This window comes from Pandoraea cepalis, from assembly GCF_902459665.1.
Lineage (GTDB): Bacteria > Pseudomonadota > Gammaproteobacteria > Burkholderiales > Burkholderiaceae > Pandoraea > Pandoraea cepalis.
Window position 1 is genome coordinate 1 of record NZ_CABPSL010000025.1, and the last position, 56,905, is coordinate 56,905.

General features: G+C 62.7%; 52 protein-coding genes, 1 tRNA gene, 1 pseudogene and 1 riboswitch (1 of these 55 cut by a window edge). Of the genes and pseudogenes, 30 read left to right on the forward strand and 24 right to left on the reverse strand.

The features are described from left to right. The first annotated feature begins 170 nt into the window (after positions 1-170). Positions 171-1,273, forward strand: a pseudogene (locus tag PCE31106_RS21810) (IS3 family transposase). 171 nt (positions 1,274-1,444) lie between these two features. On the opposite strand, the gene PCE31106_RS21815 reads toward PCE31106_RS21810, so the two are convergent. The 9 genes from PCE31106_RS21815 to ybgC all read right to left on the reverse strand — a co-directional run bounded on the left by PCE31106_RS21815 (position 1,445) and on the right by ybgC (position 8,495). Next, a tRNA-Lys gene (locus PCE31106_RS21815) sits at positions 1,445-1,520 on the reverse strand. 106 nt (positions 1,521-1,626) lie between these two features. Beyond that, positions 1,627-2,742: a YeeE/YedE family protein gene (locus PCE31106_RS21820; protein ID WP_150564634.1), complete on the reverse strand. Its 1,116-nt coding sequence runs from the start codon at positions 2,740-2,742 to the stop codon at positions 1,627-1,629. Between the two features lie 405 nt (positions 2,743-3,147). After that, positions 3,148-3,891, reverse strand: coding sequence for a tol-pal system protein YbgF (gene ybgF / locus PCE31106_RS21825; protein ID WP_039830593.1), 744 nt, complete (start codon positions 3,889-3,891; stop codon positions 3,148-3,150). Between the two features lie 10 nt (positions 3,892-3,901). Beyond that, entirely contained in the window at positions 3,902-4,399 is a 498-nt protein-coding gene (locus tag PCE31106_RS21830) for an OmpA family protein (RefSeq protein ID WP_017235174.1), read from the reverse strand. Positions 4,400-4,429: 30 nt separating this feature from the next. After that, positions 4,430-5,722, reverse strand: a complete 1,293-nt coding sequence (gene tolB / locus PCE31106_RS21835; RefSeq protein WP_017235173.1) for a Tol-Pal system beta propeller repeat protein TolB — start codon at positions 5,720-5,722, stop codon at positions 4,430-4,432. 101 nt (positions 5,723-5,823) lie between these two features. Beyond that, positions 5,824-6,870 (reverse strand): cell envelope integrity protein TolA, encoded by a 1,047-nt coding sequence (gene tolA / locus PCE31106_RS21840; RefSeq protein ID WP_150564635.1) that lies wholly within the window; start codon positions 6,868-6,870, stop codon positions 5,824-5,826. Continuing rightward, the gene (gene tolR, locus PCE31106_RS21845) at positions 6,867-7,301 is read right to left on the reverse strand and encodes a protein TolR (RefSeq protein WP_026132193.1); all 435 of its coding nucleotides are present in this window, start codon (positions 7,299-7,301) and stop codon (positions 6,867-6,869) included. Before tolR ends, tolA begins: the two co-directional genes overlap by 4 nt. Before the next feature lie 21 nt (positions 7,302-7,322). Beyond that, positions 7,323-7,997 carry a protein TolQ gene (gene tolQ / locus PCE31106_RS21850; protein ID WP_150551314.1) on the reverse strand — a complete coding sequence of 225 codons (675 nt, stop codon included), beginning with the start codon at positions 7,995-7,997 and terminating at the stop codon, positions 7,323-7,325. Positions 7,998-8,036: 39 nt separating this feature from the next. Next, the gene (gene ybgC, locus PCE31106_RS21855; protein WP_026132192.1) at positions 8,037-8,495 is read right to left on the reverse strand and encodes a tol-pal system-associated acyl-CoA thioesterase; all 459 of its coding nucleotides are present in this window, start codon (positions 8,493-8,495) and stop codon (positions 8,037-8,039) included. Between the two features lie 296 nt (positions 8,496-8,791). Here ybgC and PCE31106_RS21860 point away from each other — a divergent pair, with 296 nt between their 5' ends. Beyond that, positions 8,792-9,700, forward strand: a complete 909-nt coding sequence (locus PCE31106_RS21860) for an NAD(P)-dependent oxidoreductase (protein WP_150564636.1) — start codon at positions 8,792-8,794, stop codon at positions 9,698-9,700. Between the two features lie 343 nt (positions 9,701-10,043). Further along, positions 10,044-10,802 carry an IclR family transcriptional regulator gene (locus PCE31106_RS21865; RefSeq protein WP_017235167.1) on the forward strand — a complete coding sequence of 253 codons (759 nt, stop codon included), beginning with the start codon at positions 10,044-10,046 and terminating at the stop codon, positions 10,800-10,802. A 105-nt stretch (positions 10,803-10,907) separates the two neighbouring features. On the opposite strand, the gene PCE31106_RS21870 is transcribed toward PCE31106_RS21865, so the two are convergent. The 3 genes from PCE31106_RS21870 to PCE31106_RS21880 form a co-directional block, all read right to left on the reverse strand. Next, positions 10,908-11,537, reverse strand: coding sequence for an SRPBCC family protein (locus PCE31106_RS21870; RefSeq protein WP_017235166.1), 630 nt, complete (start codon positions 11,535-11,537; stop codon positions 10,908-10,910). Next, entirely contained in the window at positions 11,506-12,036 is a 531-nt protein-coding gene (locus tag PCE31106_RS21875) for a glycine cleavage system transcriptional repressor (protein ID WP_017235165.1), read from the reverse strand. Before PCE31106_RS21875 ends, PCE31106_RS21870 begins: the two co-directional genes overlap by 32 nt. 137 nt (positions 12,037-12,173) lie before the next feature. Further along, positions 12,174-12,863 (reverse strand): phosphatase PAP2 family protein, encoded by a 690-nt coding sequence (locus PCE31106_RS21880; RefSeq protein WP_150564637.1) that lies wholly within the window; start codon positions 12,861-12,863, stop codon positions 12,174-12,176. 330 nt (positions 12,864-13,193) lie between these two features. Between PCE31106_RS21880 and PCE31106_RS24655 the strand changes: the two genes are divergently transcribed. From PCE31106_RS24655 to PCE31106_RS24100, 11 genes are all read left to right on the forward strand, one after another. Beyond that, entirely contained in the window at positions 13,194-13,382 is a 189-nt protein-coding gene (locus tag PCE31106_RS24655) for a GFA family protein (RefSeq protein ID WP_437343840.1), read from the forward strand. Positions 13,383-13,437: 55 nt separating this feature from the next. Further along, positions 13,438-15,060 carry a restriction endonuclease gene (locus PCE31106_RS21885; protein WP_150564638.1) on the forward strand — a complete coding sequence of 541 codons (1,623 nt, stop codon included), beginning with the start codon at positions 13,438-13,440 and terminating at the stop codon, positions 15,058-15,060. A gap of 109 nt (positions 15,061-15,169) precedes the next feature. Then, a complete protein-coding gene (locus PCE31106_RS21890; protein ID WP_150564639.1) occupies positions 15,170-15,814 on the forward strand; it encodes an FMN-binding negative transcriptional regulator in 645 nt (214 codons plus the stop codon). A 118-nt stretch (positions 15,815-15,932) separates the two neighbouring features. Further along, positions 15,933-16,091, forward strand: a complete 159-nt coding sequence (locus tag PCE31106_RS24085; RefSeq protein WP_174975362.1) for a hypothetical protein — start codon at positions 15,933-15,935, stop codon at positions 16,089-16,091. Positions 16,092-16,142: 51 nt separating this feature from the next. Then, on the forward strand, positions 16,143-17,075 hold the full coding sequence (locus PCE31106_RS21895; protein ID WP_254441248.1) for a DNA/RNA non-specific endonuclease: 933 nt from the start codon (positions 16,143-16,145) through the stop codon (positions 17,073-17,075). 105 nt (positions 17,076-17,180) lie between these two features. Further along, entirely contained in the window at positions 17,181-17,462 is a 282-nt protein-coding gene (locus tag PCE31106_RS21900; RefSeq protein ID WP_150564640.1) for a hypothetical protein, read from the forward strand. A gap of 1,221 nt (positions 17,463-18,683) precedes the next feature. Next, positions 18,684-18,851, forward strand: a complete 168-nt coding sequence (locus PCE31106_RS24090) for a hypothetical protein (protein ID WP_017235157.1) — start codon at positions 18,684-18,686, stop codon at positions 18,849-18,851. A 29-nt stretch (positions 18,852-18,880) separates the two neighbouring features. Next, entirely contained in the window at positions 18,881-19,216 is a 336-nt protein-coding gene (locus tag PCE31106_RS24095) for a hypothetical protein (RefSeq protein WP_157211533.1), read from the forward strand. A gap of 241 nt (positions 19,217-19,457) precedes the next feature. Continuing rightward, on the forward strand, positions 19,458-20,918 hold the full coding sequence (locus PCE31106_RS21910) for a M20 family metallopeptidase (protein WP_150564642.1): 1,461 nt from the start codon (positions 19,458-19,460) through the stop codon (positions 20,916-20,918). 262 nt (positions 20,919-21,180) lie between these two features. Next, the gene (locus tag PCE31106_RS21915; protein WP_254441249.1) at positions 21,181-22,023 is read left to right on the forward strand and encodes a helix-turn-helix domain-containing protein; all 843 of its coding nucleotides are present in this window, start codon (positions 21,181-21,183) and stop codon (positions 22,021-22,023) included. Between the two features lie 196 nt (positions 22,024-22,219). Continuing rightward, complete coding sequence (locus tag PCE31106_RS24100; protein WP_174975364.1) at positions 22,220-23,881, forward strand: hypothetical protein; 1,662 nt, start codon at positions 22,220-22,222, stop codon at positions 23,879-23,881. 126 nt (positions 23,882-24,007) lie between these two features. On the opposite strand, the gene PCE31106_RS24105 is transcribed toward PCE31106_RS24100, so the two are convergent. Next, a complete protein-coding gene (locus tag PCE31106_RS24105) occupies positions 24,008-24,172 on the reverse strand; it encodes a hypothetical protein (RefSeq protein WP_174975366.1) in 165 nt (54 codons plus the stop codon). A 33-nt stretch (positions 24,173-24,205) separates the two neighbouring features. On the opposite strand from PCE31106_RS24105, the gene PCE31106_RS21925 reads away from it, so the two are divergent. The 4 genes from PCE31106_RS21925 (at position 24,206) to PCE31106_RS21940 (ending at position 29,403) form a co-directional block, all read left to right on the forward strand. Continuing rightward, positions 24,206-24,928 (forward strand): gluconate 2-dehydrogenase subunit 3 family protein, encoded by a 723-nt coding sequence (locus tag PCE31106_RS21925; RefSeq protein ID WP_150564645.1) that lies wholly within the window; start codon positions 24,206-24,208, stop codon positions 24,926-24,928. A gap of 3 nt (positions 24,929-24,931) precedes the next feature. Next, positions 24,932-26,707 carry a GMC family oxidoreductase gene (locus PCE31106_RS21930; RefSeq protein ID WP_150564646.1) on the forward strand — a complete coding sequence of 592 codons (1,776 nt, stop codon included), beginning with the start codon at positions 24,932-24,934 and terminating at the stop codon, positions 26,705-26,707. A gap of 14 nt (positions 26,708-26,721) precedes the next feature. Next, entirely contained in the window at positions 26,722-28,122 is a 1,401-nt protein-coding gene (locus PCE31106_RS21935) for a c-type cytochrome (protein WP_437343842.1), read from the forward strand. 168 nt (positions 28,123-28,290) lie between these two features. After that, positions 28,291-29,403, forward strand: a complete 1,113-nt coding sequence (locus tag PCE31106_RS21940) for a linear amide C-N hydrolase (RefSeq protein WP_217425921.1) — start codon at positions 28,291-28,293, stop codon at positions 29,401-29,403. Positions 29,404-29,530: 127 nt separating this feature from the next. On the opposite strand, the gene PCE31106_RS21945 is transcribed toward PCE31106_RS21940, so the two are convergent. From PCE31106_RS21945 to PCE31106_RS21975, 7 genes are all read right to left on the reverse strand, one after another. After that, complete coding sequence (locus PCE31106_RS21945; RefSeq protein ID WP_217425922.1) at positions 29,531-30,505, reverse strand: transketolase family protein; 975 nt, start codon at positions 30,503-30,505, stop codon at positions 29,531-29,533. A gap of 50 nt (positions 30,506-30,555) precedes the next feature. Then, positions 30,556-31,413, reverse strand: a complete 858-nt coding sequence (locus PCE31106_RS21950) for a transketolase (RefSeq protein WP_017234843.1) — start codon at positions 31,411-31,413, stop codon at positions 30,556-30,558. A 109-nt stretch (positions 31,414-31,522) separates the two neighbouring features. After that, positions 31,523-33,385: a TRAP transporter large permease gene (locus PCE31106_RS21955; RefSeq protein WP_150564648.1), complete on the reverse strand. Its 1,863-nt coding sequence runs from the start codon at positions 33,383-33,385 to the stop codon at positions 31,523-31,525. 58 nt (positions 33,386-33,443) lie between these two features. Then, positions 33,444-34,463 carry a TRAP transporter substrate-binding protein gene (locus PCE31106_RS21960; RefSeq protein ID WP_150564649.1) on the reverse strand — a complete coding sequence of 340 codons (1,020 nt, stop codon included), beginning with the start codon at positions 34,461-34,463 and terminating at the stop codon, positions 33,444-33,446. A 55-nt stretch (positions 34,464-34,518) separates the two neighbouring features. Beyond that, on the reverse strand, positions 34,519-36,861 hold the full coding sequence (locus PCE31106_RS21965) for a molybdopterin guanine dinucleotide-containing S/N-oxide reductase (protein WP_150564650.1): 2,343 nt from the start codon (positions 36,859-36,861) through the stop codon (positions 34,519-34,521). Beyond that, positions 36,858-37,760 carry a PCC domain-containing protein gene (locus PCE31106_RS21970; RefSeq protein ID WP_150564651.1) on the reverse strand — a complete coding sequence of 301 codons (903 nt, stop codon included), beginning with the start codon at positions 37,758-37,760 and terminating at the stop codon, positions 36,858-36,860. Before PCE31106_RS21970 ends, PCE31106_RS21965 begins: the two co-directional genes overlap by 4 nt. 71 nt (positions 37,761-37,831) lie before the next feature. Further along, a complete protein-coding gene (locus tag PCE31106_RS21975; protein WP_150564652.1) occupies positions 37,832-38,725 on the reverse strand; it encodes an IclR family transcriptional regulator in 894 nt (297 codons plus the stop codon). A 253-nt stretch (positions 38,726-38,978) separates the two neighbouring features. On the opposite strand from PCE31106_RS21975, the gene PCE31106_RS21980 reads away from it, so the two are divergent. The 6 genes from PCE31106_RS21980 (at position 38,979) to PCE31106_RS24420 (ending at position 45,292) form a co-directional block, all read left to right on the forward strand. Beyond that, positions 38,979-39,800 (forward strand): SDR family NAD(P)-dependent oxidoreductase, encoded by an 822-nt coding sequence (locus tag PCE31106_RS21980; RefSeq protein ID WP_150564653.1) that lies wholly within the window; start codon positions 38,979-38,981, stop codon positions 39,798-39,800. Between the two features lie 114 nt (positions 39,801-39,914). Continuing rightward, positions 39,915-40,673: an SDR family NAD(P)-dependent oxidoreductase gene (locus PCE31106_RS21985; RefSeq protein ID WP_174975368.1), complete on the forward strand. Its 759-nt coding sequence runs from the start codon at positions 39,915-39,917 to the stop codon at positions 40,671-40,673. A 34-nt stretch (positions 40,674-40,707) separates the two neighbouring features. Continuing rightward, on the forward strand, positions 40,708-41,877 hold the full coding sequence (locus PCE31106_RS21990; RefSeq protein WP_150564655.1) for an acetyl-CoA acetyltransferase: 1,170 nt from the start codon (positions 40,708-40,710) through the stop codon (positions 41,875-41,877). Next, positions 41,874-43,496 carry an acyl-CoA synthetase gene (locus PCE31106_RS21995; RefSeq protein WP_150564656.1) on the forward strand — a complete coding sequence of 541 codons (1,623 nt, stop codon included), beginning with the start codon at positions 41,874-41,876 and terminating at the stop codon, positions 43,494-43,496. Before PCE31106_RS21990 ends, PCE31106_RS21995 begins: the two co-directional genes overlap by 4 nt. A gap of 182 nt (positions 43,497-43,678) precedes the next feature. Further along, positions 43,679-44,797 carry a Fic family protein gene (locus tag PCE31106_RS22000; protein WP_150564657.1) on the forward strand — a complete coding sequence of 373 codons (1,119 nt, stop codon included), beginning with the start codon at positions 43,679-43,681 and terminating at the stop codon, positions 44,795-44,797. A gap of 258 nt (positions 44,798-45,055) precedes the next feature. After that, positions 45,056-45,292, forward strand: coding sequence for a helix-turn-helix transcriptional regulator (locus PCE31106_RS24420; RefSeq protein WP_254441251.1), 237 nt, complete (start codon positions 45,056-45,058; stop codon positions 45,290-45,292). Positions 45,293-45,592: 300 nt separating this feature from the next. On the opposite strand, the gene PCE31106_RS22010 is transcribed toward PCE31106_RS24420, so the two are convergent. Further along, positions 45,593-46,066, reverse strand: coding sequence for a hypothetical protein (locus PCE31106_RS22010; RefSeq protein ID WP_150564659.1), 474 nt, complete (start codon positions 46,064-46,066; stop codon positions 45,593-45,595). A 45-nt stretch (positions 46,067-46,111) separates the two neighbouring features. Here PCE31106_RS22010 and PCE31106_RS22015 point away from each other — a divergent pair, with 45 nt between their 5' ends. Further along, on the forward strand, positions 46,112-46,342 hold the full coding sequence (locus PCE31106_RS22015; RefSeq protein WP_254441253.1) for a helix-turn-helix domain-containing protein: 231 nt from the start codon (positions 46,112-46,114) through the stop codon (positions 46,340-46,342). Positions 46,343-46,494: 152 nt separating this feature from the next. Here the strand turns inward: PCE31106_RS22015 and PCE31106_RS22020 are convergent, their stop codons facing one another. The 3 genes from PCE31106_RS22020 to PCE31106_RS22030 form a co-directional block, all read right to left on the reverse strand. Continuing rightward, a complete protein-coding gene (locus PCE31106_RS22020) occupies positions 46,495-47,640 on the reverse strand; it encodes an ADP-ribosylglycohydrolase family protein (protein WP_150564660.1) in 1,146 nt (381 codons plus the stop codon). Positions 47,641-47,719: 79 nt separating this feature from the next. Then, entirely contained in the window at positions 47,720-48,868 is a 1,149-nt protein-coding gene (gene metK, locus PCE31106_RS22025) for a methionine adenosyltransferase (RefSeq protein WP_150564661.1), read from the reverse strand. A 119-nt stretch (positions 48,869-48,987) separates the two neighbouring features. Beyond that, complete coding sequence (locus PCE31106_RS22030; protein ID WP_150564662.1) at positions 48,988-49,416, reverse strand: DUF3293 domain-containing protein; 429 nt, start codon at positions 49,414-49,416, stop codon at positions 48,988-48,990. A gap of 29 nt (positions 49,417-49,445) precedes the next feature. Further along, positions 49,446-49,551: riboswitch (SAM-I-IV-variant riboswitch) on the reverse strand. A gap of 479 nt (positions 49,552-50,030) precedes the next feature. Between PCE31106_RS22030 and PCE31106_RS22035 the strand changes: the two genes are divergently transcribed. The 5 genes in view from PCE31106_RS22035 to PCE31106_RS22055 are tightly spaced (at most 36 nt apart) and all read left to right on the forward strand, a layout consistent with a single transcriptional unit that may run on beyond the window. Beyond that, complete coding sequence (locus tag PCE31106_RS22035; protein WP_150564672.1) at positions 50,031-50,930, forward strand: helix-turn-helix transcriptional regulator; 900 nt, start codon at positions 50,031-50,033, stop codon at positions 50,928-50,930. A 36-nt stretch (positions 50,931-50,966) separates the two neighbouring features. After that, the gene (locus PCE31106_RS22040) at positions 50,967-53,204 is read left to right on the forward strand and encodes a type I restriction-modification system subunit M (protein WP_150564663.1); all 2,238 of its coding nucleotides are present in this window, start codon (positions 50,967-50,969) and stop codon (positions 53,202-53,204) included. Then, entirely contained in the window at positions 53,204-54,547 is a 1,344-nt protein-coding gene (locus tag PCE31106_RS22045; protein ID WP_150564664.1) for a restriction endonuclease subunit S, read from the forward strand. The genes PCE31106_RS22040 and PCE31106_RS22045 overlap by 1 nt, the downstream gene beginning before the upstream one ends. 16 nt (positions 54,548-54,563) lie before the next feature. Beyond that, on the forward strand, positions 54,564-55,166 hold the full coding sequence (locus PCE31106_RS22050) for a hypothetical protein (RefSeq protein WP_150564665.1): 603 nt from the start codon (positions 54,564-54,566) through the stop codon (positions 55,164-55,166). 35 nt (positions 55,167-55,201) lie between these two features. After that, positions 55,202-56,905 carry the 5' portion of a type I restriction endonuclease subunit R gene (locus PCE31106_RS22055; RefSeq protein WP_150564666.1) on the forward strand. 1,329 nt of this gene lie beyond the right edge of the window, so the window shows 1,704 of its 3,033 coding nt (coding positions 1-1,704); it begins with the start codon at positions 55,202-55,204; its stop codon lies off the right edge, out of view.

Genomic DNA, 56,905 nt, shown 5'->3' on the forward strand with positions numbered 1-56,905 from the left:
GTTGCTTGCTCATCAGACACCTCTTCGTGGCGAGTATTTTCGCCTAAATTGGTGTCCGGGGAGATTAGACCACTACACAGGTCGACCTTTGATCTGCAATGAGAAATCTGGACCACCTGGGACGTTAGTTTTTCGGCAAACTTTACCCTTGGAAAAAGGAGGAGTTTGCTATGAAACGCAAGCGCTTTTCAGTCGAGCAGATTGTGGCGGTACTGAAGCAGGCCGAGTTGGGTATGCCGGTGGCCGATCTCATCCGTCACGTCGGTATTTCGGAGCAGACGTTTTATCGCTGGAAGAAGCAATACGCCGGTATGCAGTCAGATCAGGTACGTGAGCTCAAACAGTTGCAAGACGAGAACGCACGACTCAAGAAGCTAGTGGCCGAGCTAAGCCTGGACAAGGCCATTCTGCAGGATGTTGCTTCAAAAAAGTGGTCCGGCCCGCGCTGAGGAAAGACGTGGTGGATTACGTGATAAGCCACTATGGATTGACGATGAGGCGGGCCCGTCGTTTGGTGAAGCAACCTCGCAGCACGCAGTACTACCAAAGCGTGAAAGGATCCTCGGGCCGAGCTTCGTGCCCGCATGCGCGAAATTGCCTACACGCGGGTGCGCCATGGCTATCGGCGCGTGCATGTACTGCTACGGCGTGAAGGCTGGCGGTTGGGCAGGGATCGAGCATACCGGCTGTATTGCGAAGAGCAATTGCAATTACGATCGAAACTGCCCAAGCGCCGCAAGATGGTCGTCACGCGCGTGCAGAAAATCGTGCCGAGCAAACCGAATGATGCCTGGAGTATGGATTTCGTCGCCGATCAACTCGCAGATGGCTCGAAGTTTCGCACGCTGACAGTTGTCGATGTATTCACGAAAGAAGCCCTGGCCATCGAAGTCGGTCAACGGTTGGGGGGGGAGCATGTGGTGTCGGCGCTCAATCGTATCGCGGCCAGACGCGGTGCTCCTCGGCATATTTTCGTAGATAATGGCAGTGAGTTTTTCGGGCGATTGCTCGACATGTGGCATATCACCACAAGTCGAAAATCGATTTCAGTCGCCCAGGAAAGCCCACGGACAATTGCCACATTGAGACGTTTAACGGATCATTCCGTGATGAGTGTCTGAACTTGCATTGGTTCGAGACGCTGGACGAAGCGAAAGCGACTATCGAGGCATGGGGCGGGGACTACAACGAGAGTCGGCCTCACTCAGCTCTTCAAGAGCTGGCGCCGGCCGAATTCGCCCGACAATGGGTGTTTTTACCCGGGTCGACTTGACCCGATACGCCGAAAAACTCGCTCTGGATTTGGCACAGAAAACCAAGCGGGTCAAAGGCCGTGAGTCTCTAGACACCCGTGGTACGAAAAAACCTGCCGGGTGAGTAGCAATACCAACAGTGCACCCGAAAATGAAAAGGGCTTAGCCGAAGCTAAGCCCTTGAATTCGTTTGGTAGGCCGTGCGGGATTCGAACCTGCGACCAACGGATTAAAAGTCCGCTGCTCTACCAGCTGAGCTAACGACCCAACGAAGACCAAAATTATAGCGGCGCTGTCACCATAGTGTCAATACCTGGGTGGCGCGACGGCGGCTCTTTCCGGCGCGATTCGAGTGGTTGTGCGCGGCTTGTGCTCAAACGCTGCGCTCAATGCGCCACATCTGGTACTTGAACGCGCAGACGCCGCCCACGAGAATCGCCGCCGTCGCGAGGAACGAACCCAGCGCCAGCGTCGACACGCCCGACAACCCCTGACCGACCGTGCAGCCCAAGGCGGTCACGCCGCCGAAGCCCATCAGTACGCCACCCACCATGTGATTCGCCGTGTCTTCCGTGCCCTGAAAACCTTCCCAACGGAAATTGCGCGACACCAGTGCATAGACGAACGACCCGGCAATCACACCCAACACACTCGAAATGCCCAACGTGATGACGTTGCTCGTGTCGCTCCACATCATCAGCCAATACATCGTGTACGCGAGCGGCGAGACGAACGACAACGCTTCCATCTTCCCGGAATTCGTGGCAACGAAACTCTCCTCCAACGTATTCGGATTCTCCGCCACGTACCCTAACTTGCCCGAGACGTACCACAATGCCACGATGATCGCGCCCACGACGAGGCCGCCCAGCAGATTATCGAACGTCCAGAATTCGCGTCGTGCGAGCGCCGCGATCACGAACGCCCCGCCAATCGCCAACCCGAGAATGAGCTGTGCGCGGTGTACGTCGCCACCGAACCAGCCGCCCAGCAATGTCGGCAAATCCTGCGATGTCGCAAACGTGGTTTGCACGCTATCGATGGCCGTCACGCGCAATACCGCGAACAAGCCCTTGAGCGTCATGTAGCCCGACAGACCGATCATCACGAAAACCAGCAGCGACTTCAGATTCCCACCGCCGATGCGCACCAGTGTCTTGCTGCCGCAACCGGACGCCAGCACCATGCCGAAACCGAACAGCCAGCCGCCAACGAGATACGACAGCCAGGTAAAGCGCGGCGTCGTGTAAATCGCCTTGATAGGATCGATGACACCCTGCGACGCCAGCGCCCCCGTGCCGATGGTCGCGACACCGATGGCGAGCAGCCACATCCGCATGCGGTTCCAATCGCCGATGTTCACGATGTCGGAGAGCGCGCCCATCGTGCAGAAATGCGTGCGCTGCAGCACAGCGCCAAACACGAAGGCCAGCGCAAAGGTGAACCACACGACGGTGTGGGAGAGGGCGGTGAGATCGACGTCGGTCATTAGGCGAGAAGGCGATGGCGGCCGTGCCCGGCCGTTCGATTCGTTGTCGCGAGCCACGGGGCGTAGCCGGCATGGTAAGTATCAGACGTGCCGCGCGCAGTCTGCGCGCGATCACATCGCGGGTGCGGTCGTCATGCCCTGCAGGCCCAATTGGACCCGCACACATCCCCTGAGACGCCGCGCTTCGAACGCTTGCAAAGCCCGTATTCTACTTGAGGTCGCGGTCGGCATCCGCAAAGCCCGGAAGGATGGGAGCGCCTGGCGGTCGCGGCAGCGTTGACGATGACGGCAACGACGGTGATCCGGCATGCGCTGGAAACGACAACGCCGCCCAAAGGCGGCGTTATGCGTTTGACGAGTGACCTCACACGGCAGGCTGGTTCGCGCAGTCTCCCGCGAGACGTCTTACTTCAGCTTGGCCACACGCTTCTTGGCCTCGGCCGCCGATTCGCTGTCCGGGTACTTGGTCACCAAATCGTGCAACGTTTTCTTCGCTGACGCAATCTGCCCGGATTCCGCCTGGTTGCTGGCGATTGCCAGCATTGCCTCGGCAGCCTTCGGGCTCGTCGGGTACTTCGTCACGATCCCTTGCAGCGTCGCGGTCGACCCCTTCAGATCCTTGTTGGCGTACTGCGCATTGCCAAGCCAGAACTGAGCTTCGGGTTGATACGGGCTGTCGGGATACTTGGCCGAGAAGGTTCGGAATGCCGTTTGCGCACCCTTATAGTCACCATTGCGGAATTTCGTCAGCGCGGCGTCAAAGACATCTTTCTCGCCCGGTTGGACGGTGCCTGTCACGCCGCCGACGGTCATCTGCTGCGGTTCGAATTTCTTCAGTCGACCGTCGAGGTCGTTGTAGAAATCCTTTTGACTCTGTTGCAGGTTCGCAAGCTGGTTTTTCAGATCTTCGTTCTGACCGCGCTGGTCGGCCAGATCACGTTGCAACTGCTGAATCTGATTGTTCAAATCCAGCACGTTGCGCGTGAGCCCCTCGATCCGCTGCTTGTCCGAATCCAGACGGCTGCGGATATCGAGGATCGCTTTGCGCGCCTCGTCGTCATCGAACAATCCGGCATGCGCCAGCGGACTCAGCACCGCAGTGCCGAGCGTCACCGCGCAGATCATGTTTTTAAGCAAACGAGACGTCATGACGATTCAATCAATAAGCCAGATCGGCGCGACGGTCCTGAGCCCAGCTGGCCTCGTCCGTACCCGTTGCCTTTTCCTTGCCCAGCGAAACGGCTTCCATCTGGTTGGTGTTGGCGCCCAGTGCCGACATCGCCTTTACCACCGATTCAGCACGCTTCTGGCCCAGTGCCAGGTTGTACTCGCTCGTGCCGCGCGGGTCGGTATTGCCCTGCACCAGCACGTGGCGCTGCGAGTACTTGTTCAGGAACGCAGCGTGCGCCTGGAGCATCGGGGTGTACTGAGCATCGACGCTGTACTGGTCGAAGCCGAAGTACACGCTGCGCTTGGCGAGCGGGCCGTTCGGGTTGTTCAGTTCGTCAGCCGAGGCGTCGACGGGGGCGACAGCGCGGGCGTCCGTGGCTTGACCCTTGTTGGCGTTAGCCTGGTCGTCGAGCTTCACGCCCGACGAGCAAGCGGCCAGAGCGGCCAGCGAAGAGATGGCGAGGATATTACGAAGCAGGGAACTCATTTGAGCCTCCGATTGATGTTGCTGTTGATGTTATTGCATGAAAGGGCCCCAGGAGGGTTCGCGAACTTCCCCTCCCCGAACCTGAAGAATCTGCCGGGTTTGCCCGTCCACCGAGACTGCCGCGAGAACCTTGCGGCCCCCCGACTGCGTTGCATAAAGAATGTACTTGCCGTTTGCGGCAAAACTCGGTGACTCGTCGTGGCTGGTGTCGGTCAGAGCCGTAACATCGCCAGTACTCATATCCTGCACGCACAGTTTGAATCCGCCGCCTTGTCGCGCAATGAACGCGAGCAACTTGCCGTCGGGACTGATTCGCGGGCTGACGTTGTAACTCCCCTTGAAGGTCACGCGCTGCGCAGCGCCTGCCCCTTCGCCACCGGCCGGCATTTTGTAGATTTGCGGACCACCGCCACGATCGCTCGTGAAGTAGATCCATTTGCCGTCCGGGGAATACTGCGGTTCGGTGTCGATCGCGCCGCTGCGCGACAGACGCTTGAGGCCACCGCCATTGGCGTTGACCTGATAGATCTGGGTGTTGCCGTCGCGCGAAAGGGCCACGGCAAGCTTGCTGCCGTCCGGCGACCACGCGGGCGCCGAGTTGTTGCCCTTCTCGTTGGCCAACACGGCACGACGGCCGGTCGGCAGATCGTGGATGTACACGACGGGCTTGCGCTTCTCGAACGAGACGTAGGCGACCTTCGTGCCATCCGGCGACCAGGCCGGTGAGATGATCGGCTCGCGGCTGTTGAGCGCAACGCGCGCATCCTGGCCGTCGGAATCCGAAATCTGCAACTGGTAGTGGTTGCCGCTGTGCAACACGTAGGACAGACGCGTGGCAAACACGCCGCGGTCGCCCAGCAGCTTCTGGTAAATGTAGTCGGCGATCTTGTGCGCCGTCAGACGCAAGTTCGCGGCCGACGAGGTGAGGGCCAGACCGCCGAGCGGTTGTCCGTTCACGGCATCGTACAAACGGAAGCTGACCTGGAAGTTGCCGTTGCCCGCGGGGACGATCGTGCCCGAGACGAAGGCATTCGCCCCCTTGGCGCGCCACGTGCCGAGATCGACCGAATCGTCCACGCCGACGGCGGCGCCGCCCGTATCGATTTGATTGAAGCGCCCGCTGTTGCTCAGGTCGGCCTTGACGACGGACACGATGTCCGTCGGCGCGGCGCCCTTGAAATTGGACACGGCGATCGGGTAACGGTTGGTGCCGACGCCCGTAATGTCAACGGTCAGCGGCGTCTGCGCATGGGCGATCGTGCACGCTGCGGTGAGCCAGGTGGCCACCAGCGCACGCCATGCATATTGACTGGAAATTCGCATGCGTTCGATTGGTCAGTTACGCGGTGCAAGCGCCATTTTTACCACACTCGGATGAAAATGGACTCACGTCGCTCGGTTATCGTTCCCGTTTGACAACACTCTCAGCCTTTTGGGCTGAAGCGAAGGTTGACGCTCGGGGGGGCTTTGCCATTGGTGTCGCGTGGCAATGGATCGGACTTGGTGATAGCGGACTGTACGGCGGCGTCCCAGGCGGGATTGCCGCTCGATTTGACCAGTTGCATGGACAGCACGCTGCCATCCGGCGCCAGACGTACCGAGACGACGGCCGTGGGATTGCCCGTGGTGTCGCCGCCATAAGCAATGTTCGGCTTGACCTTCGCGCGCACGCGATCGGCATAGCCCGCCGACGCTGTGCCGCCTGCGCCCGAGCCCGTACCGCCGGCCTGCGAGCCCAGACCGTTGCCGGTCGCGCCGGCCGTGCCTCCGGCCATCCCGCGCAACGCCGCCAGACGCTGCGCGCGTGCGGCGTCGGCTGCTTTTTGTGCCGCCGCTTCCTGCGCGGCCTTGGCCTTGGCCGCCTTGTCTTGTTGGGCCTTCTTCTCGGCGTCTGCCTTCTTCTGTGCATCGACGAGTTGCTGCTGCTTGAGCGCTTCGGCCTTCTTCGCCGCTTCATCCTTCTGATGCTTCAACTCGTCGGCCTTCTTCTGGTCGGCCAGCTTCTGCTGACGGGCGGCTTCCTCCGCCGCCTTCTTGCGCGCGATGTCGGCTGGTGCCTGCTGCTCGGCAAGTTGCTTCTGCTTGAGCGCTTCCTGACGTGCCTTCTCCTGCTGCGCTTCGAGCAGGCGTGCCTGCTCGGCGGCCTGCTGCTCCTGCTTGCGCTTTTTTTGCTGGAGGGCGATGTCGGCGTCTTCGACCGGCGGCGTGGGCGCGGCCACGGCGGGCGGCGCGGGCGTCGGCGGCGGCGTCACCACGGGCGGCGTCGGCTCCGCGACTTCGGACGGTGTCCACAGCTCGGCCTCTGACCCGGCCGGCGAACTGTTCTGCCAGCGCATGCCATAGAAGAGCAGCGCGAACAGCAGCGCGTGCATGAACAGCGCGAGAAGAAATGCCCGACCCGTGCCCCGCTCGTCGTTGCGTGGGCCGATAGGGCGATTGGCACGGTCGGTGCGGGCTGCGGTGCGGCTCATTTCTGCTTGACGAGCAGGCCCACGCGCTTGACGCCCTGGGCCTTGAGATCGGACATCACGTTCATGACGATTTCATAGCGCACCGACTTGTCGGCGGCGATGACGACCGGCTGATCCGGATTTGCGGCCTGACGCCCTTGCAGGAACCCCGTCAGATCGGCGGCGCCCATGCGCTGCTCGATGGTGTTCTCGCCGTCCTTGTAGCGCACCAGCATCCGGTTGTCGGCCTCGATGTTGACGACCACGGGCGGCGTCTGCTGCTGCGGGCTCGCGTTGGCGACGCTCGGCAGGTTGACGATCGACGGCGCGACCAGCGGCGCGGCCACCATGAAAATGACGAGCAGCACCAACATCACGTCGATGTACGGTACGACGTTGATATCCGCCATGGCGCGACGGCCGCGGCGAGCGTTGCGCATAGAACCTGCCATGTCTCGGCGCTCCCGGAGTGCTTAGTGAATCTGCCGTTGCAGGATGTTGGAGAATTCTTCGACGAAACTTTCGAAGCGGATCGACAGTCGGTCGATGTCGTTGGCGAAGCGGTTGTAGGCGACCACGGCAGGGATTGCGGCGAATAGACCGATGGCAGTCGCCACCAGTGCTTCCGCGATACCGGGCGCTACATTGGCGAGCGTGGCTTGTTGCACGTTCGACAGGCCGCGGAAAGCGTTCATGATACCCCACACCGTGCCGAACAGACCGATGTACGGGCTCACCGAGCCGACCGATGCGAGGAACGGCAGATTGGCTTCGAGCGAGTCCATTTCACGTTGATAGCAAGCGCGCATCGCACGACGCGCGCCGTCCAGAATGGCGCTCGGATCGTGCAGACCCTTCTCGCTCGCCTTGATGTACTCACGCATGCCGGATTCGAAGATGCGTTCGAGCGCCCCCGTCTGATGACGGTTGTTCAGCGCGCTTTGATAGAGCGCCTGAAGGTCGCCACCCGACCAGAAATCGCGTTCGAAGCGCTCGGTCTGGGTGCGGGCGCGGCGAATCGCGAAGATCTTGCGGAAGATGTGGGTCCACGAGAGCAGCGAGAGCAACAGCAGCAGGCCCATGACGGCCTGAGCGAGCACGCTGGCATGCAGGACCAGCGAAATAATGGAAAGGTCTTGATCGGGCATGGTGTGGTTATTGACTGACCGGAATTCTTGTTGTTGGCTTCAGGCGGCTGCCGAACGGGGCGGCTCACCCGCTGCGGCGGCCGACAGCATGGCGAGGCGCACGTTCGCGGGAATCTTGCCTGGGCGCAGCGTGTTGGCCGCCACACAGCCGATTTTGATGCTGCCGCGCACCAACAGTTCGCTGCTGCCGTCCGGCGCGTCTCGCCAGGCTTCCTGGTGAAAATCGACAGAGGCGCCGCCAACGCGCTCGATGCGGCTTTTGATGGTGAGGAGATCGTCCAGCCGGGCGGGGGCCAGATAGTCGAGTGCGGTTGCACGCACAATGAAAATCATGCCGGTTTCGCGGGCCAGCGCGAGTTGCTCGATGCCGAGCGAACGAAGCCACTCGGTTCGGGCCCGTTCAAAGAATTTCAGATAGTTGGCATAGAAGACGACGCCTCCGGCGTCCGTGTCCTCGTAGTAAACGCGAATTGACCAACAGGTATCAAAATCAGCCATGCCGCGCATTGTAGCGGAACCTGAGACCAACGCCAGTCACGGAAACACAATTTTTCAAACGGTAACGATGGCCTCATGTTTACGGGGAATTACTGAAAGCCCCGCGGTGCACCAAACTGGGGCCAATTTGCGCGGATCCCCCGTGTGGCGGGGGATTGCGCTGGCGCCCGAGGGCTGCCCATCTTTATAATGGTGGCTCGCAAGCCCCCTGAATTTCAGACAGGACCCCGCGGGTGCCCCCTGCTTCGTGCGCCCCTGGGTTCCCTCATAGCGAATCAACCTGCGAGGCCCTCGAATTGACTTCCCCTTCATCGCAAGCAACGTCTGTCCGTGTCGCGTTTCTCGGCCTGGGCGTGATGGGTTATCCCATGGCCGGTCATCTGCAACGTGCCGGTCATCAGGTCACGGTCTATAACCGCACGGCCGCCAAGGCGCAGCAATGGGCCAACGAGTATGGCGGTGCGGCCGTCGCCACGCCGGCCGAGGCAGCGCGCGACGCCGATATCGTGGCCGCCTGCGTCGGCAATGACGACGACCTGCGCAGTATCGTGCTCGGTGAGCACGGCGCCTTCGCCGGCATGAAGGCGAACGCCGTCTTCGTCGACCACACAACGGCCTCGGCCGACGTGGCACGCGAACTCTATGCCGCCGCGCGCGCGAAGGGGCTGCACTTCGTCGACGCCCCCGTCTCGGGTGGCGAAGCCGGTGCCAGGAACGGCGTGCTGACGATCATGTGCGGCGGCGACGCGCCGGCGTTCGACCGGGTGGCCCCGACGCTGGGCGCCTACGGCCGAGCCGTCACGCGCGTGGGCGAGGCCGGCGCGGGGCAGGTGGCCAAGATGGTCAATCAGATCTGCATCGCCGGTCTCGTGCAGGGACTGTCGGAAGCGATCCACTTCGGCCAGCGTGCCGGTCTGGACATGCCGCTCGTGCTCGACGTCATCAGCAAAGGGGCGGCAGCGAGCTGGCAAATGGACAATCGCGGGCAGACGATGATCGACGGCAAGTTCGATTTCGGCTTCGCGGTGGACTGGATGCGCAAGGATCTGGGTCTCTGCCTGGCCGAAGCACAGCGCAACGGCGTGTCGCTGCCGGTCACGGCGCTCGTCGACCAGTTCTATGGGGATGTGCAGTCGCTCGGCGGTTCGCGCTGGGACACCTCGAGCCTGATTCATCGGTTGCGCGTGTTGTCGGGCAAGGCCTGAGCGGCACCGTCGGGGGTCGCCGCCGCGGTCGCGACCCTGGCATGCCGGTAGCGAGCGGGGCGACGGCGGGCGACCGGCGGCAGGCCGGGTCGTCGCCCGCCGTCGGTGGGCGGTCGGCAGTCGATATCCGGTATTTGGCATATCTCCGGGTTTGTCTCCAATCGTCAACGAAGGCCGATTGGCACTAGAATGCGGAAAACGGGACGTCGCGGTGCGACGGCATGGCGGCGTGGCAGCTTGGGAGCGGGCTGGGGCGGTGGCGTGTCGACGTTGAGCAGCAGGGAGACCGCCGCGAGCGATAACGATTCAGAACACAACTCGACCCCGAGACCCCAGTACCGACATGAGCAATCAGTCGAACGCCGCGGCCGTCCGCGCATTTCGCATTCTCGAAATTCTCAGTGCGTCAGGCACGCCAATGACCTTGGCGGAAATTGTCGCCGCCATCGGTCTGCCCAAGCAGACGGTGCATCGCATTCTCAAGCAGCTCGAAGCGGCGTTTCTCGTGTCGCGCGAAGCCGGCAGCCGGCATTACGAGCCGTCGTCGCGGGTGCGCGCGATGGCCGTCAATGCGTTGATGCACGTCGGCCCTGCGGCGGCGCGTCATGCGATTCTTCAGCAACTGGTCGACAAGCTGGGTGAGACGTGCAATCTGTCGATGCTCTCGGGCGACGACCTGGTCTACCTCGACCGAGTCGAGACGGATTGGTCGCGTCAGCTCAAGCTCGCGCCGGGCTCGCGTGTGCCGTTGCATTGCACGGCGAGCGGCAAGCTGCTGCTGGCGTTCCTGCCTCGCGCGCGCCGCGAGAAGTTGATCGCGCATCTGCCGCTGCGACCGCGTGCAGAGAACACCATCACAGATCTCGAGGACTTGCGCGAGGAGTTGAGCGAGACGCGCAAGCGCCGGGTCGGCACCAACAATGAAGAGCATGTGCCGGGCATGATCGCCGTGGCCGTGCCCGTGATGCTCGACCGCAATCGCGCATGTGCGGCCATCGCGGTGCAGGCGAGCGCGCAGCGCCGCACGCTTGACGCGCTCATGACGTTTCTGCCGGAACTTCAGGCGGCGGCTGAGGCGATGGCGGCCACGTTCAACGAGTAGGCTGGGCGCTGCGAGGCGACACTGAGATGCCTCGGCGCCGCGCCACCACGCCACTGGCACGCTACGACACCACGACGCCACCCCAAGCCATCACGACACCCACCGCTAGTGGGCCTGCGCGGAACTTGTGGCGACCGACGACATCGACGCCGGTGCGGGGGTGTCGGCCGTCGCGGTCGCGAAGATTTGTTCGAGTTGCTTCGCGCCCTGCGCCGACTCCGCGCGCATGCGCGGGCCGATGAAGATCGGATCGAGCATCAATAACAGAAGATTCGGCGTGCGATAGACGACGTCGCGCTCGAAGCGCGTACCCGTGCCGTCGGGCGTGAGCGTGTAGCGGACCTCTCCCGACGGACGTCGGTTCATCTCGCCCTCGAGACGCCATTCGAGCGGCGGCTTCGCCTCGACGACCTTCCAGTGAATGATGCCGTGACGTCCCGCGAGGCGAAACTCTTCGGCGACTTTTTCCCCCACGACGAGCGAGTGATCGGTCGCGCCCTGCACGGCGAGCGACGCCGGATGCCATTTCGGCCAATTGGCCGGCGTGGTCACGTAGTCGTAGACGGCCTGCGGCGGCGCCTGCACCGTGACCGTGCTCACGATGTGGGTCTGGCGCTCGAACGGCAGGGGCAGCAGCGAGAGCAGGGCGACGACGACGGCCGCCCCGAGGAAGAACAGGAAGACCCGCTTCATCGGTGCGCGCTCACGCACCGGAAGGCGAATCGAGTTCGACATCGACCATCAGGTCGTCGGCCAGACTTTCGAGCGTCTCGCGCAGCGATTCCGTGCTGACGCTCGCGGGAACGTGCAGGCGGGCAGTCGCGCGAAACAGCGTGCCGCCCGACATCGATCCTTCGACGCATTCCGTGGCGAGTTCATCGATGCTGATGCCGCGCGAGAAGAGCACATGCGAAATTTCCCTGACGATTCCCGGATGATCCTGCCCGACGAGATCGAGCTGAAGCGCGCGTGCGGCCGGGTCGGCGGCGGCGCTCTGGGCGCGCGTGACAGCGATGCGCAGGCCTTGGGTTTCCATCGCCTGCAGGGCTTGCGTGAGCGCGTCGGCGTGTTCGTCGGGGACTTGCAGGTGGATGATGCCGGCGAACTGGCCGGCCAGATTGGCCAGACGGCTCTCCAGCCAGTTGGCACCGGCGGCGCTCGCGCGATCGGCGATCGCGTTGACCAGACCCGGACGATCCGGGCCAATTACATTGAGAATCAGGGACGTCGTCATCACAGGCTCCGTCGAAACTGAGGGGCAAGAGGCGGCGCAGACAGCGCGCTCGTTCTCCAATGGGGAGCGATGCGCGCAGCAGGTTCAAGTGTAGTGCAATCGTGCGGTGTGCCGCTACGGCATGCCCGCCAATCCATCTACACCGCAACCCCGTGCCGAGTGGTCCAGCGTTGCCAAGCCTCGACAAACATCGTGCCCACTGCGATGCCGAGCGCGGCCCCTGCGAGCGCATCGCTGGTCCAGTGATAAGCGGCGGCGAGCTGGCCGAAGGCCGTCAGCGCAACGGCAACGGCGCACGGCCAGCGCAGCGCAGGGTGTCGCAGCGCGAGCACGGTGGCGAACGCCAGCATGACGGTGAGATGCCCCGAGGGGAACGACGCATACGCGGCACCATCGCCGCCGAACCACCGGAATTGGAACACGCCGTCGCGCAGATAAGACGGATTGTCATGAACCCACGTGGCCGGCCACGTCCGCCCGAAAGCGAACTTCAGGCCTTGCTTGAGCACGCTGCCAACGCCCACGGCACCCGCCGCAAGCCACAGCGTCGTCGCCCACGCCGGGAGGCGGTGTCGCCAGACGAGCGCGGCGCCAACGATCCCAAACGTCGGCCAGGCCAGCACAAACAGCGGCGAGGGCAACTCCGCTATGTGCTGAATCCACCGCGTACCTTGCGTATGCACGTGCGCGAAGTCCACCACCGGACGGTCGATCCACGGGATGGCGACCAATGCCAGCAACAAGCACGCGAACGCGCTCAGCCAAGCGGTACGCAGGCAAAGCGAGGCGACGGCAGGGGCGGCGGAGGCGGGCGCTAGCTCGTTCATGACGCGATGTCGGTAGAAAAATGGAACCGGATCCGAGCGGACCCCGGCGGAATCGACCGTCGGTGAAACCGCGCCATGGTAACCGTCATTGATGACAATGGGGCAACGTTTTCCCTGGACGGGGGGGCTTATGTGCCGGTCTGTGCCGTCATTGCGATTTGATGACGATCAGGGCACCCGTGTTGCGCGCATGAGATGCTCGCCCGGCAAGGAAACGAAAGATTTTTTGCTTGGCGAGTGGCCATCGTCCTACAATCGTCCCCTACGTAAAAGTCGTGTGCCAGCCCGATGTCACAAGGCACAGCGGGCGGTTTTCAGGGGGAGGGCGTGATGAAAGGCCGTTGTCTGTGCGGCGCGGACGCCTATGAAGCGGACCCGTTTTCCGGCCCCTTTGCCCATCGTTCCTGTGGCACCTGCCGAAACGCGCGCGGGGCGGCGTTCACCACGGCGACGACGACGCTGCGTGAGCATTTCCGCGTCCGGCGTGGCGCGGACCGAGTGGCGTCGTTCCGATCGTAGTGGATGTTGTGGTGGGCTTGACAAAACAAAACCAATATCGCTTGCGGGGGCAGTAGTGAACCGGGGATTCGAGAGCATCATTGATCGTCTGGCGCGTGAGTTTTGGCGCGCCGCGCACGTGCGCGAACAACAGCGTGCGCAAATGCTGGCGCGCTCGCTGGCGGAAGTCCGTGCCGTGGATCAGGCGCAGCGGGCCGCGGAAGCTGCGCCGGTCAACGACGCCGCCGCGCGCGAACGCGCGCAAGTGGCGTGGCGACAAGCCGAAGCGGCCGCGCAGGGCGCTCAGGCCAAACTGGAGGTCGCGCGGCTGGAGCGTTTGCTCGCCGACGGTCTCGCGCGCGATCTGCGCATTGCGCCGGCCGACCTGCGCGCAAGCACCACGCCGCCGGTGCTCGATACCCGGCATCTCCCGAAGATTTTGCCCAAGCCCGAGTGGGAAGCCTTCGCGCCCGAGAAGCCGGGCCGGCTCGCGCTGGCCATGCCGGGCGCGTCGGGGCGTTACGAGCAAGCCGTCGCCAAGGCGCGTGGCGAGTTCGTTCATGCGGAACGCGAGCATGAGGCATCGAAGGTTCGCCGAGCGCAGGGTTCGATGATTCTCCAGATCGCGCAGCAAAAGGCCACGGAAGCTGCACGGGCCGAGAGTTCACGTCACAACGCGGCCGTGGCCGATTTCGAAGGGGCACTGTTGCGCGGCGAAGCGGCGGCCATCACGGGCTATGCGCGCATTGTGCTCAGCCGCAGTCCGTATCCCGAAGCATTCACGCAGACGCTCGCGGCGCACTACGTCGAGAATCACAAGCTGCTCGCCATCGGCTATGACGTGCCGCCGCTCGACGCCGCCGTGCCCGTCGCGTTCGACTATCACTACCATGCCGCGCAGGGGCGCGTGGAGGGCGTGCCGGCAAGCGATGCGGTCCGCGCGAAGGTGTATGCCAACGCGTTGCGCCAGCTCGTCCTCCGCTCGCTGCACGAGTTGTTCTCGGCCGATCCGCTGCGTCAGGTGAACGCCATCGTCTTCAATGCGTACGCCAGCGATGGCGATACGCGCGTGTGTCTGGCGAGCGTCCATGTGGCGCGCGCCGACTTCGCGGCGCTCACCTTGGCCGAGGGCGATCCGGCGGAACATTTGGCGGCGCTGGGGGCGCGCGTATCAGCGTGCCCCGAGGCGCTGGAGGCGGTCGCGCCGGTGGCCGGCGTCGACATGACGAAGGTCGTCACGGACGCCGACGTCGCCGTCGACCGCCGCTTCAATCTGATGACACTCACCGACAAGGACTTCACGCAGGTGATGTTCCACCTGCTGCGCTCGCACGGTTTCGAAGGGCCGCCGCTGCTGCCCGGCGAGCAGGCGGGCATGCTGACCTGCCGTGCGTGGGATCCGCATCCGATTTTCGGGGGCGACGTTGTCGTGCACGTCTATCGCGACATGCACCACGGCGCACGTCTGGAGATCGCCGCCGCGCGCACCATGCTCGCCGAGATGCAGAAGATTGGCGCCGCCCGTGGCATGTTGATTACCACGGGGGCGTTCGACGATGGGGTGGAAGAGTTCGCACGCGATCGTCGCATCGAGCTGCTCGCCGGACATCATCTGGTCTTCCTGCTCAAGGAGAACGCGGGCGTCGATGCCAGCGTCGGGGTGCCCGAGGCACTCGCCCCCGCCGCCGCGCCGCTCTGACCGTATTGTGGCACCAAGAAAATGATCGGTTTTGGGTCTTTGCCAAGGGCCATGGAAGGGCGTAGGCTCGGCGTCATTCCCTTCCCGCTGCTTTTGTCCGGAGTCGTCGATGTACCAGCCCGTCGCCTTTGCCGAGGATCGCCCTGAAATCCTGCACGACCTCATTCGCACCCATCCGCTTGGCCTGCTCGTCAGCGCCGGTTCGCAGGGGCTGATCGCCGATTCGATTCCGTTTCTGATGTATCCGGAGGAAGGCGAGTTCGGCCTCTTGCGTGGGCATCTGGCGCGGGCCAATCCGCATGCTGCGGCGCTGCGCGGTGTCGACGATTGCCTCGTGGCATTTACCGGCCCGCAAGGGTACATCACCCCCTCGTGGTATGCCGCCAAGGCGGAGCACGGCAAAGTCGTGCCGACCTGGAACTACGCCGCGGTGCATGTGTGGGGCCAACCTCGTGTGATCGACGATACCTCGTGGTTGCGCCGTCTCGTCGGCGATCTCACGCAGTCGCAGGAGCAGCGGCGTGCCGCGCCGTGGGCGGTGGAAGAGGCGCCGGCCGATTTCATCGACGGCATGCTGCGCGCCATCGTCGGCGTGGAAATTCCGATTCGCCGCATCGAAGGTAAATTCAAGATGTCGCAGAATCGCGCGATGCCCGATCGTGTTGGCGTGGTGGACGGCCTGCGCGCCGAAGGCGCATTGAGCGAGCCGTTGGCCGCGCTCGTTGCGCTGCGAGGTGAGGTGTCCGGGGGCTGATGGCGGCGAACGTCCAGCCCGCGGCGCGGTAACGATACGAAACAATTCTCGGGCGCGCCGGACCGGTTGCGTGGGGGCGTCCCCGCATACAATGCGGCAACCCAACTCGGATGCCGCAATGAAGACGCTGCTCCTCGTGCTCGCGCTGGTGCTCTGCGTGCTGTTCCTGGCGCAGGCGTGGCTGCCGAGTGCGCACGCCGACGAGTGCGACAACCTCGGTCCCACCCAGACCCTGCAATGCGCCGCTTACGGTGTGAGCAGTGTCGTCCCCGAATAGCGGTTCATCCGCTACAATCGCACCCCCTCACGTCTTACCGTAAGCAGTGCGATGAAGCAGTCTCGATGGACGGTCACCACGGTGCGCGCAAGCCGCGTGCGCGCGATGGCCGGGCAGTTGGCCGCCTCTCTGGCCCCCCTTACCCGAGTCGGGGTCGTGACGTCCGTCATGACCTTGTCGGGCCATGCAATCGCCGCCGCTTCGGCCTGCGGGGATCATTACTGGGCCGCTACCGCGCCCGACATTACCCAGTCCGCCATGAATCGCGACGTGCGCGAAGTGTGCTTCAGCGCGTTCGGTGTCATGCATTCGGGGGTGACACGTACCCCGCTCTGGTCGGCCGAGCACCTGAGCGCAGCGGGCTTGCGTGACGCGCGCCAGATCTCGCGCGTCAACAATTTCCATGCCGAATCTCGCCTTCCCGCCGATGAGCGGGCCGAGCTTCGCGATTACGTGCGTTCGGGATACGACCGGGGGCACATGGCGCCCTCGGCCGACATGCCGGATGCGCAAGCGCAGTCGGAAAGCTTTTCGCTGTCGAACATGGTGCCCCAGAACAGTGAGAACAATCGATATCTGTGGGCGGGCATCGAGTCGAGCGTGCGCAAGCTTGCGCAGGATCGCGGCGAGTTGTTCGTCATTACGGGCCCGCTGTTCAAGGGCAAGTCGATCACGCAGGTCGGCGATCGGGTGATGGTGCCCACGCAGCTCTACAAGGTCGTCTACGACCCGAAGCGCAAACAGGCCGGTGCCTATCTGGTGGCGAACGAGGCCACGAGCGACTATTCGGTGGTGAGCGTGGCGGAACTCGAGACGCTCGCCGGCATCGACTTCTTCCCCGGCATGCCGTCGGACGTCAAGCGCACGGCCATGCGCCTGCCTGCGCCCAAGGCGGCCGGCGGCAAGCGCAAGCGCGATCCGAGCGTGCCGTCGTATCGCGAGGTGCAGACGGTGCTCGATTTCTTGCGTACGATCATTCGCTAGGCATGACGCCGATCGCCACAGGCGTTGTCCTTGCCCCGCCACGAGGATGGCCACCCCGTCGGCCGATCTCAACTGACTGACTATCCCTCGATTCAGGAGTCCCGAATGTCCACGTCGTCTTCTGCCAATGCCGCGTTCGTCCCGTTCGCCAATGATGCCGACGCGCTCACGCTGGGTGAGCTGAACGTCGAAAACCATACGGACCACGTCGCGCTCTTCGGCAATCTTGAGATTCGCCGTGATGCCGAAGGGCTGCGTCAGGCGCAGACGCTCAAGGCGGTGCTCGACGCCGTGGTCGCGACGCTCTCCCGCGCCGATCTGCCGGCCCAGGCGGGCGCGCCGGGCGGCACGACGGCGCGACAGGTGAAGAATCCGTTCGAATCGTGACCCTGGCGGGGAGGGGGGGGCGCATTTCCTTCCCCCGGATTTACCCCAGCTTTGTCGCTTATTCGAACAATCGATGTTGCGCTGCACGATACCGCGCACCGGACACGCCTACGCTGCTTCGAACACCCGGGTCGTCCGGCCGGCCACCGCTGTCACACCTGCGACATGACTGGCCCCGTCGCACCAGTTGAAATCCATAATTCCAAGATCCATGCGGGTTGCGCGACAACTTGTCGCACCTGCGACATTGTGTCGCATTGACACGTCATCTCATAAATCTCGAGTTGCGTCGTAGGAGCGGTCTTCAACCTCACTCGCCCCCGTCTCTGAATCCATCAAAATCAAGCCGTTGGCTTGCGGCGACGCAGCACGGATGGGGGGTTTACGGCGGCTCGGCGAAGCGCATACTAGCCCTGCGTCTCGTCGATTCCAACAGTGTGAATCGATGACGGGCAAGGCTAAGAACACTAAACAACGCGAGGTAACTTATGCACATCCGTTGGAAAAAAGTGTATTCGAGTGGTTGGGGAACGATTCATCACGATGCACCCCGTTCCCATCGCAGCGCAAGCGAGCGCGAGCAGCTCTTTCAACGCCTTTTGACAATCGCGATCGCCTGTAGCGTCGGCGGATTCGTGCTCTTGTCGGTCGGTGCGGCCTTCCTGGGACGCTAAAGTCACCCATCTTCCTTTTCGTGCGCGGCACCGCCTCCGGCGGACGGCCGCGCCGCGTTGCTTCGGCTAACGCTTTTCCACGACTTCCAAGCCAATGCCGCCTCCCGAGCTTATGCTACGGAGGTTTCGGCACGTTCGCCGCGCCGCTTCAATCGCCCGATGCAACGGCACACCCGCGATGTTTTGAAACGTTTTGTTACATGAGCACGGCGTTTCGGAAAGGCTGGTACGTCTGAATTGCGGCAAATCGCTGCCATTTCCCTTAAAGATTTGAAGCCGCCTGCGATAAAGCGCGTTAAGCACGTTGATATCCATCGTCGATAACGTGGTCTCTCGTGGCGCCGGCGCAGCATTCTGCGGGTTCACGCTATTGCGTTATCGAAAGAATAGTGCGATCTTGAACCGACGGCGCTGTGTCGGAATTTTGGGTAGTCCTGGGTTCCGGATTTGCCCGGATTTATCCGAATTGTCTTGCGTCTCAGAATTTTCGATAAAGAAGAAAAAAGATTATCACGCGGGCCGGTTTGATTGATTTGTGAGGTGCGCCATGGAAATTCGCTGGGAAAAGTTGTACTCGGGCGGATTGGGTCGTTTTTACGACACTTCGGAATCGAGCCGCCGTCGGGCGCGGCGTGCGCAACTGGCATGGTTTGGCGTCGTCATCTCCGTTGGCATTGCCATCGGCGCCGTCGCCATTGCCTGGCGCTGGCTCTGATGGTCGTCACGGCAGCGCGCCGCTTGAGGATGACGGCAACGGTGGTGGGGCTCGCGCTCGCCGCGAGCGCGTCGGTTCACGCCCAAACGTCATCCGCGACGCCGGCGCCGTCCGAACCGCTCGATGCTGCCGGGAACCCCTGCGGGGCGCTACGTGCGCTGCCTGCCGACGTCACGCAATACCGATACGAGGCATCGAACGGGTGCGACCGTCCGGTCTCGTTCTTTTGGCGGTGCAGCGCTGCGGATGCCGAGCATTCGCTGGACATCCCCGGCAAGGGAGCGCAATCGACCTCGTGTTTGAAGGCGGCAGGGGCCGCCGGAGAGATCGTGTTTCGTTTCGGCCCGCCAGGCACCGGCAACTGAGCGCCCGCCGGCCCGTCTTCCCCTTCGCATGGCGCAAGTATTGTGAGCATGCTGGCGCGGTGCCCAGGGTGGACGCGCGCTGTTCTGACGGCCAGTCGCCACTGCCGCCGGGAATGGCTATGATGTCGTCATACGGCCCGTCGGCGTACCCGACGCGTGCCCTGGCAGGATCCCCGAGCCACGCGTGATCCGCTCGGTCCGGTCCGCCACATCGAACAAGCCCTCCCTAAGGACGCCCCCCATGAACGACATCGTCACCCCGACTCAGCCGTCGCTCGACACCGCTGCCTTGCGCGAATTCGTCGATCGTAAATGGAACGAAGACATCCTGCACGCGCTGACCGACTACATCGCCGTGCCGGCCAAGAGCCCGGGCTTCGACGCCGACTGGGCACGCAATGGATACATCGATCGCGTCGTGCGCGACGCCGCGCAATGGGCCGAACGCCAGCCGGTGAAAGGACTGAAGCTCGAAGTGATTCGTCTTGACGGACGCACGCCGGTTATCTTCTTCGAGGCTCCCGCCACGCGCTCGGGCAGCGACGAGACGATCGTGCTCTACGGCCACCTCGACAAGCAACCTGAGTTCGATGGATGGCGTCGTGACCTGGGCCCGTGGACGCCCAAGTTCGAAGACGGCAGGCTCTATGGCCGTGGCGGTGCGGACGACGGTTACGCCATCTATTCCAGCGTGACGGCGCTGGCCGCCCTCGATGCCCAGGGCGTGGAGCGCCCGCGCTGCGTCGGTCTCATCGAGACGTGCGAAGAGTCGGGCAGCTACGACCTGCTGCCGTATGTCGATGCGCTGCGTGAACGATTGGGGCGTGTCGGCCTGGTCGTCTGCCTCGATTCGGGGGCAGGCAACTACGATCAGTTGTGGCTCACGACGTCGCTGCGCGGCCTGATTTCGGGCAGCCTTGAAGTGCAGGTGCTTGACGAGGGTATCCACTCGGGCGGCTACGGCGGCATTGCGCCGTCGAGTTTTCGCATCATGCGCCAGTTGTTCGAACGTCTGGAAGACGCGGGCAGCGGCAACGTGCTGCCGCAAGGCTTTCACACGCCGATTCCGTTGCAGCGCCTGAAAGAGGCGGAAGCGACGGCGCGCATTCTTGGCGACGACGTCTGGAAGAAGATGCCGTGGGCGTGCGGTCAGGACGGCCTGTCGGTATTGCCGACCACGACCGATCCGAAGGAGGCGCTGCTCAATTCGACGTGGCGTCCGTCGCTGTCGGTCACCGGGGCGGCGGGACTGCCGGCGCTGTCGGATGCCGGCAACGTGCTGCGTCCGCGCACGGCGTTCAAGCTGTCGCTGCGTCTGCCGCCGCTCGTCGACGCCGCGCAGGCGGTGGCCGAACTCAAATCGCTGCTGGAACTCGATCCGCCCTACAACGCCCGGGTGACGTTCAAGCCGGATGCCGGTGCGGCCTCCGGTTGGAATGCGCCCGACGTTGCGCCGTGGCTCACGTCGGCACTGAACACGGCGTCGCAACGGCACTATGGGGAAGACGTGGCGTACATCGGGCAGGGCGGCACCATTCCGTTGATGAATACACTGCAGGCGGGTTTCCCGTCGGCACAATTCATGGTGTGCGGCGTGCTCGGACCGAAGTCGAATGCGCATGGCCCGAACGAATTCCTGCACGTACCTTACGCGAAGAAACTGACGGCCGCGGTGGCCGAGGTCATCGCGCTGGCGCCGTAGGCGGCGCTCGCGTTGTCACGGCGCAGCCGGCCGGGCAAGCGCGCGGCAGCCTCCTCTCCCGGGGCGAGTGCGTCGCCGACGGGCGTGCAAGCCGCATCGAGGCATGCGAGCGCCCGGTATAATCGCCGCTCTGCGATGTGGGCGCGGCGCGATCCGCCGCGCGGCGCATGGGCATCCGAAAGGGGACGATTTGAATCGCGTTGCGACGACATCCCGCGCGCCAAGAGGCGCGCGTTTCAATTTCCGAGCCATCGGAGAACGATTGCGCGCCTACCGGATCGCTGCGGAGCTGCGTAGCGAGGATGTGGCGGAGCAGCTCGATATCTCACGCGCGGCGATCTACAAGCTCGAGCGCGGCGAGATCGTCAAGATCGACACCCTCGAGCGTCTCGCGGCATTGCTGGGCGTGTCGCTCGCGAATCTGCTGGGCGTGGAAGTCGAATATCACGACTCGGCAGTCAGCTACTTCGAGCGCATGCGCCAGTTGGAGCGCCGTTCCGAGCGCATCGTCGCACATTTCGATCCCATTTCGTTCCTGCTGACGTCCGAAGACTACGACGTCTGGCTGCGCCACATGCTCGACGAGAGCATACCGCCCACGCTAGCCGACCAGCGCTGGACGAACACGATCGATCGCGTGCTGAACATCTTGCAGGAGCGCAAGTCGAGCTTCTCGCGCCAGCGGCTGGCGGTGACGAGCCTCATCGGGCTGCGTCAGATCGAGCAGTTTCTGCATCACGGACTCGTGGGGCGGCTGGGACTCCCTCCCGAGGTGCAGCACGAGCGCAAGCGGGCGGCGCGGCGCGAAGTGGCGCGCATCGTCGAGTTTCTCGAGGCCGACACGACGGGCGTGCAGATCGGCATCGTGAGCGACAACATGCCCAATGAGTCGTTCCAGATCTTCGAGGCGCAGGGCGAGGCCTATGTGGCGGTGTCGCCGTTTCGGCTGGGCGAACTACCGAACCTGCGTACCGGTATCGCCACCATCACCACGTCACCCGACGGCGTTGGCATGTATCGCGCCATGATCGATCGACTCTGGGCCGATGCGGCCAAGGGCAGAGACGGCGCGGCATTGCTCGAAGCGCTGCTGGTCCGGTTCTGAGGGGGCGGGCGGGTAACGCGTGAACGCGTGCCCACGCCTTGACCGCCGTCGTTGAGCACGCGCTTTGCGTGCGGGAAAACGACGAGCTGGTGCCACAAAACGAAGTCTTCCCACACAATCGACATCACATCGCGACAAACCGCTCTAGTCTCCTTGCGCTTGACGACCATCCGGTCTGTTTACCTTGGAGACGATCATGGGAACCATTTCCGCCGCATCGCGCGGCTCGCCGGTGCAACTCATTTCCATCACCCGGTCGAAGCCGCCCGACGATGGGAACAGCTTCGGCTCGGACTTTCAGCGACTGGGATCGGTCGCCACGTCCGCGCTCAGTCCGACTGGCAAGCCCTGGCAGTCCTATCCCGTGCGGCCGCGAAGCACGCAAGCCAACAGCGGCATTCCGCTGGGGACATGGTGCGAGGAGCGCGATCGCGAGGTGCTTCACGCCAAGCGCCTGCGCGCCGACCCACTGATGCCCAAATTCGTCGGCGAGGGACTTGGGCGCTGGCGCACCCAGTTTACCGACGCCGTCGCCGCCGACGTGACCTTCGAGCGTGCCCGTGCGTCGTCCATGCAGCGGGTCCGTCACGGGATTCCCGCCGAGCCGACCCGTTTCGTTCGAACGTTTGCCACTGGCTCGGTGCGCGCGCAACTTGGCGAGATTGCCCGTCTGAGCGATGAGGTCAGCAAGCTGACTGCGGCCATTCCGTCGTTGCCGGACGGGAGCGCCAGGAAAATTGCGCTAAGAAATCGCGATGACCTTGCTGCGCTCAGAGATGCGATGGCGCGATTGACCATGAATTCGCATGGCAGGAAGGACGATCTGCTGCGCTCGGAACTGAACGCCCTGATCGCGCTGAACGACATGGCGCGCGAGGCGGAGCGAGAGCTGACCAACGGCGGCGCCGACGTACCGCTGCGCCTGGCGGTGCGCGATGGCAACTGGGTCCTCAAACCTGCTGCGTCGACCTCCTGGTTCGCCAGGAACAAGACGCGGGCGGCCAATGATTCGGCCCGACTGGCACTCCTCCTTGGCTATCCGGCCGACCAGCCTGTCACGCTCAAGATGATTCGCAGCCGGGGGTTCGGCGCGCACGAGTACACGACCGTGCTCAATGACGCCAGATCCAGCGGACGCGACGCCGCGCGTTCCTGGCTCGCCGTCAGGGCGCTGGACATCGACACTTGGAAGGCCGCCACCCGCGCTGTGCACGATGGCCTGTCACCGTCCGACACGCACCGCGCGCCGGCGGACACGCCAACGCCTGCGCACGACGACAGCCTGCTCGGCGACGAACTCGACTCAGGCGCGGATCCGCGCAGTCCGAGTCGTGAGCGGTCGCGTCGGACTACGGCCAATCCAATCGATGCCACCCGGTTTTCCGATCTTGTTCGCCCCTCGTTGGCCGAGCCCGCCGCCGAGCCGGTGCTCGACGATTCTGAGGACTCCGACGATTCCGATGCATCGGAGATGGACGCGCACGGTTACGCCCGCCTCGTGAGGTCGGACACCCCATCGGACGTGCCCCCCTTTGTCGCGCCGGACGGCAGCGAATACGCGCGCGTCATGCGAGCCGAACGGTCGCCGGCGTTGGCCAGCGCGACGTCGCAACTCTCCCGGCGCGAAATTTTTGCGGAGGCGTTCTGCAACGCGCAGCCGGGCAGGCAGCATAGCTTGCGGGCAATGATTGCTCGATCGATGGTGTCCTCGCCGTCGCCGAGCGAACAGGCTGCAGGCGGACACGGACCCGTCGGCAGCGCTCGAGCCGTCGCGACGCCGTCGCCACTGCCACCGCCGCCGCCATTGTCGCCACCACCGCCGCCGCCGTTGTCGGCACTGCCGCCCATCCCTGAGTAATCCACTGCTGCATTAGGCAGGCCAGGCCGCTACCGGAACATGGAGCGGCCTTTTTTCATGCAAAAGCCGCGTGAATGATTTTATGTGGCAAAACGCTTCGTGCGCGCGTAATAGTAAATACTTTAATTATTGGCAAGCCTTTTTAATCAACGGCTTGCGAGCCTTGTGCAACACACTGGTTTTGCCATGCGGGGGGCTTGTCAGTAGAATGGTCGCGTTAAAAAACGCTACGCGAAGCGAATAGCCTGTCAGGTTTTCTTCACGCACGGCGACCCATTGCTCGACTGTCATGCGTGATTCGTCCCCCACAAAACGGAGAACCCCATGTCACAGGACAAGGAACCGCGCCGGCGCTTTTTGCGTCAGGTGCTGGCGATCGTGCCCGCCACGACCCTCGCCACCGGTGCCACGCTGAGTCAGTCCGCCTGCAGCAGCGACAAGCCCGCCGCCCCCGCCGCATCCACCACGCCCTATGAGCCCAAGTACTTCACCGCCGACGAATGGCGTTTTGTGAATGCCGCCGTCGACCGCCTGATTCCCGCCGACGACCTCGGCCCGGGAGCGCTTCAGGCCGACGTGCCACAGTTCATCGACCGTCAGATGGAAACGCCCTTCGGGCACGGCAAGCTCTGGTATATGCAGGGGCCGTTCCATACCGATCAGCCTCCCGAGATGGGCTACCAGTTGAGTCTCGTGCCGCGCGACATCTATCGTCACGGCATTGCGGCGTGCGACGCTTACTGCAAAAGGCAGTACAACAAGGCATTTGCCGATCTCGATCACGCCACGCAGGAGACCGTGCTCGGCGATCTGGAGCACGCGAAGGTCGAGTTCGATAGCGTGCCGGCGCGCACGTTCTTCTCCTATCTGCTCGCCAATACGAAGGAAGGTTTCTTCTCGGATCCGATCCACGGCGGCAACAAGGACATGGTGGGCTGGAAGATGGTCGGCTTCCCCGGCGCGCGCGCCGACTTCCTCGACTGGGCGGATCAGCCGAACGTCAAGTACCCGTATGGGCCCGTGTCGATTTCCGGAAAGCGGGGCTAATTCATGGCCATCAAGAAAGACAAGGTCGACGCCGTCATCGTGGGCTTCGGCTGGACCGGGGCCATCCTCGGCCAGGAGCTCACCGATGCCGGGCTCAACGTCGTGGCGCTCGAGCGCGGTGCGATGCGCGACACGCCCACCGACGCGCAGTACCCCAAAGTCATCGACGAGCTCGAATACTCGGTGCGCGGCAAGCTCTTCCAGGAGCTGGCCCGCGAGACCGTTACGATTCGTCATACGCCGGACGATCTCGCTGTGCCTTACCGCCAGAACGGCTCGTTTCTGCTCGGCAACGGCGTGGGCGGCGCGGGCTTCCACTGGAACGGCATGCACTACCGCATCCTGCCCGAAGAGCTGAAGCTGCGCAGCCATTACGAAGAACGCTACGGCAAGAAGTTCATTCCCGACGGCATGACGATTCAGGACTTCGGCGTGAGCTATGAGGAGCTGGAGCCGCACTTCGATTTCGCCGAGAAAGTGTTTGGAACGTCGGGCAAGGCCGGCAACCTGAACGGCACGATCGTGCCCGGCGGCAACCCGCGCGAGGGGGCGCGGTCAAGCGAATTCCCCACGCCGCCACTGCAGACCACCTATGGTGCGACGCTCTTCGAGAAGGCGGCCCGCGAAGTCGGCTTCAATCCGTACCCGGCCCCCGCCGCGAATACCTCTCAGCCCTATACGAATCCGTATGGTGTGCGTCTCGGGCCCTGCAACTTCTGCGGCTTCTGCGAAAACTACGGCTGTTACATGTACTCGAAGGCATCGCCGCAGACGACCATTCTGCCGGTGTTGCTCAAGAAACCCAATTTCGAACTGCGCACGCATGCGTACGTCGTCAAGGTCAATCTCGACAGCGACGGCAAGAAGGCCACGGGTGTGACGTATATCGACGCACAAGGCCGCGAAGTCGAGCAACCGGCCGATCTCGTCATCATGGCCGCGTACCAGATGCACAACGTGCGCCTGCTGTTGCTCTCCGGCATCGGCAAGCCCTACGATCCGAAGACGGGCGAGGGCGTTGTCGGCAAGAACTATGCGTACCAGATGAACGGCGCCGTGAACGTGCTGCTGCCCAAGGGCACGCAGTTGAATCCATTCATCGGCACGGGCGCCGGCGGCGTGTCGATGGACGATCTGAACGGCGACCAGTTCGACCACGGGCCGCTTGGCTTTATCGGCGGCGCGAGCATCCGTCACGTGCGCACGGGCGGGCGCCCGATCAAGATGACGCCGAGCGTGCCGGGCACGCCGTCGTGGGGCAGCAAGTGGAAAGCGGGCGTGACGGACGCGTATCAGCGGTTCATGACGATCGGCATTTCCGGCTCGGTCATGTCGTATCGCGACGCGTGTCTCGATCTCGATCCGACCTACAAGGACGCCTACGGTGTGCCGTTGCTGCGCATGACGTTCGACTGGCATGACAACGAGTACGCCATGCTGGGCTATATGGGCGACCGCATGGAAGCGGTCGGCCGCGCGATGAATCCGGAGAAGGTGTTCCGCGCGATCCGCAAGAAGGGCACGCACTACGACACGCGGATCTACCAGAGCACGCATACGACCGGCGGCGCGATCATGGGCACGAACCCGTCGAACAGCGTGGTCAACAAGTACCTGCAAAGCTGGGACGTGTCCAACGTGTTCGTGATGGGCGCGTCGGCGTTCCCGCAGAACATGGGTTACAACCCCACGGGCGTGGTGGCGGCGCTGGCGTACTGGTCTGCGAAGGCGATTCGCGAACAGTACCTCAAGAACGCCGGCCCGCTGGTTCAGGCGTGAGGAGCGCAACCATGATCCGCAAAACGATGATGAAACGCTCCGCGATCGCACTTGCCGCCGGGACGCTGGCGTTCGCGGCCGTTGCCGTGTGGGCGCAGAATGCTGCGGCGCCGGCCTCGGCACCGGCCGCACCCGCCGTGTCGCCGACGCCGATGGCACCCGCCACGACGGCCGCCGGCAGCCCGGCGCCCGCCGCGAACGACCCGCAGGCGCAACTCGTGAAGCAGGGCGAATACCTCGCGCGCGCGGCCGATTGTGCCGCGTGCCACACGGCGCCCAAGGGGCTACCGTTCGCCGGCGGCCTGCCGATCGCCTCGCCGATCGGCACGATCTACTCGACGAACATCACGCCCGACAAGGACACCGGCATCGGCAGCTACAGCCTCGAGGACTTCGACAAGGCGGTGCGCCACGGGGTCGCGAAGAATGGCGCGACGTTGTACCCGGCCATGCCGTACACGTCGTACGCGAAGGTGCGTCCGGCCGATGTCAAGGCGCTGTACGCCTACTTCATGAACGGCGTGAAGCCCGTCGCGCAGACCAACAAGTCGACCGATATCCCGTGGCCGATGTCGATGCGCTGGCCGCTGTCGATCTGGCGCAACATGTTCGCGCCCGCGGTCGTTGGCGATACCGCCTCGACCGATAACGATCCGATTTCGCGCGGACGCTATCTTGTCGAAGGCCTGGCGCATTGCAGCGCCTGCCACACACCGCGCGGCTTTGCGTTCCAGGAGAAGGCGCTCACCGACGACAGCACCGCATTCCTGTCGGGCGGTGTGGTCGACAACTTCCTCGCGAAGAATCTGCGGGGCGATGTCACCGACGGTCTGGGCAACTGGAGCGAAGGCGATATCACGGCGTTCCTGAAGGGCGGACGTAACGACCACTCCGCGGCGTTCGGCGGGATGACGGACGTGGTGCAGCACAGCACCCAGCACATGAACGATGACGACCTCACGGCGATTGCCAAGTACCTGAAGACGCTCAAGCCGGTCGATCCGAACGCCAAGGCGCTCGCCTATGACGACACCGTGTTCAAGGCATTGCGTACGGGCGCAGGCAAGGGCAACGGTGCGCTCACGTTCCTCGACAACTGCGCGGCGTGCCATCGCAGCACCGGCAAGGGCTACACGCAGACGTTCCCAACGCTCGCCCTCAGCTCGACGGTGAACTCGGCCGATCCGACCTCGCTCATCCACATCGTGTTGCGCGGCGCGGAAATGCCGTGGACGAAGTCGGCGCCCACGCATTACGCGATGCCGAGCTTCGACGACCGGCTGACCGATCAGGATGTGGCCGACGTGCTGACGTTCGTGCGCTCGAGCTGGGGCAACAAGGCGCCGGCGGTGACAGCCACCCAGGTGGCCAAGGTGCGCAAGGAGGTTGGCGCAGCGGCGCAGCCGCAGCGCTGAGCCGGCAAATCGTAGGGCCGGTGACCGGCCCCAGGGGGGAAGTCGAGGCCTCGCCAGGCAGCATCGCTGGCGGGGCTTCGTTGTTTGCGATCGGGCGGGGGAGGGGGCGGATTCCATCGTTATACTGACGGTTCTTGCGCAACCGTGTCCCCAACATGAGGTATCACCATGCCCCGAATGTTCGTCAAGACCTTGCCGTGTCTCGTCGCCGCCGCAACGCTCGCCCTGTCCCCGCTGTCGGCACTGGCCTGTACCCGTGTGGTGTATCTCGGCGCGAACGACGACGTAATTACCGCGCGCTCGATGGACTGGAGGGTCGACGTCGCCACCAATCTCTATGTGTTGCCGCGCGGCATGACGCGCTCGGGCGAGGCGGGGCCCAACTCGCTTCGCTGGACGGCGAAGTACGGCAGCGTGGTGGCCACGGGCTACGACGTGTCGACGACCGACGGCGTCAACGAGAAGGGGCTGTCGGCGCAGTTGCTCTGGTTGGTGGAGTCGCAATATCCGACGTTCGACAAGGGGTCGAAGCCGGGGCTGACGATCGCGGCCTGGGCGCAGTACGTGCTGGATAACTTCGCGACGGTCGCACAAGCCGTGGCGGCGCTGGAGAAGACGCCGTTCACGATCGTGACGGACAACGTGCCCGGCGAGGATCGGATCGCGACGCTGCATCTGTCGATGTCCGACAAGTCGGGCGACAGTGCCATCGTCGAGTACATCAACGGTCGGCAGGTGATTCACCACGGCCGCCAGTATCAGGTGATGACCAATTCGCCGACGTTCGACGAGCAGCTTGCGTTGAACAGTTACTGGAAGCAGATTGGCGGAACGACGTTCCTTCCGGGGACGAATCGCTCGTCGGATCGCTTTGCGCGAGCGTCGTTCTACATCAATGCGATTCCAAAGACCGAATCGCCGGTCGAGGCGTTGGCGAGCGTGTTCAGTGTCATTCGCAACGCGTCGGTGCCGTTCGGCATCACGACGCCGGGCGAGCCGAATATTTCGTCGACGCGTTGGCGCACGGTCGTCGATCACAAGCGCATGCTTTATTTCTTTGAATCGGCGCTCACGCCCAACACGTTCTGGGTGGATCTGAACAAGGTTGATTTCGCGGCCGGGGCGCCCGTGAAGCGGCTCGATCTCGGCAAGGATCAGCGCAATACCTTCAGCGGTGAGGTCTCGGCCGATTTCAAGGTGGCGCCGCCGTTTCCGTTTCTGGGGTTGCGCGACGGTCCCGTCCCTGCGTCGAAAGACCGGTCAGGAAGCACCGGCCTGTGAACGGCACGCGGCGGCCCTGACGCCGTCGACCGTCGCCGATAGCCAACGTGCCCGGCATGCGCCGGGCACGTAAGGCGGATGGCGCATCCGTCATCGCGCTGGCCTGCCGCACCTCACGCCGTCCACGTCACCCCAACCAATGCTTGATCGATGCGATCATCGCGTTGCGCGAAATGCCATAGCGATCCTGCAGCACCGGGAGGGAGCCCGCGTCCAGGAACTGGTCGGGCAGACCGATGTGGCGAAAGCGCGTCGATACCTCGGCGCGCATGAGCGCACCCGCTACCGCTTCGCCCAGACCACCGATCACCGTGTGGTTTTCCGCAATGACCACCAGACGCCCGCCGCGCGCTGCTTCGCGCACGATGGTCGCCTCGTCGAGCGGCTTGATCGTCGGCACGTGCAGCACCGCCACGTCGACGCGATCCGCCGCCAGTGCCTTGGCGGCGTCGAGGGCGCGCATGGTCATGAAGCCGGTCGAGATGATCAGAACATCGTTGCCATCGCGTATCGGCTTGGCTTTGCCCAGCTCGAACTTATAGCCATACTCGTCGAGCACCAGCGGAACGTTGCCGCGCAGCACACGCATGTACACGGGGCCGGGGTGGTCGGCGATGGCCGGCACGATCTGCTCGATATCCAGCGCGTCGCACGGATCGATCACGGTCAGGTTGGGCATCGCGCGAAAGATCGCAATGTCATCCGTGGCCTGGTGGCTGGGGCCGTAGCCCGTGGTCAGGCCCGGCAGGCCGCCGATGATTTTGACGTTGGCATCCTGCTCGGCGACGCCCTGCGAGATGAAGTCGTAGCATCGGCGTGCGGCGAAGGTCGCGTAGGTCGACGCGAACGGGATGAACCCCTCCTTGGCCAGTCCGCCCGCGGCGGTCGCCATCAACTGCTCGGCCATGCCCATCTGGTAGAAGCGCTCCGGATAGGCCTGCGCGAAGATGTGCATGTCCGTATATTTCGCGAGATCGGCACTCATGCCGACGATCTCGGGACGCGCATCGGCCAGCGCCACGAGCGCCTTGCCGAACGGTGTAGCGCGTGTGCGGTGTCCCTCATCGACCGACGACGCGATGATGGCGGGCGCGGCGGGCATGGCGTTCTGACGGGTTTGGGTTGTCGTCGGTTGATCGGCTACGGACGTGTTCATGCTGCGCTCCCTTGCGCGTTGAGCGCGCTGAATGCTCGTTGCCACTCGGGCGGGTCGAGGCGGATGAAGTGATTCTTTTCGCGGGCTTCGAGGAAATCGACGCCTTTGCCCATCTTGGTGTCGCAGATGATGATGCGCGGCACGGGCCGGTCGTGCGACCGGGCATTGTCGAAGGCTTGGAGCACGGCCGCCAGGTCGTTGCCGTTCACGCGTTGTGTGTAGAAGCCGAACGCCTCGAACTTCTGCACCAGCGGCTCGGTCGGCATGATGACCGTCGACGGGCCGTCGGCTTGCACGCCGTTGACGTCGACGACGGCAATGACGTTGTCGAGCTTGAACGCCGAGGCCGACGTTGCCGCTTCCCAGGTCGGGCCTTCGGCAAGCTCGCCATCACCCATCAGTGTGTAGACGAACGACGTCGACTGCTTGCGTTTGAGGCCGAGTCCCATGCCGACGGCCATCGGCAGGCCAAGACCGATCGAGCCGCCCGACATTTCCGCGCCCGGCGTGTACGACATCATGCCCGACATCGGCAGGCGGCTGTCGTCGCAACCGTAGGTGACGAGTTCCTCCCTCGGGAAGTAGCCGGCCTCGGCGAGCACGGCGTAATGCGCGATGGCGTAGTGGCCGACTGACAGCAGGAAGCGATCGCGGGCCTCCCATTCCGGCTCGTGCGGCCGCACGTTCATCGCATGCAGATAGGCGACGGCCAGCACGTCGGCGATCCCCAAGGCTTGCGCGACGTAGCCCTGGCCCTGGACCTCGGCCATGGTGATGGCGTTGTGGCGAATGCGATGCGCGCGCTGCGCAAGCGTACTCAAGGTATCGGCGGGTGGGGATGCAACGGTGCTCATAAAGTCTCCTGTGCAAAGTGGACGTGTCCCGGCGCGCGTCGGGCCACGCGCTGCATGGCAGCGCGCGCCGCGTGGGCAGAGCCGGATTTCAGGCGTGAAACGGGGAAGATCAGGTCAGGAAGCCCGTCGAGAGCCAGGGCACGGCGGCGACCAACACCAGGCCGACGGCCAGCGCGACGATGTAGCCGACGATGGGCCGCATGCCCTCGTCGGGATGAACCTTGCTGATGACGCAGGCGGAGTAGTAGCCGACGCCGAACGGCGGCGCGAACAGGCCGATGCCCATGGAGAGCACGACCACCATCGCATAGTGCACTTCGTTGATGCCCACGCTCTGCGCGACCGGGAACAGCAGCGGGCCGAACAACACGATGGCGGGAATACCCTCCAGCACGCTGCCCAGCACGATGAACGCCAAGATGGAGATCGCCATGAAGCCGACCGGACCGCCCGGAACGTCGCGCATCGCTGCAGCGAGCATCGTCGAGAAGCCTGATTGCGTAAGCGACCACGCCATGCCGGTCGCCGCGCCGATGATCAGGAGGATCGCGCCCGTCAGCGAGGCGGTCTCGACCAGCATCGGATAGACCCGCTTGGGGTCGAAGCGGCGATAGATCAGTATCCCGATCGCGGCCGAATAGACAATGCCGATGGTCGACACTTCCGTCGCCGTGGCAATTCCTTCGATCACCGCGACACGGATCACGAAAGGCAACGCGAGCGCGGGCAGCGCGATGGCGAAGCTTTTCGCGATCTCCCGGCCTGAGGCGCGCGCGCCGCTGCCCACCTTCTCGTTGCGATAGCGCCACCACACCAGCGTGCACAGCGTGACGCCGAGGATCGCGCCGGGCAGCAGGCCGCCGGTGAACAGGGCCGCAATCGATACGCCGGTCACTGAGCCGATGGTGATCAGCACGAGACTCGGCGGAATCGTCTCGGTTTGCGCGCCGGTGGCGGCGAGCAGCGCAACGAGGTCGCCGGGTTTGGCGCCTCGGCGTTGCATCTCCGGGAACAACACCGGCGCGACCGCGGCCATGTCGGCTGCCTTCGAACCGGAGATGCCGGAGACGAGGTACATCGCGCCGATCAGCACGTACTGCAGGCCGCCGCGCACGTGGCCGAGCAGACTGCCGAGGAACGCCACCATCGAGCGCGCCATGCCCGTCATCTCCATGAGCAGGCCGAGGAACACGAACAGCGGCACCGCGAGCAGAATCAAGTGGCTCATGCCTTCGTCCATCCGGCCTGCCAGAATCACGACCGGTGTGGTGGTGCCGAGCGACAGGTAGCCGAAGGTGGCGAGCGCGAACGAGAAGGCGATCGGTACGCCGGTAAGCACCATCAGCGCCACGAAGCCGACGAAGAAGATCAGCAGGTTCACGTTACCAAGCCCACGCAGCACGGGTTGCGCAAGCAGCAGCGCGCCGATGATCGCGCCGATCGTTACCGCGGCAGTGACGACCATGCGCAAGTTGCCGTGACGGACCAGTCGCAGCAGCGCGGTCAGCACCATCAGCGCGCAGCCCACCGGAATTGCGGCGGCCCGCCACGAGTCGGCAATTTCGAGCGCCGGCGTCGTGATGAAGGCCTGGTCCGCCGCGAAGTCGTAAGCGCTCGGCATGAACAGCAGCAGGAACGCGAGCGGTGTGGCGATCGCCAGCACATCGAGGAACGCGCGCCGGCCGGCGTTCATGCGGCCGACCAGGGCGGTCATGCGCATGTGTTCGCCGCGCTGCAAGGCAATCACGGAGCCGAGCATCGCCAGCCAGATGAACAGGATCGAGGCCAGCTCATCCGACCATACCAGCGGGCTGTGGAATACGGCGCGACTGACGACCCCGGCGAACAGCGTGACGATCTCGGCCAGCACGAGCAGTGCGGCCGGCAGCTCGACACACTTCGCCAAGGTGAATTGCAGCGCGGCGATCAGCCCCTCCTGGGCAGGGGCTGCCGGCAGTATGCCTTTGTTCATGCGAGTCTCCAGCCTGGCGCGGTTCATACGCTGTCTCCTTCGAAAGGCCTGTGGGGGCTCAGAGCGTGCGGCCCGCACTCTTTTGCAGCAGTGCCCAGGCCTGCTCGCCGAACTTGCCCTGCCATTCCTTGTAGAAACCGGCGGTCTGGAGCTTGTTCTGGAAGGCCGCGGCGTCGACCGAATTGAAGGCGATGCCTTTCGCGGTGAGGTCCTTTTCGAGGGAGTCGTTGAGCGCGGCGACATCGGTGCGCTGCTTGAGCGCGGCGGCCGTGATCTGATCCTCGATCACCTTGCGGACTTCCGCCGGCAGCTTGGCCCACGACGCGCGGTTCGACAGGAACCAGAAGCCGTCCCACATATGGTTGGTCTTTGCCACGTACTTCTGCACTTCGTAGAGCTTGGCCGAATTGATCGTGACCAGCGGGTTTTCCTGTCCGTCGGCGATCTTCGTCTGCAGTGCCGAATAGACTTCCGCGAAGTTGATGGTGAGCGGCGCCGCGCCGAAGCCCTGGAACATCGACGTCCACATCGGCGATGGGGGGACGCGAATCTTGAAACTCTTCAGGTCGTCGGGCGTCTTGATCGTTCGCGTCGACGAGCTGATCTGGCGGAAGCCGTTGTCGAAAATCTTGGGGAACGGGTGCAGGCCGCCGCGCTCGATCTGCGCGCGCACGTAGTCGCCCAGCTCGCCATCCATCGCGCTCCACACATGGTCGTACCCCTTGAACGCGAAACCCACGCCACTGATGGCGGCCTTGGGCACGAGCGTCGAGAGGATCATCGGCGACAGCGTGAAGAAGTCGAGCGCGCCGGCGCGCAACTGCGACAGCATGTCGGTGTCGCCGCCGAGCTGGTTGTTCGGGAACACGCGCAGGTCGACCTTGCCGCCGGTCTCCTTGCGGATGGCCTCGGCGGCCTCAGTGATGCGTACCGTCAGCGGGTGAGTGATCGGCGCGTTGTTGGCGTACTTCAGCGTGAAGTCGGCCGCGTAGACGCGCGTGTGCTTGAGGATCGCCGGGGCCGCGATCGCCGTACCCAGGGAAAGCTTCAGCATCGAACGGCGGGAAAGGCTCTGCATGATGTGTCTCCTGAAGATTGCTTTTTTGGATTTGGGTGCCTGATGCGACCGGGCGCTAGAGGCGCTCGGTCGGTGCGGCGGTTGCGGCAGTGATGTCGGTCGTGACCTCGGTAGTGAAGAGCGGTAAATCGAAGGCACTCACCGGCGGCGCGTTGGTGACCGGCGCGCTGACCTCGACCAGGCATGACTGCGCGGCGCAGCCCTGCGACAGGCCCGAGGCCGGCACGTCGGCCGTCAAGACGTTGGGATTGCCATGCTTGTCGCGCCCGGTGTCCGGTTCCGGGTCGTACCAGGCACCGGTGGACATCCGCACCACGCCGGGCAGAATGCGATCGGTGATGCGCACGCCCGCGAGGCAGCGACCACGCGCGTTGAACACCTCGACGATGTCGCCGTCGTGGATGCCGCGTGCGGCGGCGTCGCGCGGGTGGAGGTAGAGCGGCTCGCGGCTCCGAACTTTGTCGGCGGCGCTGTAAGGGCTGCCGTCGAGCTGGCTGTGGAGTTTATTGCGCGGCTGGTCCGTGAGCAGGTGCAGCGGGTAGGTCGTCGCGAGCGGTGCGCCGAGCCATTCGACCGGCGGCAGCCAGCACGCGTGGCCCGGGCAGTCAGGAATATCGAACGCGGCGATCTCGCGCGAATACAGCTCGATGCGTCCTGATGGCGTATTCAGCGGCGCAGCGGCGGGATCGGCGCGAAACGTCTCGAGCATCACCACCGGCCGCGCGCGTGAATGGAGATCGACCATACCCACGTCCCGGAAGGTGTCGAAGTCCGGTAACGCGATGTCGGCGCGCGCATAGCGCTTGCGCGTCTCCTCGTACATGTGCCTTAACCACTGGTCGGCGTCGCGGCCCTCGGTAAATTCCGCGAAGACGCCGAGTCGTTGCGCGAGACCCGCGAAGACGGTGAAGTCATCGCGCGATTCGCCGACCGGCTCGTCGATCTTCGCCATCCACATCAGGATCGCTTCCTGTGACGCGTAGCCGAGGTCGTCGCGCTCCAGCGACGTGGAGATCGGCAGCACGATGTCGGCGTGTCGCGCGGTCGCGGTCCACGATTGCTCGTGGACAACGATCGTGTCCGGCTTCTGCCAGGCGCGCAACAGGCGGTTGATGTCCTGATGATGGTGGAACGGATTGCCCCCGGCCCAGTAGACCAGGTGCGTGTCGGGATAACGATAGCGCTCGCCGTCGTAGTCGAACGGCTCGCCGGGTTTGAGGAGCATGTCGGCGATGCGCGCCACGGGAATGAACTCGCTGACCGGATTGTGGCCTTGCGGCAGCGTGGGTCCGCCGAGTTTGTCGTGCGGCGTGCCCAAGGTGTTCACGCAGCCGTAGCCGACGCCGAAGCCGCCGCCGGGCAGGCCGATCTGGCCGAGCATCGCGGCGAGGGTGACGACCATCCAGAACGGTTGCTCGCCGTGATGCGCGCGCTGTAACGACCACGCGACGTTGAGCATCGTGCGGCTCGCGTGCATGCGGCGCGCGAGCGCGGTGATCGTGTCGGCCGACACACCGGTGATCGGCTCCGCCCACGCGGGCGTCTTCGGAATGCCGTCGACATGTCCGAGCAGATACTGCTCGAATTCGTCGTATCCCGTGCAGTGCGAGGCGAGGAACGCGGGGCTGTGCAGATTTTCGTGACGCAGCACCCAGGCGAGGGCAAGCATCAAGGCCGTATCGGTGCCGGGGCGCGACGCGACCCATTCGACCTCGCCGCCGGTGTCGAGATTGTCCGAGACCGGGCCGACGTTCACGAACTTGACGCCGGCGTCGTGCATCGCGCGCAGTCCACCAGGAACGCGATGTCGCCCGACGCCGCCCGGTGCCGACTGGGCATTCTTCTGTGGCACGCCGCCGAAGGTCACGAACAGTTCCGTGTGTTCGGCGAGCACGTCCCACGAATGGTGATAGCCGATCAACTCGTTCATGTCGTCGACGACATGCGGCATGATCACGTGCGCCGCGCCGAGGCTGTATGAATCCCGATGGCGGACATAACCGCCGACACAGTTCAGGAAACGATGCACCTGGCTCTGGGCGTGGTGGAACCGGCCCGCGCTCGCCCAGCCATAAGATCCGCCGAAAATCGCCGTGTTGCCGTAGGTCTCGCGAACCCGCGCAAGTTCCTTCGCGACGAGATCGAGCGCGACGTCCCATGACACTTCGACGAAGGGCTCCTTGCCGCGCAGATGCGTGGCGCTTCCCGGTCCATTCTCGAGCCAGCCGCGCCGCACCGACGGACGGCGAACGCGCAGGGCGCGCAGCGAATCGGCGGTCTGGTACGTGCCGATTGGCGAAGGGTCACTGTCTTTCGCATACGGGCGCAGACAGGTCTTGCCCGTGTCGTCGACGCCGGCCTCGTAGACGCCCCAGTGCGAGAGCGTGTATCGCGTCATGCGGCAGTCCCGACGGCGAGGGACTCCTCCAGGAACAACTCGAAGCAGATCAGCACCGGATTGTCACCACGTACCACGCGTCCCTGGTGAATGTTGCCGCGCGGGTCGATCAGTGCGACATCGAGCGTCGCCCGCGGTCCATTCGCGGCCTCGGCAACGACGCCGTCGAGCACGAAGATCTCGGTGGCGATGTCGTCGACCGGCGCGGCGTTCTCGAAGCGCGCGCCGACGATGCTGCCGACACTGCCGCGAATCGTTGCCGCGCGCAGACCGTGTTCGCGGCAGACCTGTTCAATGCTCTGCACCAGATCCTCGTTGGGACGAATGCGCGCGACCACGCATCGGGCGCCGGTAGACGCCGGCACTGGCTTGCGCGCGGCCTCGATGGGCACCGGGCGGAACAGCGTGAAATTGGTTTCGGCATCGAAGTCCGCACGCATCTCGGCGTTGGCGATGCCCCACGCGCGCGCCTCGGTGTCCTGCGCGACGATCACCTGGTCGGAGAAGATATGGCCCCCCTGCCAACGACCGTCAGCACTGCGCCACATGGCATGGCAGTGGATGAATGGTCCGCCGTCGCGGCGACCGACCGTCGCGCAGGCCAGCTCGATCGTGACGGGTTCGTCGATGCGGTGCTGCTCGCTATAGAACGCCACGTGCTCGTCGTCGGGCGACGCCGCTGGGCGGACATAGCGCATCGAGTGCACTCGCAGCCCTTCGATGCGCACGGTCGCCGCGGCCATGCCGGCGGCTTCAAGTGGGCCGAGAATGGCATCGCGCAAGCTTTGGCCGCCGGCCAGGGCGAAGGTGAGCGACAGGGCGTCGCCGACGATGGATTCGATCCGCTGCACAGCCGGGGGGCCGGGCTGCTTCAGGTGACGATGGGAGGGCAGATTCAAGGTGTCTCCAGGCGTTTTGTTGGCGCGTGCGAGGGGGCTCGTTGTCGTCGCCGTCTGGCGACGGACCTGACTTACTTCGCGCGGCGACCGCCGCGAACTGCCGTCACCGATGCATCGGCGGGACGGCCGTCTGACCGTTGTTTCAGGCGTGTCTCGATATTGCGTACCTCAGACTGCAGCATGCGCACCAGCTTTTGCTGACGGTCCTCGCCCATTCGGCTCTCGATCGCGCCGATCGAGAGTGCGCCGGCCGGGGTGCCCGATTCGTCGTGGAACACGATGCCCAGGCCCCATGAGCCGGGGTGAACCAAGCCGCGGTGCATCGAGTAGCCTCGTTCGCGCGTCTCGCGCACCAGCGCCCACAGCCCCTCGGGCGTGATCGACGGGTAATGTTCGCGATAACTCGCCGCGTTCGCGCTCAGCGTTTGCTCGACCTCGTCGTCGTTCAGGGCTGCCAGCAGCGCGATGGCGCCGGCGCCCACGCCGAGCGGGTGGCAGTCCCCGATCGTCAGCACCTGCGCGCGCACCGGATACGCGCCCTCCTCACGGTGGATACAAACGGCGTAATCGCCACGGCGTACGGTCAGAAAAGCGGTGTCCTCCGACTGATGCGCGAGCCGCACCACGCTGCCCACGGCGATGCGATGCGCGCCGAAGCGCTCGGCCGCCAGCGTGCCCAGCACGTAGCTTTCGATGCCGAGGTGATAACGCTTGCTCTGCGGATCCTGCTCGATCAGACGGGCTCGCGTGAGCGCGCCGAGCAGGCGGTGTACCGTGGGCTGCTTCAGGCCGCTTTGTGCAACCAGTTCACGCAATGGCATGCCGACCCGGCTCTGCGCCGACACAAGACTGAGCAACGCCATCGCGCGGTCGATGCTTTGCGAGCCATCTCGTTCGATCGGCACCACGGCGGCCGTCGTGTCTTCACCTTGCGGCGGCATGTCATCGGCTGACGATTGAATCATTTATGAAACTCCACATTGTAGACTATTGATTCTGAATTTCCTGTGTGAATTAACACTTGCTTAATTCACATTGTGGATGGCTTGTGTGCGTAACCCTGCGAAAATTATAGGGATTGGCTCTCCTTTATGAATCGTGGTTAACGAGCACTATCCACAAATACGGGTAATCTCCTATCCTTCGTTCAACGTATTCCGTTTTATTTAAAGTCCACATTATGGATTTAAAGAAATTGACGAAATCGCGAGGCAGCGCATGAACGAATCCATGAACGCCACGGCGTCGATGCAAGGCAAGACGGTGATCGTGTTCGGCGCGGGCTGTCGCGGCGATGGCTGGAACAATGGCAAAGCAGCGGCGCTCGCCTATGCGCGTGCTGGCGCAAGTGTGTGTTGCGTCGATCTCGACAGCGATCTGGCCGACGGCACGGCCGATGCGATCAAGCAAGCGGGGGGCACGGCACTCGCCGTGCGCGCCGATGTCACGGACGCCACGTCGGTGGCACAAGCGGTTGCCGAGACGCTGTCGCACCTGGGGCGCATCGACGTGCTGCACAACAACGTGGGCGTGACGCACATGGGCGGCCCGGTCGAGCTGGACGAAGCGACCTGGCATCTCGCTATCGAATTGAATTTGGGCTCGGTCTATCGCACGGCCAAGGCCGTCTTGCCGCATATGATCGAGCGCGGCAGCGGCGTGATCATCAACATCTCGTCGCTGGCAGCGCTGGGGTGGACCGGCTATCCCTATTTCGCTTACTCGGCCTCGAAGGCGGCCGTGAATCAGGCCACCGTCAGCATGGCGATGCAGTACGCACGCCACGGCATTCGCGCCAACTGCGTGCTTCCCGGCGCGATTCACACCCCGTTGATCTATACGCAGATCGCATCGCAGTACAGCAGCGTGGAAGCCATGATCGAGGCACGCAATCAGATGGTGCCGATGGGTCGCATGGGTGACCCGTGGGACGTGGCCAACGCAGCCGTCTTTCTCGCGTCGGAGCAAGCCCGATTTATCACGGGCGTGTGTTTGCCCGTCGATGGCGGCCAGAGCTGCTCGATGGTTCCGCTCACGTGACGCACAACGTGGGCGATGCGTGACGTCGCGCGAATGCCCATCATCGATTCCACAATTTCATCGACCCGTGCGGCGTTCAGCGCGGGCATCTTGAATTCGACACAGGAGCCACACATGCAAGCAGAGTCACGGGTCGCGGTGATCACGGGCGGGGCGGGCGGCATCGGCGCGGCGATCGCCGAACGGCTGGCCGAAGATGGGTTCACGGTGATCGTCAGCGATCTGGACCTGGCGGCCGCGCAGGCCGTGGCGTCGGCGATCATGGCGCGCGGACATCGCGCCGACGCCATGACGCTCGATGTGGGTAACGACGATTCGATCGAACAGTTCTTCGCCGCACTCGACGAACGTCATGGCCGGTGCGACGTGCTTGTCAACAACGCCGGCATCGCCAGCCTCAAGCCATTCATCGATTTCCCGCTCGACACGTTCCGCCGCATCATGGAGATCAACGTGACCGGTCCGTTGGCGCTCGCGCAGCACGCGGCGCGTCGCATGCGCGCGCGCCAGTGGGGCCGGATCGTCAACATCGCGTCGACGAGCGGCATCCGCGCCGGTGCCGGACGTACCGGCTACGGCACGTCGAAGACCGCGATGATGGGGCTTACGCGACAGATCGCGATCGAGCTTGCCCAGTCGGGGATCACGGCGAATGCGATCGCGCCGGGGCCGGTCGAGACGCCGCTCACCCGGCATCACTCGGCGCAGGCGCGCGAGACCTATCTGCGCCAGGTGCCGATGAAGCGCTACGGCCAGCCGAGCGAGATTGCCGCGGCGGTCGCGTTCTTCGCGTCGGAGGGCGCGAGTTTCGTGACCGGCCAGACGCTCGCGGTCGATGGCGGCTTCGTTGCCGCGGGCATCCTCGACGAATGACGCTGGCCTGCACCGAGCTTAAGGAAGAGACAAGATGAATACACAACCCATGCTGGTTGGTTGGGCGCACTCGCGCTTCGGCAAGCTTGATGCGCCTGACGTGGAAACGCTGATGCGGGACGTGATCGGCGACGCGCTGGCGCATGCGGGCGTCGTGGCCGAAGACATCGACGCGGTGATGGTCGGGGTCTACAACAACGGGCTCACACCGCAGGGCTTCGAGGGCGCCCTCGCTTCGCTCGCGCAACCGGGCCTGCGCTTCGCACCCGCGATGCATGTGGAGAACGCCTGCGCGACAGGATCTGCAGCGCTTCATGCGGCGATGGATTTCATCGCGGCAGGGCGTGGCAAGCTCGCGTTGGTGATCGGGGCGGAGAAGATGACCGCCGTGCCGGGGCGGGCCATTCCCGACATCCTGATGAGCGGTTGTTATCGTCGCGAGGAAAGCAACCCCGACGGCTTCGCCGGCATTTTCGGACGGATCGCGCAGGCGTATTTCGAGCGCCATGGCGACCACAGCGACGCGTTGGCGATGATCGCGGCCAAGAACCATGCGAACGGTGTGCGCAATCCCTATGCGCACTTGCGCAAGGATCTGGGGTTTGCGTTTTGCAATACACCGTCGGAACAGAATCCGTTCGTCGCCGGACCGCTGCGCCGCACCGATTGCTCACTCGTCTCCGATGGCGCCGCAGCGATGGTGATCGCCGCGCCCGAGGTCGCGATGACGATGCAACGTGCCATTCGATTTCGCGCACGCGTGCAGGTCAACGATTTCCTGCCGCTCGCGAAGCGCGATCCGATCGCGTTCGAAGGGGCGCGTCGCGCGTGGGGCAAGGCGCTCGGCAGCTCAGGGGTGACGCTGGGGGATCTGAGTCTTGTCGAGACGCACGACTGCTTCACGATCGCCGAGATGATCGAGTACGAGGCGATGGGGCTCGCCGCCCCCGGTGAGGGTTGGCGGGTGATCGAGGAGGGGGTGACGTTGCGCGACGGGCGCTTGCCGGTCAACCCGTCGGGCGGGCTCAAGTCGCGCGGCCACCCGTTGGGCGCGACGGGGGTCTCGCAACATGTGATGGCGGCGATGCAGCTCACGGGGGAGGCGGGCGACATGCAGATCGCTGACGCCGCGCTCGCGGGTGTCTTCAACATGGGGGGCGCCGCAGTGGCCAATTACGTCTCGATCATGGAGCGCGCCAAATGAGCTTCATCCACATGACGCCGACCTCGGCACGAGTGATGAACCTTGCGTATTTCGCGACGCGCAACGCGCGTCGCTTTCCGAATCATTCCGCGATCGTTTTCGGCGAGCAGCAATGGACGTGGCAAGCGTTCGACGCACGCGTCTCGGCGCTCGCGGCGGGCTTGCGCGCGGTCGGTGTGGGCGCCGGCGATACCGTGCTTGCCCACTCGCGCAACAGCAACGAGATGATCGAGGCGATGGTCGCCGTGTTTCGTCTGGGGGCGGTCTGGGTGCCGACCAACTTCCGGCTCGCGCCGGGCGAGGTGGCCACCATGGCCCGCGTGGCGGAACCGACGGTATTTCTGTGCCAGACGGATTACCCGGAACATGCTGCGGCGGTTGTCGCGGAGCGTCCGGGCTGCAACATCGTCTGGTTCACTGGCGACAATGCGGTGCCGGACGAATCGCCGCACGTGAGCGCGCTGATCGATCGCCACCTGTCGGCCCCGATGGCCAACGCGGTGGTCGAGCGCGACACGCCGTGCTGGCTGTTCTTTACCTCGGGCACCACCGGGAGTCCAAAGGGGGCGGTGCTCACGCATGGGCAGCTTGCGTTCGTCATCAACAACCACCTGTGTGATCTCATGCCGGGCCTGACGCATGAGGATGGTTCGCTGGTGGTCGCGCCGATTTCGCACGGCGCGGGCATGCATCAGCTCAACGTGATGGCGCGTGGCGGCACGACGGTGATGATGCCGGCCCAGAAGCTCGATCCGGCGCAAGCGTTCGCGCTGATCGAGCGGTATCGGCTGACCAATATGTTCACGGTGCCGACGATTCTCAAGATGCTGGTCGAGCACCCGGCTGTCGACGCGTACGACCACACGAGTCTGCGCTACGTGATCTACGCGGGCGCGTCGATGTACGAGCAGGATCAGAAGCGCGCGCTGGCCAAGCTGGGGCCGGTGCTGGTGCAGTATTACGGCCTGGGGGAAGTCACGGGCAACATTACCGTGTTGCCGACGTACGATCACAACGACGAGACCATCGCGTTGCGACCGCGGACTTGTGGGGTCGAGCGCAGCGGCATGCAAGTGACGATTCAGGACGACGCGGGCAACGAACTTGGACCGGGCGAGACGGGAGAGGTCTGCGTCATCGGTCCGGCGGTTTTCGCTGGCTATTATCGCAACCCCGAAGCCAACGCCAAGTCGTTCCGCGATGGCTGGTTCCGCACGGGGGACATCGGGCATATGGACGAGAACGGTTATGTGTATCTGACCGGTCGCGCTTCGGATATGTATATCTCGGGTGGGTCCAATGTGTATCCGCGCGAGATCGAGGAATTGATGTTGACGCACGGGGCGATCACCGAGGTTGCGGTGGTTGGCGTGCCGGATGCGCAGTGGGGCGAGGTCGGTGTGGCCGTCTGCGTTTTGCACGCCGGGGAGGGGCTGGACGAATCGGCGCTGCAGGATTGGCTCAAGACCCGAATCGCCAAGTACAAGGTTCCCAAGCGAATTGTCTTTTGGGACGCGCTGCCGAAGTCGGGCTACGGCAAGGTGCCGAAGCGGATGGTGCTCGATGAGTTGAAGCGGCGCGATGAAGCGGTTGACGGGGTGGGGAAGCGGGCGGATTGAGGGGAGGGCGGTATGAAGCAGGGCATCGCGCATAATCGGATCGCGGGCTCGGTTCAATTCCCTGATCAGGCATCGAACCCGACACCGCTCCCGGAAGAGGTGCGGTGAATAGGCTGTACTATCGCCGCACAATTTGCGGTGAATAATTTGCGGTTGCGGCAAATACGGCCTATAATCTCCGCATGAAAAGCGGTGATTACACCTACATCTGGCAGGCGGACGACTGGCCAAGTTGGCGCTACCATCTGGCTGGTCTGGCCCAGTCGTTGGCCGACGTCAGCCGCGCCCAGGGTCTGTTGATGGGGCGCCTGGCCGATGTCGGAATGACGTTGCGCGATCAGGCCAGTCTGCTGGCGCTGACGGAGGACGTCATCAAGACCAGCGAGATCGAGGGGGAACATCTTAGCGTCGAATCCGTGCGCTCCTCCATCGCTCGCCGACTCGGCGTCGACATCGGTGCCCTGGCGCCAGTGGATCGCCATGTGGAAGGCGTCGTCGAAATGGTGCTCGACGCGACGTCCAACTGCAACGCCAGGGTCACCCGGGATCGCTTGTTCGGATGGCATGCAGCGCTTTTCCCCACTGGCTACTCGGGTCTTGCCCGGATCCATGTGGGCGGGTGGCGAGACGATGCCTCTGGATCGATGCAGGTGGTCTCTGGCCCGCTCGGGCGCCAAAACGTGCATTTCGAAGCACCGCCGGCCGACCGACTCCCCACCGAGACCGACCGCTTTATCGAGTGGGCCAATAACGCATCGAACGAGCCACCGCTGATCAAGGCAGGGCTTGCGCACTTGTGGTTCGTCACCTTGCACCCGTTCGATGATGGTAACGGCTGCATCGCGCGTGCGGTCGGCGATCTGTTTCTGGCCCGTGCCGATGGCAGTCCCCAGCGCTTTTATAGCCTGTCGGCGCAAATCCAGCGCGACCGCAAGGCCTACTACGACATCCTGGAGCGCACGCAGAAGCGATCGCTCGATGTCACGGAGTGGCTCGCCTGGTTCTTCGAGACACTGCATCGTGCCGTCGATCAGGCACAGCACACACTTGACGCCGTGCTGTCCAGGACTCGGTTTTGGCAGCGTTGGGCGGCAACGCCGATGAACGAGCGACAGGTGAAGGTGGTCAATCGGCTACTCGATGGCTTCGAGGGTAAGCTCACCAGCAGCAAATGGGCGGCGATCGCCAAGTGTTCACAGGACACAGCGCTACGAGACGTTACCGAATTGCTGACCCGTGGGGTCCTGCGCAAATCGGATGCGGGTGGACGCAGCACTAGCTACGAGTTGAGCGAATCGTGAGGGTGAGGGTCGAGTCGACCCGGACAAAAATGCCTGAGGTCGGGCGAAATCGGCTGACATGCACCGTCATCTCGACGCCGCGCGCATGTATTGGTGCGTCGCGAGCGCCTGGCGCCGGACCTGACGAGACCAGAAAAGAAAAAGCCCCAACTGGGATCAGTTGGGGCTTCAATATTGGTGGTGGGGTGGCGACCGACGCGTAACCACGGTCGACATTGACCGAAAGCGGATTTTTGGCAACTTTTAGAAAGCTTCGGAATGCTTCGAAAGCCGAGGATTGACGGGCCAAAATTTACGGATGATCAAGCAGTTTCATGCAGATTGGCCGCCCGCTGGGACATCAGTGAAGCCACTCTCGAGCGTTGGCGCAGCGAAGGGATTGGCCCCAAGTTCCTGAAGCTGCAGGGTCGCGTTCTCTACCGTCAATCCGACATCGAAGCCTACGAGGAGTCGTGCCTGCGTATCTCGACGTCGGCCAAAGTCCTCACTTCTTGATGTTGGCGCAGACTGAGCCGGGCGCTTCGGGTTTGTGGCGGCATCAACTGGCCCCTTCAGATCGGCAGCCAGTTCGATACGCATTCACGACATTGAACCCGCGTCCGCAAAGACAATCTCACGCCAAGAATGCGACGAGCACAAGGCGCCACTGGTCCGTCAACCTGGTACCGTGGCTGGGTGCCAGTTCGATCCCGCGCACCGGGGCCGAATCCGCGTCCACCTTCTGAAACAGATACCAAGGCACCAGCCTTGTGGGCGCTCACCTATACGAAACGAGCATTTCACATAGTGAGGTGGTCACTTCGCCTTAGCCTCCATCTGGTCCGCCTCCTCCGGCGAAGTCGGCGGGGCGCTGCTGAAATCGATGCTCGCTATCAGAGCGCGTCCGTAGCGCGGTGGCTGAAATGCCACTGAGCAGAACAAGACCCGACCCGAAGAGAGGAGCGTCGAGATGAATCCAAACTCGCGCTCCGACAGTTCAATAACGCCCTCCATCATGGGTTTGGTGCGAATAAAACTTCCTACCGACGGGATTTCAGACTGACCCACGGACGGCTCATTGCCGGGAAACATGTGAATCGAATAGCCGGAGACGCCGGCAACCGGCTCGGTCAACTCGCCTTCCACCACTAGCCAGGCGCGACCCTTACGCTCGCGCGGTCCACCGCGCCGGCGCTCGGCATACACGAAAAGAGAGGCTCGCCAGCTGGTGATGACCCCGTCGCGGGACAATAATGTCGTTGTTGATTGGCGCTTTCGTTGCTTATTCATCGCTTGGCTCCCTCTGCACAATGGTTTGTCATGGACGCATTCGCAATGGAGAAGAAGATGCAATACCCCGTGATGAACGAACAGCAGCTGGCCGCCCGCTGGAGAATCAGTGAGGCCAGCCTCGAACGCTTGCGCAGCGAGGGGGTCGGCCCAAAATTTCTCAAGCTCTGCGGTCGGGTGCTTTACCGGCAGGTCGACATCGAAGCCTACGAGGAATCGTGCTTGGCGACGTCAACGTCCACCAAAGCGAAGAACGCTCAGCCGATTTCTGGCTGAGCCAGCGTTGCGTTTTGTCGGTAGATATCTGCGAGTACCGACGTTTCGCAATCCTCGGAATCATCACTCGAATTCGGAATGGGGAAGGCGCACCGCGACGGGCTCGGATTTTGAGGTCCTTGGGCGGAGGATTCATGAACGTGGCGCTCCGGTCAATTCCCCGGATACTTCCGCCAGATCTGCTCGGCGAACGTTGCGTCGGCCGTGTCGATGCCGATGTCCCATTGGCGGAATGCAACTAAGTCGTCGGCAACTTCGGTGATAACCTCGCGAAGTTCTAGCGGCTCCAGCCATTCAGCAGGGATCGTCTCCATGCCGAGCTGTACGCCCAGCAAATTGCCAGTGATAGCGCCGGTCGAATCTGAATCGCCATCATGATTCACGGCCAGGACGATGCCGTGCTGGAAATCGCGCGCGACCAGGGCGCAGTAAATCGAAACAGCCAACGCCTCCTCAGCGACCCAGCCCTCGCCGAGACAGGCGATCGCATCCTCGGGGGCCATGTCGGAGACGGCCAGTTCCTCTGCCTGCTGGATGGATTGCAGGGTTTCCTCGTTGCCCGGCTGCGTGCGCAAGCAGGCCTGCGCGCGCGCTAGGGCTTCGGGCAGCGGCGCGCCGAGCGCCAACTGGTGGACCAGCACGGCGAGTACGCCGCCGGTCAGTGAGCCGGTCGGATGGCCATGGGTAATCGCGGCGAGCTCGGTTCCCAGCTTGAAGGTGCGCTCCGCTGTCCAGCGCCGGCTGCAGGCGTACAGGCCAACCGGTGCAATGCGCATGACGCCACCGCAGCCCTTGCTATTGTTGCTTGCCGGCTTGCGCAGTTCTCGCATCGCCTGTAGCGCCGACAGGCAAGTATTGCCCGGTGCACGCCTGCTGTGGAGTGCCTCGTGCTGGAAGAGCCACCCAAGCTGGTCGGATGCCGAGGCGAGGTCCCTGCTGGGCTGGCCCCCCTGTGTCTGGAGCCACCGCAAATAGGCCCGCGCAACGACTCCCGAATGATTGCCAATGCCCCGTGTAATTCCGCGGACCCATGCGCGCAGTAAACCCTCAGCAGTAAACAACGTCATCTGGGTATCGTCAGTGATGGTTCCAATGCCGCCGTAAGCCGGTGCGTACTGCGTAATCCCCTGCGGCCCGAACGCCTCCAGGATTTCCGCGCGGGATAAGAATTCGACGGGCGCGCCCAGTGCGTCCCCCACGGCGCCGCCGAGCAGGCAACCGTTGAAGCGGTTCAGTGCGCTCAGGCTGGAGGCCGGGGCGACGTTGGGCGGCAGATCAATGGTTTTCGTTGTGTCCATTTCAGCTCCTTGAGTGGCCGGGGGCGAGCGCCGGCGTTTTTTTCGAGTATTTCACGCAAGTACGGCCGAAGCCGATGCATTACCGTACAGCCTCCCAAGGCAATGCCAAATCTTCCCGGCCAAAATGCCCATATGCCGCGGTGGGGTAGTAGATAGGGCGGAGCAGATCCAAGGTTTCAATAATGCCTTGCGGGCGCAAGTCGAATTCGCGCGCCAGTTCGGCGGTGATATCTCGCCGGGCCCCAGTTTCGGTGCCGTAGGTCTCGACCGCGAAGCTCACCGGTTCCGCTACGCCGATCGCATAGGCCAGTTGGACCAGAGCTCGCCTCGCCCAGCCGCGCGCTACCACCTGCTTGGCAAGGAAGCGAGCCATATAGGCTGCCGAGCGGTCTACCTTTGATGGATCCTTGCCTGAGAACGCGCCACCACCGTGCGGTGCGGCCCCTCCGTAGGTGTCGACAATGATCTTGCGGCCCGTCAACCCGGCATCGCCCTTCGGGCCACCAGTGACGAAGCGTCCCGTGGGGTTGATTAGGACGCGGAATCCGCTGGCGCGCAAATGCTCGGGAATTACCGGCTCGATCACATGCTTCTGTACAGCATCACGTAGCGCGTCGAGTTCGATGCATTCATCGTGCTGCGTTGACAGCACTACGGCCTCGATCTGCGTCGGCCGCCCATCGACGTAGCGAAAGGTCACCTGCGACTTTGCATCCGGCTGAAGCCAGGGCAGTGTGCCGCGCTTCCTGAGTTCGGCTTGGCGCTGCACGAGCCGATGCGCGTACACGATCGGCGCAGGCATGAGTTCAGGAGTCTCGTCAGTGGCGTAACCGAACATCAGTCCCTGGTCGCCAGCACCCAGCACGCCGTTTGCGCGATCGACGCCCTGGCTGATGTCCTGAGACTGAGCATTGAAGCGGATCTGGATTTCGCAGTGCTGCGGATCGATGCCGGTGTTGGGATCGCTGTAGCCTGCGTCGCGAAGCACCTCGCGCACCACGTTCTCAGCGCAGTCCCGCACCGCCTGAAAATCGGCGGCGTGCCGGGTCTTGAATTCGCCCGCGACAACCACGCACTGATCCGCTAGCAGGGTCTCGCAGGCGACGCGTGCGTGACGATCCCGAGCCAGGAAGGCATCGAGGATGCGGTCGGAAATACGATCGGCGAGTTTATCGGGATGGCCCTCGGACACGGATTCCGAGGAAAAAAGCCCATTTTGGACAGACATACATATCTCCTGTTTAGCCGCATTCGACAACGTGTCGGGGGCGGCAATCCGGATCAAATCCCCCCGGTCCTTTCCCTGATGGGCGGCAGACCAGCCGCAAATCGCGCATCGAATTCGTGTCAGCGCAAGAGAATCAGTTGAGGCATGGCGTTGGAGGCGCACCAGATGATCGCGTTTTGTCCGTGTTTCTCACCCAACGATTTCGCGATGTCGAGTGTCAGGCCTAGCACGAGGAAACTGGCTTCGCCAGGCCAGTCGTTGGACGCATGTTGGCCGATGCCGTTGATGTACGTAAGGCCAAGTTGCTCGAGTTCGTGGGCCAGCGTTGCCTGCCGTGCGGCATTGGCTTCGGCGCCAAGGTCCTGGCTAAAAGGATTGCACGCTGTGATGAACGCGCTAGTCGCGACTTGGTGGGCGTCGTGTAGTGCGGCGAGCGTTGGATTGAACTGACCGACTTGCAGTTTCGTCGGCGTGTCGCCCGATACGTGGTAATACGTCTCCAGATAGGCCTGGATCGTTTCGCGTGGAATGTCTGAGTCTGGAAACAAAAAACCCTCCGATAATAGGAGGGTCGACGCATTGCCCGAATAGTTGCTCTGTTTAGAGCCACATCCGCTTTCGCGATCCACCTTGCCCGGGAAGGCAGGTTGGCTTGGGCGTCGACCCAATTCAAGATGAGTCGTGATTCAATCATGCGCGCGTCATTTTTGTCAAGCGTTGTATCATGGTCGTCGCGAGCGGCGCTTTTGTCGGCAGTGGCCGCCGGACGCTCAAGGGTGCCACCGATCTAGAAGTCGGGCCCAAATCCCGAGGTTCCAAGCCGCGTGTCGCGTCAGTGTGAGTTGGTCGGCGTAATGGGCGGAGAAGGGTTCGATTCCCATCAGTCATCCGAATGAATGTCCCGGATTTCGAACGGATTAGCAATGTTTCGCCTGATTGTCCGCGAGCGGTGGAAAACGGAACCGAACCCGCGTCCGCTTTCAGAACCAGATAGTAACGCCTTGCCCTTGAGTCCGTCGATTCGACGATTTGACCGCTTGCTCAACCCTGACCCTGGATGCATAATGTCATCATTTTGATGATATTTGGCATCCATAAATGAGCAAACATGAAGTTGGTTTCGGTCCATCCGTCGTTTGCGGCGGTTGAGGATCGCCTGACCATGTATCCCCAACGCGTCGAGAGCATGAGCCATGCCCAGCGGGAGCGGCTCGCTTACATCGACTTCCGCCTGTACTTCGTGGGTGAAATCGGCCGTCCAGACTTGGCGAACCGCTTTGGGGTGGCTCCTGCCGGTGCAACGCGCGATCTGGCGCTGTACCGAGAAATCGCGCCACAGAACATCGAGTTCGACGGTAGCAACAAGATCTACCGCATCGGCAAGGCGTTCTCCCCGATCTTCGAGCACGCGACGCAGCGTGTCTTGTCGGCGCTCGCTCTTGGGTTTGGCGATGGAGTGAGCGTCGACTCGCAGCCGCTGTTGCCCTGCGAGTCCCCTGCGGCGCTGAGTTGCCCTCGGATGGACGTACTGGCTCCGATCTGCCGCGCCATCCATGCCAAGCGCCCGGTGGCGATTCGCTACCACTCAATGAGCAACGGAGAGTCCGAGCGGGTCATCGTTCCGTTTGCGCTGATTGACACCGGCCTGCGCTGGCACGTTCGGGCGTTTGACCGCATGTCCGGCGAATTCCGCGACTTTGTCGTCACCCGCATCGAAGCGCCGACCTTGGTCGATGAAGAACCCAAGGCCAACGAGCGCCCGGACAACGACATTCAGTGGACACGGATCGTGGAGTTGGACTTGGTGCCGCACCCGCGCCTCGCCCGCCCCGAGATCATCAAGATGGACTACGGGATGGCCGATGGCTCGATACGAATGCGTGTGCGCGCTGCAGTCGCGGGCTACATGCTCCTGCGCTGGAGCGTCGATGCGTCGCCCGACCACAGCCTTAAAGAAGAACAGTACCGCCTCTGGCTCAGCGACCCGCTGGCTTTGTATGGCGTCGAAAACGCAAAGCTCGCACCGGGGTATCGGCCACCGGTCAGCGCGGTGAAGAAATAGCAAACGACGAATTTAAACAGTATTCAGGAACCACCCATGCAAAACGCACAACACCAAAGCCTAGTCGGCTTCATCTGGAATATCGCCAACAAGCTGCGCGGCCCCTACCGTCCGCCGCAGTACCGCCGCGTGATGCTGCCGCTGATTGTTCTGCGTCGCTTCGATCTGGTGCTGGCCGAAAACAAGCAGAAGGTGCTGGATGAAAAGAAGCGCCTGGAAGACAAAGGCATCACCGGCCCTGCGCTGGAAAAGGCGCTGTCCCGCATCGCCGCCACCGACCGCAAGCAGGAGCTGTTCAACACGAGCGGCTTCACGTTTGAGAAGCTGCTTGGCGATGCTCCCAACATCGCTGGCAACTTGATCGCCTACATCCAGGGATTCTCGCCGCGCGCCCGCGACATCTTCGACAAGTTCGAGTTTGAAACCGAGATCGCCAAGCTGGACGAGGCGAACCGGCTTTTCCTGATCATCAAAGAGTTCTGCTCCGCAGACGTCAACCTCTCGCCCAAGGCCATCAGCAATTTGCAGATGGGCTACCTGTTCGAAGAGCTGGTGCGGAAATTCAATGAGCAAGCCAACGAAGAGGCCGGGGATCACTTCACCCCGCGTGAAGTCATTCGCCTGATGGTGCAGTTGCTGTTCACCGGCGAGGACGGCATCTACGAAAAAGGAATCTACCGCAGCGTGTATGACCCCACAGCGGGCACTGGCGGTATGTTGTCCGAATCGGAGAAGTTCATCTGTGGCGACGGCTTCACAAGCGGGCTGAACCCGGACGCACATATCGAGCTGTTCGGCCAGGAATACAACCCCGAGTCATACGCCATCTGCTGCTCCGACCTGCTGATTAAGGATGAGCCGATCAACAACCTGATCTATGGCGACACCCTGGGCATCAAGGACGCCAAGAACAAGACCAACGGCTTTGTGCCGCACGACGGCCACCCGGACAAGAAATTCCACTACATGTTGGCCAACCCGCCCTTTGGCGTGGAGTGGAAGCCGGAAGAAGATTTCGTTCGCGAGGAGTACGAAGACCAAGGCTTCTCTGGCCGTTTTGGCGCTGGCCTGCCACGCATCAACGACGGCTCGCTGCTCTTTTTGCAGCACATGATTTCCAAGATGCACCAGCCACCCAAGCTGGTCGATGGCAAGAACGTCGGTGGCGACGGCTCCAAAATCGCCATCGTGTTCAATGGCTCACCCCTGTTCACCGGTGATGCCGGATCGGGCGAGTCCAATATTCGCCGCTGGATCATCGAGCGCGACATGCTGGACGCCATTGTCGCTATGCCAGACCAGATGTTCTACAACACGGGCATCTATACCTACATCTGGATCGTTAACAACAAGAAACCCCCTCATCGCCAGGGCAAGGTGCAGTTGATCGACGGCACGCGCCATTTCAAGAAGATGGACAAGAGCTTGGGCAACAAGCGCAATGAGCTCTCCGATGACCACATTAAGGAATTGGTGCGCCTGTACGCGGAGCACGACCGCGATGCGGAAAGCGAAGTGTTGGTGGACGGCAAGCCTGAACGTCGGGTTTGCAGCAAGCTCTTCAATAACCGCGAGTTCGGCTTCCTCAAAATCGCCGTGGAACGCCCGCTGCGCTTGAACTTCCAGGTCAGCGCCCAACGCATTGCCAAGCTGGATGAGCAGAGTGCTTTCGCCAATCTGGCGAGCAGCAAGAAGCGCAAGGACGATGCAGCCTATCGCGCCGAAATTGCAGCAGGGCAAGAAACACAAGCGGCGATCAAGGCAGCTCTGGAAGGCACGGGCGGTGAAACGCTCTACCGCAATCGTCCCGCATTCGAGTCGGTGCTCGAAGTCGCCTTGAAAAAGGCCGGTATCAAGGTCGGTGCGCCGATCAAGAAGGCCATCCTGTCTGCGCTATCCGAGCGCGACCCCAAGGCCGACATTTGTCTGGATGCCAAAGGCAACCCTGAACCGGATGCCGAACTGCGCGACACAGAAATCGTGGCATTGCCGGAAGACATTGCCTTGCCGCTGCCGCTGGGCTACGACAACGAAACTGGACACGACAAACTGTTGGTACTGGTCAAAGACCACTGTGAAGACTACCTCAAGGCAGAAGTTCTGCCACACGTTGCCGATGCGTGGATTGACTACAGCAAGACCAAGGTTGGCTACGAAATTCCGCTCACTCGGCATTTTTACGTCTACCAGCCGCCGCGCCCGCTGGAAGAAATTGCAGGCGAAATTAGCCAGCTGGAAAAAGACATCATGGCTATGCTGAGTGAGGTGGTGTGATGGCGCTTTATCCCCAGTACAAGAAATACAAACCGACTCGCTGCGCTTGGCTAAAGGAAATACCAGAGCATTGGGATTTCAAGCGAATAAAAAATGTGGCCACACATAACGATGAGGCACTTGATGAGCGAACTGATCCTGACTTGGAAATCGACTACGTAGATATTTCAAGTGTCACACTGACGAAAGGGATTGAAAAAACCGAGACAATGCTATTTGAGAAGGCACCATCCCGTGCAAGGAGAAAAGTAAAGGATGGCGACATTATCGTTTCCACCGTTCGGACATATCTCAAGGCAATCGCGCCTATTTGCGAGCCGCCAGAATATATGGTCGTTTCAACCGGCTTTGCGGTTATTCGCCCCAAAGAAAACCTTCATTCTGGCTTTGCAGGCTATTTGCTGCAATCCAATGGATTTGTCGGTGAGGTGGTCGCTAATTCGGTCGGCGTCAGCTATCCAGCCATCAATGCCAGTGACCTTGTTCGGATTCCAGCCGTAGAACCACCTTTGGACGAGCAGCGATCCATTGCCCGATTCCTCGATTTCAAAACCGCACAATTTGATGCCCAGATCACTAAGCAACAGGCTCTGCTCGACAAGCTAGCCGAAAAGCGCACTGCGTTGATCAGCCATGCCGTCACCAAGGGGCTAGATCCATCGGTGTCGATGAAGGACTCGAAAGTTGAGTGGCTTGGTTCAATCCCGCAAGACTGGAAGGAAACCAGGGTCAAGTTTTTAGGTGAGCTAATCCTTGGGCTAACTTATTCCCCAGATGATGTTGTGAGCGATCGTGGAACCCTTGTTTTGCGATCTTCAAATGTTCAGGATGGAAAAATATCACTTGACGACTGTGTTTATGTCAGCTGTGATATACCAAGGAAGATCGTAACAAAGGTAGATGATATTCTGATTTGTTCGCGAAATGGTAGTCGCGCGCTTATTGGAAAGTGCGCATTGCTGACTGAAGAAGTTAGCAACCAAGCATTCGGTGCGTTTATGACTGTTTTAAGGTCAAAGCATGCCAGATTCTTGTACTACGTCCTTAACTCGACGCTTTTCAAATTCCAATCTGGTCGATTTCTTACGTCAACAATCAATCAGCTTACAACGCAGACGCTGGGGGATTTTGAAATAGCGCTACCGTCAGAGGAGGCGCAAGCAGCCATCGTCAATTATCTCGACAAGGCTACTGATGCAATTGATGCTCAATGCAAGAAAGTGCAGTCCGTTATTGATCGATTAACCGAATACCGTGCTGCTTTGATCACCAATGCCGTCAGCGGAAAAATTGACGTGCGTGGTTTTGAAATTCCGCAGCCCGCCGAAGGGATGGCCTTATGAATGGAGGCAGATCCAAATGGCGTTGAACGCGCAGGGGTATTTCAATTGTCTAAAGTCCTATCTGAATACCAACCACTACGGCGAGCCGCAGGCCAGTGCTGGCGAGGTGGTGTTGAAGGAGAAGGTTTTCGGTCAAAGCGGAAGCAAGCCCATTGAATACAAGGTGAACCTGCAGGCCACGGGCGAGACCTTGGTGATCAAGCTGGACGCCAAGAAGAATGGCTCGTCACTGCCGCTATTTCACTTCCTGGACGATTCCGCCAAGCCCTGGTCGAAGCGCTGTGACTTCGTGGTGTTCAACCTGCGTAAAAGCAAACTGCATGTGTACTGCCTTGAGTTCAAGTCAGAGAGCATTCCGCATGACGTGCCGGATCAGTTGAAAGCGAGTGTGGATTGGCTCAAGGCGCTGCATGCCACCATCAATGCCTACACCACCAAGCGCAGTGCGATTCAGGCCACCAAGTACGTGCTGAGCAATCATCCAGACCCGACTCCGTATCTAGATGCGGATGGCAAGTACCTGCAGCGCGATCACACGATACGCCACTATCGGTATGCCGACCTCAATGACATGGCGCTGGCGGATTTGGAAAACAGCAATATTGAGGTGATTCGCTAACAGGCCGAATCCAACACATTTAAAGGGCGAGAAAGATGCACAAAGAAATCGACTTTGAAAACGACATCGAGCACGCGCTGATCAGCAGCGGTGGCTACGAGAACGGTGACCCCAACACCTACGACCCGGAAACCGCGCTATTCCCGGAGGATGTCGTCGCCTTTGTGCAGAAGACGCAGCCCAAGATTTGGACGCGCCTGACCCAGCTCGACGCGGTCAAAGCGCCAGCGATGCTGCTGGACAGTTTGGTGAAGGAGCTTGCCGCCAAAGGAGCCCTGGCGATCTTGCGCGAGGGTTTCAAGTGCGTGGGCAAGACGGTGCGGCTGGCCTACTTTGCGCCCAACACCGGGCTCGACCCCGCAAGTACCGAGCGTTACGACGACAACCGCCTGACCATCGTGCGGCAGGTGAACACCAAGAGCGGGGCCATCCCTGACGTGGTGTTGGCGGTGAATGGCTTGCCCGTGGCCACGCTGGAGCTGAAGAACCCGATGTCGGCCACACACTGGAACGTGGAGAACGGGAAGTATCAGTATCGATTTGAGCGCGACCCCAAGGAGCTGTTGTTCGCCTTCAAGCAGCGTTGCTTGGTGCATTTCGCGGTGGATACCGAGCTGGTGTTCATGACCACCAAGCTGGAAGGCAAAGACACGTTCTTCCTGCCCTTCAACCTGGGGCAGGAGAACGGCGCGGGTAACCCGCCAGCGGCAGGGGATGTGCGTACCGCCTACCTTTGGCACAAGGCGTTGACCCGTGACAGCCTGATGGACATCCTCGCCCGCTTCATCCATCTGGATGTCGAGGAAAAGACCGTCGTCACCGAAAAAGGCATCAAGCGCCACCGCAAGGAGTCGATGATCTTCCCGCGCTACCACCAGTTGGACGCGGTTCGGGCACTCACCGACCACGCCCAAGCACATGGTTCAGGGCACAACTACTTGATCCAGCATTCCGCTGGCTCGGGCAAATCGAATTCGATTGCTTGGCTGGCGCACCGGCTCTCCAGCCTGCACGACGCCAACAACGAGAAGATTTTTCATTCGGTGGTGGTGATCACCGACCGGCGTGTGCTCGATCAGCAGCTGCAAGACACCATCTTCCAGTTTGAACACAAGCTGGGCGTGGTGCAGAAGATCGACGAAAACACGCAGCAATTGGCGAAGGCGCTGGCCGATGGTGTGCCGGTCATCATTTCCACGATCCAGAAATTCCCCTTCATCACCCAAGCGATCCGCACGATGGAGGCCAACGGCAAAGGGGTGGCCATCTCGACAGCGGGCAAGCGTTTCGCGGTGATCGTGGACGAGGCCCACAGTTCGCAAAGTGGTGAAACCGCGATGGAGCTGCGCAAGATCTTGAACAAGGACGGCATTGAATCCGCCATTGCCGAGCAGTTGCTGGATATGGACGACGATGCCTTGAGCGAAGAGGCGAAGAAGGAGCTACTGCGTGAACAACTCAAGCGCGCCAAACAGCCCAACTTGAGTTTCTTTGCCTTCACCGCAACGCCCAAGTTCAAGACCCTGGTCGTTTTCAATGAGCCCGGCCCCAACGGCAAAGCGCCGTTCCACCACTACAGCATGCGGCAAGCCATCGAGGAAGGCTTCATTCACGACGTGCTGGCGCACTACACCTGCTACAAGCGTTACTACAGGCTGATCCAGAAGGTGGAGGCTGATCCCGAGGTACCGCGCCGCAAGGCCGCCCGCGCACTGGCGCGGTTCGTCGAGTTTCACGAC

What these genes read in the sequence shown, in the direction of transcription:
- PCE31106_RS21820 (WP_150564634.1), bottom strand. Translation starts at nt 2,742, where the DNA reads ATGACCGACGTCGATCTCACCGCCCTCTCCCACACCGTCGTGTGGTTC.
- ybgF (WP_039830593.1), bottom strand. Translation starts at nt 3,891, where the DNA reads ATGACGTCTCGTTTGCTTAAAAACATGATCTGCGCGGTGACGCTCGGC.
- PCE31106_RS21830 (WP_017235174.1), bottom strand. Translation starts at nt 4,399, where the DNA reads ATGAGTTCCCTGCTTCGTAATATCCTCGCCATCTCTTCGCTGGCCGCT.
- tolB (WP_017235173.1), bottom strand. Translation starts at nt 5,722, where the DNA reads ATGCGAATTTCCAGTCAATATGCATGGCGTGCGCTGGTGGCCACCTGG.
- tolA (WP_150564635.1), bottom strand. Translation starts at nt 6,870, where the DNA reads ATGAGCCGCACCGCAGCCCGCACCGACCGTGCCAATCGCCCTATCGGC.
- tolR (WP_026132193.1), bottom strand. Translation starts at nt 7,301, where the DNA reads ATGGCAGGTTCTATGCGCAACGCTCGCCGCGGCCGTCGCGCCATGGCG.
- tolQ (WP_150551314.1), bottom strand. Translation starts at nt 7,997, where the DNA reads ATGCCCGATCAAGACCTTTCCATTATTTCGCTGGTCCTGCATGCCAGC.
- ybgC (WP_026132192.1), bottom strand. Translation starts at nt 8,495, where the DNA reads ATGGCTGATTTTGATACCTGTTGGTCAATTCGCGTTTACTACGAGGAC.
- PCE31106_RS21865 (WP_017235167.1), top strand. Translation starts at nt 10,044, where the DNA reads ATGAGCAATCAGTCGAACGCCGCGGCCGTCCGCGCATTTCGCATTCTC.
- PCE31106_RS21870 (WP_017235166.1), bottom strand. Translation starts at nt 11,537, where the DNA reads ATGTCGAACTCGATTCGCCTTCCGGTGCGTGAGCGCGCACCGATGAAG.
- PCE31106_RS21875 (WP_017235165.1), bottom strand. Translation starts at nt 12,036, where the DNA reads ATGACGACGTCCCTGATTCTCAATGTAATTGGCCCGGATCGTCCGGGT.
- PCE31106_RS21880 (WP_150564637.1), bottom strand. Translation starts at nt 12,863, where the DNA reads ATGAACGAGCTAGCGCCCGCCTCCGCCGCCCCTGCCGTCGCCTCGCTT.
- PCE31106_RS24655 (WP_437343840.1), top strand. Translation starts at nt 13,194, where the DNA reads ATGAAAGGCCGTTGTCTGTGCGGCGCGGACGCCTATGAAGCGGACCCG.
- PCE31106_RS21890 (WP_150564639.1), top strand. Translation starts at nt 15,170, where the DNA reads ATGTACCAGCCCGTCGCCTTTGCCGAGGATCGCCCTGAAATCCTGCAC.
- PCE31106_RS24085 (WP_174975362.1), top strand. Translation starts at nt 15,933, where the DNA reads ATGAAGACGCTGCTCCTCGTGCTCGCGCTGGTGCTCTGCGTGCTGTTC.
- PCE31106_RS21895 (WP_254441248.1), top strand. Translation starts at nt 16,143, where the DNA reads ATGAAGCAGTCTCGATGGACGGTCACCACGGTGCGCGCAAGCCGCGTG.
- PCE31106_RS21900 (WP_150564640.1), top strand. Translation starts at nt 17,181, where the DNA reads ATGTCCACGTCGTCTTCTGCCAATGCCGCGTTCGTCCCGTTCGCCAAT.
- PCE31106_RS24090 (WP_017235157.1), top strand. Translation starts at nt 18,684, where the DNA reads ATGGAAATTCGCTGGGAAAAGTTGTACTCGGGCGGATTGGGTCGTTTT.
- PCE31106_RS24095 (WP_157211533.1), top strand. Translation starts at nt 18,881, where the DNA reads ATGACGGCAACGGTGGTGGGGCTCGCGCTCGCCGCGAGCGCGTCGGTT.
- PCE31106_RS21910 (WP_150564642.1), top strand. Translation starts at nt 19,458, where the DNA reads ATGAACGACATCGTCACCCCGACTCAGCCGTCGCTCGACACCGCTGCC.
- PCE31106_RS24100 (WP_174975364.1), top strand. Translation starts at nt 22,220, where the DNA reads ATGGGAACCATTTCCGCCGCATCGCGCGGCTCGCCGGTGCAACTCATT.
- PCE31106_RS24105 (WP_174975366.1), bottom strand. Translation starts at nt 24,172, where the DNA reads ATGACAGTCGAGCAATGGGTCGCCGTGCGTGAAGAAAACCTGACAGGC.
- PCE31106_RS21925 (WP_150564645.1), top strand. Translation starts at nt 24,206, where the DNA reads ATGTCACAGGACAAGGAACCGCGCCGGCGCTTTTTGCGTCAGGTGCTG.
- PCE31106_RS21930 (WP_150564646.1), top strand. Translation starts at nt 24,932, where the DNA reads ATGGCCATCAAGAAAGACAAGGTCGACGCCGTCATCGTGGGCTTCGGC.
- PCE31106_RS21940 (WP_217425921.1), top strand. Translation starts at nt 28,291, where the DNA reads ATGCCCCGAATGTTCGTCAAGACCTTGCCGTGTCTCGTCGCCGCCGCA.
- PCE31106_RS21945 (WP_217425922.1), bottom strand. Translation starts at nt 30,505, where the DNA reads ATGCCCGCCGCGCCCGCCATCATCGCGTCGTCGGTCGATGAGGGACAC.
- PCE31106_RS21950 (WP_017234843.1), bottom strand. Translation starts at nt 31,413, where the DNA reads ATGAGCACCGTTGCATCCCCACCCGCCGATACCTTGAGTACGCTTGCG.
- PCE31106_RS21955 (WP_150564648.1), bottom strand. Translation starts at nt 33,385, where the DNA reads ATGAACAAAGGCATACTGCCGGCAGCCCCTGCCCAGGAGGGGCTGATC.
- PCE31106_RS21960 (WP_150564649.1), bottom strand. Translation starts at nt 34,463, where the DNA reads ATGCAGAGCCTTTCCCGCCGTTCGATGCTGAAGCTTTCCCTGGGTACG.
- PCE31106_RS21965 (WP_150564650.1), bottom strand. Translation starts at nt 36,861, where the DNA reads ATGACGCGATACACGCTCTCGCACTGGGGCGTCTACGAGGCCGGCGTC.
- PCE31106_RS21975 (WP_150564652.1), bottom strand. Translation starts at nt 38,725, where the DNA reads ATGATTCAATCGTCAGCCGATGACATGCCGCCGCAAGGTGAAGACACG.
- PCE31106_RS21980 (WP_150564653.1), top strand. Translation starts at nt 38,979, where the DNA reads ATGAACGAATCCATGAACGCCACGGCGTCGATGCAAGGCAAGACGGTG.
- PCE31106_RS21985 (WP_174975368.1), top strand. Translation starts at nt 39,915, where the DNA reads ATGCAAGCAGAGTCACGGGTCGCGGTGATCACGGGCGGGGCGGGCGGC.
- PCE31106_RS21990 (WP_150564655.1), top strand. Translation starts at nt 40,708, where the DNA reads ATGAATACACAACCCATGCTGGTTGGTTGGGCGCACTCGCGCTTCGGC.
- PCE31106_RS21995 (WP_150564656.1), top strand. Translation starts at nt 41,874, where the DNA reads ATGAGCTTCATCCACATGACGCCGACCTCGGCACGAGTGATGAACCTT.
- PCE31106_RS22000 (WP_150564657.1), top strand. Translation starts at nt 43,679, where the DNA reads ATGAAAAGCGGTGATTACACCTACATCTGGCAGGCGGACGACTGGCCA.
- PCE31106_RS24420 (WP_254441251.1), top strand. Translation starts at nt 45,056, where the DNA reads ATGCTTCGAAAGCCGAGGATTGACGGGCCAAAATTTACGGATGATCAA.
- PCE31106_RS22010 (WP_150564659.1), bottom strand. Translation starts at nt 46,066, where the DNA reads ATGAATAAGCAACGAAAGCGCCAATCAACAACGACATTATTGTCCCGC.
- PCE31106_RS22015 (WP_254441253.1), top strand. Translation starts at nt 46,112, where the DNA reads ATGGAGAAGAAGATGCAATACCCCGTGATGAACGAACAGCAGCTGGCC.
- PCE31106_RS22020 (WP_150564660.1), bottom strand. Translation starts at nt 47,640, where the DNA reads ATGGACACAACGAAAACCATTGATCTGCCGCCCAACGTCGCCCCGGCC.
- metK (WP_150564661.1), bottom strand. Translation starts at nt 48,868, where the DNA reads ATGTCTGTCCAAAATGGGCTTTTTTCCTCGGAATCCGTGTCCGAGGGC.
- PCE31106_RS22035 (WP_150564672.1), top strand. Translation starts at nt 50,031, where the DNA reads ATGTATCCCCAACGCGTCGAGAGCATGAGCCATGCCCAGCGGGAGCGG.
- PCE31106_RS22040 (WP_150564663.1), top strand. Translation starts at nt 50,967, where the DNA reads ATGCAAAACGCACAACACCAAAGCCTAGTCGGCTTCATCTGGAATATC.
- PCE31106_RS22045 (WP_150564664.1), top strand. Translation starts at nt 53,204, where the DNA reads ATGGCGCTTTATCCCCAGTACAAGAAATACAAACCGACTCGCTGCGCT.
- PCE31106_RS22050 (WP_150564665.1), top strand. Translation starts at nt 54,564, where the DNA reads ATGGCGTTGAACGCGCAGGGGTATTTCAATTGTCTAAAGTCCTATCTG.